Origin of the sequence: Streptomyces flavofungini, from assembly GCF_030388665.1 — a bacterium.
In the GTDB taxonomy this organism is placed as follows: domain Bacteria; phylum Actinomycetota; class Actinomycetes; order Streptomycetales; family Streptomycetaceae; genus Streptomyces; species Streptomyces flavofungini_A.
The window spans coordinates 2,417,593-2,474,824 of the sequence record NZ_CP128846.1; the positions used below are offsets into that span (position 1 = coordinate 2,417,593).

Annotated in this window: 48 protein-coding genes and 2 pseudogenes (2 of these 50 running past the window's edge); 24 read left to right on the plus strand and 26 right to left on the minus strand. The window is 71.3% G+C overall.

Annotated elements, in window-relative coordinates; all coding sequences use genetic code 11:
* A protein-coding gene (locus QUY26_RS09375) for an MFS transporter (RefSeq protein WP_289944960.1) crosses the window boundary here: on the plus strand, positions 1-642 show its 3' portion. 915 nt of this gene lie to the left of the window's left edge; the window shows 642 of its 1,557 coding nt (coding positions 916-1,557); its start codon lies beyond the left edge, outside the window; the stop codon is at positions 640-642.
* A 124-nt stretch (positions 643-766) separates the two neighbouring features.
* Here QUY26_RS09375 and QUY26_RS09380 read toward each other — a convergent pair whose 3' ends face one another.
* Genes QUY26_RS09380 through QUY26_RS09390 form a run of 3 tightly spaced genes read right to left on the minus strand, consistent with a single transcriptional unit; the run spans position 767 to position 4,004 of the window.
* Positions 767-1,687, minus strand: a complete 921-nt coding sequence (locus QUY26_RS09380) for an ADP-ribosylglycohydrolase family protein (RefSeq protein ID WP_289944962.1) — start codon at positions 1,685-1,687, stop codon at positions 767-769.
* Between the two features lie 12 nt (positions 1,688-1,699).
* Entirely contained in the window at positions 1,700-2,359 is a 660-nt protein-coding gene (locus QUY26_RS09385; protein WP_289944964.1) for a histidine phosphatase family protein, read from the minus strand.
* Positions 2,360-2,393: 34 nt separating this feature from the next.
* Positions 2,394-4,004 (minus strand): ABC-F family ATP-binding cassette domain-containing protein, encoded by a 1,611-nt coding sequence (locus QUY26_RS09390; RefSeq protein ID WP_289944966.1) that lies wholly within the window; start codon positions 4,002-4,004, stop codon positions 2,394-2,396.
* A 219-nt stretch (positions 4,005-4,223) separates the two neighbouring features.
* On the opposite strand from QUY26_RS09390, the gene QUY26_RS09395 reads away from it, so the two are divergent.
* Entirely contained in the window at positions 4,224-4,856 is a 633-nt protein-coding gene (locus tag QUY26_RS09395) for a TetR/AcrR family transcriptional regulator (RefSeq protein ID WP_289944968.1), read from the plus strand.
* 146 nt (positions 4,857-5,002) lie between these two features.
* Here QUY26_RS09395 and QUY26_RS09400 read toward each other — a convergent pair whose 3' ends face one another.
* Complete coding sequence (locus tag QUY26_RS09400; protein WP_289944970.1) at positions 5,003-5,608, minus strand: YdbC family protein; 606 nt, start codon at positions 5,606-5,608, stop codon at positions 5,003-5,005.
* A gap of 33 nt (positions 5,609-5,641) precedes the next feature.
* Complete coding sequence (locus QUY26_RS09405) at positions 5,642-6,583, minus strand: arylamine N-acetyltransferase family protein (RefSeq protein ID WP_354670677.1); 942 nt, start codon at positions 6,581-6,583, stop codon at positions 5,642-5,644.
* Between the two features lie 12 nt (positions 6,584-6,595).
* On the opposite strand from QUY26_RS09405, the gene QUY26_RS09410 reads away from it, so the two are divergent.
* Positions 6,596-7,126, plus strand: coding sequence for a TerD family protein (locus QUY26_RS09410; RefSeq protein ID WP_289944972.1), 531 nt, complete (start codon positions 6,596-6,598; stop codon positions 7,124-7,126).
* Between the two features lie 61 nt (positions 7,127-7,187).
* Here the strand turns inward: QUY26_RS09410 and QUY26_RS09415 are convergent, their stop codons facing one another.
* The gene (locus QUY26_RS09415) at positions 7,188-10,076 is read right to left on the minus strand and encodes a vitamin B12-dependent ribonucleotide reductase (protein ID WP_289944975.1); all 2,889 of its coding nucleotides are present in this window, start codon (positions 10,074-10,076) and stop codon (positions 7,188-7,190) included.
* A gap of 131 nt (positions 10,077-10,207) precedes the next feature.
* Positions 10,208-10,750, minus strand: a complete 543-nt coding sequence (gene nrdR / locus QUY26_RS09420) for a transcriptional regulator NrdR (protein WP_289944977.1) — start codon at positions 10,748-10,750, stop codon at positions 10,208-10,210.
* A 516-nt stretch (positions 10,751-11,266) separates the two neighbouring features.
* On the opposite strand from nrdR, the gene lexA reads away from it, so the two are divergent.
* On the plus strand, positions 11,267-12,052 hold the full coding sequence (gene lexA, locus QUY26_RS09425) for a transcriptional repressor LexA (protein WP_289944979.1): 786 nt from the start codon (positions 11,267-11,269) through the stop codon (positions 12,050-12,052).
* Positions 12,053-12,280: 228 nt separating this feature from the next.
* On the opposite strand, the gene QUY26_RS09430 is transcribed toward lexA, so the two are convergent.
* From QUY26_RS09430 to QUY26_RS09450, 5 genes are all read right to left on the minus strand, one after another.
* On the minus strand, positions 12,281-14,296 hold the full coding sequence (locus QUY26_RS09430; RefSeq protein ID WP_289944982.1) for an ATP-dependent DNA helicase: 2,016 nt from the start codon (positions 14,294-14,296) through the stop codon (positions 12,281-12,283).
* A gap of 40 nt (positions 14,297-14,336) precedes the next feature.
* Complete coding sequence (locus tag QUY26_RS09435) at positions 14,337-16,292, minus strand: IucA/IucC family protein (protein ID WP_289944984.1); 1,956 nt, start codon at positions 16,290-16,292, stop codon at positions 14,337-14,339.
* A gap of 82 nt (positions 16,293-16,374) precedes the next feature.
* The gene (locus QUY26_RS09440; RefSeq protein WP_289944986.1) at positions 16,375-17,151 is read right to left on the minus strand and encodes a GNAT family N-acetyltransferase; all 777 of its coding nucleotides are present in this window, start codon (positions 17,149-17,151) and stop codon (positions 16,375-16,377) included.
* A gap of 172 nt (positions 17,152-17,323) precedes the next feature.
* The gene (locus QUY26_RS09445; protein WP_289944987.1) at positions 17,324-19,483 is read right to left on the minus strand and encodes an IucA/IucC family protein; all 2,160 of its coding nucleotides are present in this window, start codon (positions 19,481-19,483) and stop codon (positions 17,324-17,326) included.
* Between the two features lie 183 nt (positions 19,484-19,666).
* A complete protein-coding gene (locus tag QUY26_RS09450; protein WP_436840296.1) occupies positions 19,667-21,370 on the minus strand; it encodes a diaminobutyrate--2-oxoglutarate transaminase family protein in 1,704 nt (567 codons plus the stop codon).
* 533 nt (positions 21,371-21,903) lie between these two features.
* Here QUY26_RS09450 and QUY26_RS09455 point away from each other — a divergent pair.
* On the plus strand, positions 21,904-23,130 hold the full coding sequence (locus QUY26_RS09455; RefSeq protein WP_289944988.1) for a trypsin-like serine peptidase: 1,227 nt from the start codon (positions 21,904-21,906) through the stop codon (positions 23,128-23,130).
* Positions 23,131-23,369: 239 nt separating this feature from the next.
* Positions 23,370-24,578: a trypsin-like serine peptidase gene (locus tag QUY26_RS09460; protein ID WP_289944991.1), complete on the plus strand. Its 1,209-nt coding sequence runs from the start codon at positions 23,370-23,372 to the stop codon at positions 24,576-24,578.
* Between the two features lie 107 nt (positions 24,579-24,685).
* Here the strand turns inward: QUY26_RS09460 and hflX are convergent, their stop codons facing one another.
* The 6 genes from hflX to miaA all read right to left on the minus strand — a co-directional run bounded on the left by hflX (position 24,686) and on the right by miaA (position 32,991).
* The gene (hflX, locus tag QUY26_RS09465; protein ID WP_289944994.1) at positions 24,686-26,176 is read right to left on the minus strand and encodes a GTPase HflX; all 1,491 of its coding nucleotides are present in this window, start codon (positions 26,174-26,176) and stop codon (positions 24,686-24,688) included.
* Positions 26,177-26,460: 284 nt separating this feature from the next.
* Complete coding sequence (locus tag QUY26_RS09470) at positions 26,461-27,963, minus strand: M1 family metallopeptidase (RefSeq protein ID WP_289944996.1); 1,503 nt, start codon at positions 27,961-27,963, stop codon at positions 26,461-26,463.
* A gap of 113 nt (positions 27,964-28,076) precedes the next feature.
* Positions 28,077-30,224, minus strand: a complete 2,148-nt coding sequence (locus QUY26_RS09475) for a RelA/SpoT family protein (protein ID WP_289944997.1) — start codon at positions 30,222-30,224, stop codon at positions 28,077-28,079.
* A gap of 253 nt (positions 30,225-30,477) precedes the next feature.
* Positions 30,478-31,371: a diaminopimelate epimerase gene (gene dapF / locus QUY26_RS09480; RefSeq protein ID WP_289944998.1), complete on the minus strand. Its 894-nt coding sequence runs from the start codon at positions 31,369-31,371 to the stop codon at positions 30,478-30,480.
* Between the two features lie 43 nt (positions 31,372-31,414).
* Entirely contained in the window at positions 31,415-31,945 is a 531-nt protein-coding gene (locus QUY26_RS09485; RefSeq protein WP_289955620.1) for a hypothetical protein, read from the minus strand.
* A 107-nt stretch (positions 31,946-32,052) separates the two neighbouring features.
* Entirely contained in the window at positions 32,053-32,991 is a 939-nt protein-coding gene (gene miaA, locus QUY26_RS09490) for a tRNA (adenosine(37)-N6)-dimethylallyltransferase MiaA (protein WP_289944999.1), read from the minus strand.
* Positions 32,992-33,173: 182 nt separating this feature from the next.
* On the opposite strand from miaA, the gene QUY26_RS09495 reads away from it, so the two are divergent.
* Entirely contained in the window at positions 33,174-33,548 is a 375-nt protein-coding gene (locus QUY26_RS09495; RefSeq protein ID WP_289945000.1) for a hypothetical protein, read from the plus strand.
* Positions 33,549-33,573: 25 nt separating this feature from the next.
* Positions 33,574-33,867: an antitoxin gene (locus QUY26_RS09500; protein WP_289945001.1), complete on the plus strand. Its 294-nt coding sequence runs from the start codon at positions 33,574-33,576 to the stop codon at positions 33,865-33,867.
* 145 nt (positions 33,868-34,012) lie between these two features.
* On the opposite strand, the gene QUY26_RS09505 is transcribed toward QUY26_RS09500, so the two are convergent.
* Together QUY26_RS09505 and miaB are read right to left on the minus strand one after the other, a co-directional pair.
* Positions 34,013-34,771 carry a class III extradiol dioxygenase subunit B-like domain-containing protein gene (locus QUY26_RS09505; protein WP_289945002.1) on the minus strand — a complete coding sequence of 253 codons (759 nt, stop codon included), beginning with the start codon at positions 34,769-34,771 and terminating at the stop codon, positions 34,013-34,015.
* Positions 34,772-34,957: 186 nt separating this feature from the next.
* On the minus strand, positions 34,958-36,499 hold the full coding sequence (gene miaB / locus QUY26_RS09510; protein ID WP_289945003.1) for a tRNA (N6-isopentenyl adenosine(37)-C2)-methylthiotransferase MiaB: 1,542 nt from the start codon (positions 36,497-36,499) through the stop codon (positions 34,958-34,960).
* 109 nt (positions 36,500-36,608) lie between these two features.
* On the opposite strand from miaB, the gene QUY26_RS09515 reads away from it, so the two are divergent.
* Positions 36,609-37,208: a GNAT family N-acetyltransferase gene (locus QUY26_RS09515; protein WP_289945005.1), complete on the plus strand. Its 600-nt coding sequence runs from the start codon at positions 36,609-36,611 to the stop codon at positions 37,206-37,208.
* 8 nt (positions 37,209-37,216) lie between these two features.
* Here the strand turns inward: QUY26_RS09515 and QUY26_RS09520 are convergent, their stop codons facing one another.
* Genes QUY26_RS09520 through QUY26_RS09530 form a run of 3 tightly spaced genes read right to left on the minus strand, consistent with a single transcriptional unit; the run spans position 37,217 to position 38,768 of the window.
* A complete protein-coding gene (locus tag QUY26_RS09520; RefSeq protein ID WP_289945007.1) occupies positions 37,217-37,576 on the minus strand; it encodes an Asp23/Gls24 family envelope stress response protein in 360 nt (119 codons plus the stop codon).
* On the minus strand, positions 37,576-38,235 hold the full coding sequence (locus QUY26_RS09525; RefSeq protein ID WP_289945009.1) for a hypothetical protein: 660 nt from the start codon (positions 38,233-38,235) through the stop codon (positions 37,576-37,578). The genes QUY26_RS09520 and QUY26_RS09525 overlap by 1 nt, the downstream gene beginning before the upstream one ends.
* Entirely contained in the window at positions 38,226-38,768 is a 543-nt protein-coding gene (locus QUY26_RS09530; protein WP_289945010.1) for an RNA polymerase sigma factor, read from the minus strand. Before QUY26_RS09530 ends, QUY26_RS09525 begins: the two co-directional genes overlap by 10 nt.
* Before the next feature lie 369 nt (positions 38,769-39,137).
* On the opposite strand from QUY26_RS09530, the gene QUY26_RS09535 reads away from it, so the two are divergent.
* From QUY26_RS09535 to QUY26_RS09565, 7 genes are all read left to right on the plus strand, one after another.
* A complete protein-coding gene (locus tag QUY26_RS09535) occupies positions 39,138-39,650 on the plus strand; it encodes an Asp23/Gls24 family envelope stress response protein (protein WP_289945011.1) in 513 nt (170 codons plus the stop codon).
* A gap of 56 nt (positions 39,651-39,706) precedes the next feature.
* The gene (locus tag QUY26_RS09540; protein ID WP_289945012.1) at positions 39,707-39,892 is read left to right on the plus strand and encodes a hypothetical protein; all 186 of its coding nucleotides are present in this window, start codon (positions 39,707-39,709) and stop codon (positions 39,890-39,892) included.
* On the plus strand, positions 39,889-40,992 hold the full coding sequence (locus tag QUY26_RS09545; protein WP_289945014.1) for a DUF6286 domain-containing Asp23/Gls24 family envelope stress response protein: 1,104 nt from the start codon (positions 39,889-39,891) through the stop codon (positions 40,990-40,992). The genes QUY26_RS09540 and QUY26_RS09545 overlap by 4 nt, the downstream gene beginning before the upstream one ends.
* On the plus strand, positions 40,989-41,582 hold the full coding sequence (locus tag QUY26_RS09550; protein ID WP_289945015.1) for an alkaline shock response membrane anchor protein AmaP: 594 nt from the start codon (positions 40,989-40,991) through the stop codon (positions 41,580-41,582). The genes QUY26_RS09545 and QUY26_RS09550 overlap by 4 nt, the downstream gene beginning before the upstream one ends.
* 324 nt (positions 41,583-41,906) lie before the next feature.
* Complete coding sequence (locus QUY26_RS09555; protein WP_289955621.1) at positions 41,907-42,683, plus strand: SAM-dependent methyltransferase; 777 nt, start codon at positions 41,907-41,909, stop codon at positions 42,681-42,683.
* Positions 42,684-42,941: 258 nt separating this feature from the next.
* A complete protein-coding gene (locus tag QUY26_RS09560) occupies positions 42,942-43,904 on the plus strand; it encodes an aminoglycoside phosphotransferase family protein (protein ID WP_289945017.1) in 963 nt (320 codons plus the stop codon).
* A 186-nt stretch (positions 43,905-44,090) separates the two neighbouring features.
* Positions 44,091-45,086, plus strand: a complete 996-nt coding sequence (locus tag QUY26_RS09565) for a TAXI family TRAP transporter solute-binding subunit (RefSeq protein ID WP_289945022.1) — start codon at positions 44,091-44,093, stop codon at positions 45,084-45,086.
* Between the two features lie 141 nt (positions 45,087-45,227).
* On the opposite strand, the gene QUY26_RS09570 is transcribed toward QUY26_RS09565, so the two are convergent.
* Together QUY26_RS09570 and QUY26_RS09575 are read right to left on the minus strand one after the other, a co-directional pair.
* Positions 45,228-46,661 carry a sensor histidine kinase gene (locus QUY26_RS09570; protein ID WP_289945023.1) on the minus strand — a complete coding sequence of 478 codons (1,434 nt, stop codon included), beginning with the start codon at positions 46,659-46,661 and terminating at the stop codon, positions 45,228-45,230.
* A 9-nt stretch (positions 46,662-46,670) separates the two neighbouring features.
* A complete protein-coding gene (locus QUY26_RS09575; protein WP_289945024.1) occupies positions 46,671-47,360 on the minus strand; it encodes a response regulator transcription factor in 690 nt (229 codons plus the stop codon).
* 362 nt (positions 47,361-47,722) lie between these two features.
* Here QUY26_RS09575 and QUY26_RS09580 point away from each other — a divergent pair, with 362 nt between their 5' ends.
* The 8 genes and pseudogenes from QUY26_RS09580 (at position 47,723) to QUY26_RS09610 (ending at position 54,874) form a co-directional block, all read left to right on the plus strand.
* Positions 47,723-48,499 carry an amino acid ABC transporter ATP-binding protein gene (locus QUY26_RS09580; protein ID WP_289945025.1) on the plus strand — a complete coding sequence of 259 codons (777 nt, stop codon included), beginning with the start codon at positions 47,723-47,725 and terminating at the stop codon, positions 48,497-48,499.
* Between the two features lie 123 nt (positions 48,500-48,622).
* Complete coding sequence (locus tag QUY26_RS09585) at positions 48,623-49,543, plus strand: glutamate ABC transporter substrate-binding protein (RefSeq protein WP_289945027.1); 921 nt, start codon at positions 48,623-48,625, stop codon at positions 49,541-49,543.
* 109 nt (positions 49,544-49,652) lie between these two features.
* Positions 49,653-50,300, plus strand: coding sequence for an amino acid ABC transporter permease (locus QUY26_RS09590; protein ID WP_289945029.1), 648 nt, complete (start codon positions 49,653-49,655; stop codon positions 50,298-50,300).
* Positions 50,297-51,184, plus strand: a pseudogene (locus QUY26_RS09595) (amino acid ABC transporter permease); the annotation flags it as partial. The gene QUY26_RS09590 and the pseudogene QUY26_RS09595, both read left to right, overlap by 4 nt.
* A 506-nt stretch (positions 51,185-51,690) precedes the next feature.
* A pseudogene (locus QUY26_RS09600) lies at positions 51,691-53,292 on the plus strand (FAD-dependent monooxygenase); the annotation flags it as partial.
* Positions 53,293-53,713: 421 nt separating this feature from the next.
* Complete coding sequence (locus QUY26_RS41150) at positions 53,714-53,761, plus strand: hypothetical protein (protein WP_375256749.1); 48 nt, start codon at positions 53,714-53,716, stop codon at positions 53,759-53,761.
* A gap of 70 nt (positions 53,762-53,831) precedes the next feature.
* Positions 53,832-54,410 carry a cysteine dioxygenase gene (locus QUY26_RS09605; protein ID WP_289945031.1) on the plus strand — a complete coding sequence of 193 codons (579 nt, stop codon included), beginning with the start codon at positions 53,832-53,834 and terminating at the stop codon, positions 54,408-54,410.
* Positions 54,411-54,424: 14 nt separating this feature from the next.
* Positions 54,425-54,874, plus strand: coding sequence for a rhodanese-like domain-containing protein (locus QUY26_RS09610; protein ID WP_289955623.1), 450 nt, complete (start codon positions 54,425-54,427; stop codon positions 54,872-54,874).
* Between the two features lie 82 nt (positions 54,875-54,956).
* Here QUY26_RS09610 and QUY26_RS09615 read toward each other — a convergent pair whose 3' ends face one another.
* On the minus strand, positions 54,957-57,232 hold the 3' portion of the coding sequence (locus tag QUY26_RS09615; protein WP_289945033.1) for an FtsX-like permease family protein. It continues 280 nt past the right edge of the window; 2,276 of the gene's 2,556 nt are visible here — the last part of the coding sequence; its start codon lies beyond the right edge, outside the window; its stop codon occupies positions 54,957-54,959.

Below are 57,232 nucleotides of genomic sequence, written 5' to 3' on the forward strand. Positions count from 1 at the left end.
TTGAACTACACCCCCATCGAAGCCGGTCTCGCCTTCCTCCCGGTGACGGTGGCGATCGTGATCGGTGCGGGTCTGTCGCAGCGGTTCCTGCCGGTTCTCGGACCCAAGCCGTTCATGGTGACCGGCTCCGCCATCGTCGCCCTCGGTCTCGGATGGCAGACGTTCATCACTCCGGACAGCTCGTACGTCAGCGGGGTCCTCGGGCCGATGGTCCTGTTCGGCTTCGGCATGGGGCTGAACTTCGTGACGCTGACGCTGACCGCGGTGTCGGGCGTCGCCGTGCACGAGGCGGGAGCCGCATCCGGGCTGCTCAACGCGACCCAGCAGGTGGGCGGTTCGCTGGGCCTGTCCATCCTGACGACGGTCTTCGGCACGGCGAGCCGGGACGAGGCCAAGGAGCAGATCCCGGACTTCATGGCGAAGGCCTCCCCGGAGCAGAAGGCCGAGTTCGCCAAATCGGGAGAGCTTCCCGCTCCCTGGGGCCACGAGGTGCTGTCCACCGGCATCTCCACGGCCTTCCTGCCGGCCGTCGGCATGGCCGTACTGGCCCTGATCACGGCCCTGCTCGTGATCCGAGTCCGCAAGAGCGACCTGGACGCCCTCTCCGGTACGGCGAGCGCGGCAGGTCCAGCGGGGGGCTGACGGGGGGGCGTGTGTGCCGGGCCGTTCGCGACGGCGAGACCAGCCCGGCACACACGCGGTCAGCTCACCCCTGCGGTCCTCTCACGCATGTCCTCAGCGCACGGATGCCAGCCTCATCCAGCTCTCAGCCAGCAGCCACCGGCAGCCAAGCGGGCAGCGGCTCGGTCCGCTCCAGCCATGCGGCCGGGGGCGCCCCACCAGCTGCGGCCCCGGCTCCCGCGGCGACGATCCCGCCCACGATCGCGCAAGTGGTGTCCATGTCACCGCCCACTCGCACGGTCGCCCAGAAGCCCTTCTCGTAGTCGCCCAGCGCACGCGCCGCAGACCACAGCGCGAACGGCACCGTGTCGTGCGCCGTCGTGCGGCGCCCGCACCCCAGCACCGCCGCCACCGTCCCGGCGTCGCCGTAGTCGAGCATGTCCCGGGCCCTGCGCAGCCCGGCACCCACAGCGCTCCGAGGAACGAGGTCGATGACCCCGTCGAGCAGCGCCTTGGGAGCCGGCGGCCCCGCGGGGGCGGCGGCCAGTGCCGCCGCGGCGGCCACCGCCATGGCCCCTACGACGGCTTCGCGGTGCTGGTGCGTCGGGTAGGCCGAGATCTCCGCCTGGTGGGTCGCCTGCTCCGGGTCGTCGGCGTACCAGGCACCGAGCGGAGCGATCCGCATGGACGCGCCGTTGCCCCAGGACCCCTGCCCCTTAAACAGGGCGGAGGCCAGCTCCCGCCAGTCCCCGCCGCCCCGGATCCGGCCGAGCAACTGGTCCACGGCAGGGCCGTAGCCCCGCTCGGTGTGGTGGTGCTCGGCGAAGGAGCGAGCCAGCGCGTCCTGGTCGATCCTGCCGTGACCGGCGAGGACGGCCAGCACGGAGCAGGCCATCTCGGTGTCGTCGGTCCAGGCCCAAGGGCCGTCGGGCAGCTCACGCCCCTTGAGCAGTGGGTAGTGCGCGGGCACGAAGAACTGGGAGCCCAGTGCATCTCCCACCGCTAGACCACGCAGGCTGGCGAGGGCGCGGTCCAGGCGCTCGTCTGGAGAGAGGTCAGCGGTCATCGCCCTGTCACTCTATCCGGTGATGCCGTACGGCTCCGGCTCACGCCAGCGCTCAAACGGCCGGTCGAGTGTGTACTTGCCGTCCTCGCCCAGCAGCAGCATCCGTGTCTCGCCATTGCCGGGATTGGACAGCGACTCGAACTCCGCCACCGACCAGTGGAACCAGCGCATGCAGAACAGCCGCATGGTCAGCCCATGGGTGACCAGCAGGACGTTCGGTGGGTGGTCAGGGGCCTCGAAGCTGCGGAACAGGCTCTCCAGGAAGGATCCGACGCGGTCGTAGACGTCCGCACCGGACTCACCCTGGGCGAAGCGGTAGAAGAAGTGGCCGTAGGCGTCGCGGTAGGCCTTCTGGAGCTTGACGTCGTCCCTGTCCTGCCAGTTCCCCCAGTCCTGCTCGCGCAGTCGCGGCTCCTCCCGGACCCGCACCCGGTCGGGGTCGAGGCGCAGGGCCCGGAAGGTCTCGTGGGTGCGGCGGTACGGCGAGACATACACGCTGACCCGCTCCTGGCCGAAGAGCTCCCGCAGGTGTTTCCCGGTCTCCTCCGCCTGGCGCCACCCGGGCTCGGTGAGTGCCAGGGCATGGTCGGGCTCGCGTTCGTAGACGGTGTCGTCGGCGTTGCCGGCCGACTCGCCGTGTCGGACGAGGACGATGCGCCGCGGTCGTGCCATGCGTCGACCCTAGATCGGCGGGCCCTCGGGCGGGTCAGGCGGGTAGCACTCCGGACTCCATCCGGCGTATTCGCCCGGTGAAGCGGCCGCGCAGGAGCCGGTCGTGCGAGACGACCACGAGGGCTCCTGTCCACTGCTCGAGGGCTTCCTCCAGTTCCTCCACGAGAGCCAGTGCCAGGTGGTTGCCCGGCTCGTCGAGGAGGAGCAGATCCGCGGGCCTGGCGAGCAGCCGGGCCAGGCCGAGCCTCCGGCGTTGTCCGGCGGAGAGCGAGCCGACGGGGACATGGAGGTCCCGGGTGTGGAACAGACCGTAGGAGAGCAGCAGTTCGGCCTTCTCTTCGGCGGTGAGCGGCAGGCCTTTCCCGAAGGTCTCGAGCACGCGCTCCGCCGGGCGGTGCACCGGGATCTCCTGGGCGAGGTACCCGATCCGGCCCCGGCGGACGACGGAGCCCTCGTCCGGTTCGAGCACGCCTGCCATGGTGCGCAGCAGAGTGGACTTGCCCGCGCCGTTGCCGCCGTGGATGAGGAGCCGCTCGCCTGCCGACACCGTGAGCTCCTGGACGGAGAGCCGGTCCCCGACCCGCACGCCCCGCAGCGACACCAGGTCTCCGTCCACGGCACCTGTCTCCGGGCGCGCGGCGAAGCGCAGTGGCTCGGGCGGCTTGGGCACGGGGTGGTCGCGCAGTCGGCGCAGCCTCTCCTGCGCGTTGCGCACGCGCCCGGCGACCGAGGCCTGCACGCGGCCTCCCGCGCGGTCGTACGCCATCTTGTTGTTGTCCTTCATGCCCCGGCCACCAGCCACCGCGTGTGCCGTGGTCGCCGCGAACTCCTCCAGCCGTCGCGTCTCCTCACACCACTCCGCGTAGGCCTGCTCCCAGCGCCTTCTCGACGCCGCGCGCTCGGTCAGCAGGCCCTGGTACCCGCCTCCGTATCGCACGACCGCGCGGCGGGCCTCGTCCACTTCGAGGATCGCGGTGGCCACGCGCTCCAGGAAGGTCCGGTCGTGCGAGACCGCGACGACCGTGCCGTGGTGGGCCAGGAGGGAGGTCTCCAGCCAGTCGAGGGCGTTCTCGTCGAGGTGGTTGGTCGGCTCGTCCAGGAACATCACTTCGGGGGCGGCGGCGATCAAGCAGGCCAGGCCGAGGCGGGCCTGCTCACCCCCTGAGAGACTGCCCAGCTCCCGCCCGCGGTCCATGTGGGCGAGCCCGAGGCCGTTCATGGCCTTGTCGACGCGCGCGTCGGCTTCGTATCCGCCGCGCAGTTCGAAGGCCGTGAGCAGGTCGCCGTACTCGCTGAGCACCGCCTCGGATGCCGCGCCGAGGCTTCCCTCCAGCTCGCGCAACCGCCGCTCCATGGCTCGCAGTTCGGACAGGGCCGCGTCGATCGCGTCCCCCACGGAACGGTCCGCAGGCAGCTGCGGGGTCTGCGCGAGGAACCCCGCGCCACCCTCGGCAACCGTGACCACCTCACCGGCGTCCGGTTGGTCACGTCCGGCCAGGAGGTTCAGCAGGGTCGACTTTCCCGCACCGTTCTCGCCCACGATCCCGATGCGCTCGCCGGGCCGGACCGTGAAGGACACATCGCCGAGCAGGAGGCGTTCGCCCCTGGTCTTCGTCACGCCACGTACCGAGATTTGTGTAGGCATGGATCCCCCGTTCCCGTTCATGCGCTCCCGCACGCCGCAACCAAACGCAACGCTTGTCGCATTACGATGAGTGTGACACAGTCGCCCGCGCTAATGCAACAGCAGTAGCAGTTGAGTGATGATGTCAGCCCGGCGCAGGGCGGCCGAGTTCGCGGCCACGCCCGGCACAGCAGGAAAGACAGACCGGCACAGACGGACAGACACAGGCGAAGGAACGAGATGACGAACGAGGGCGTTCACGCCGACGAGCAGCCCGCACCCGGCACTCGCCGCCCCGGCGGCCGTACCGCCCGCACCCGTGCGGCGGTCCGCGACGCAGTCCTGAGCGGGCTCAGTGACCAGGGCTATCCAGGCCTGACGATCGAGTACGTCGCCGAGCACTCCGGCGTGCACAAGACCACGCTGTACCGGCGTTGGGGTGGCCTGGAGGGCCTGGTGGCCGACGCGCTCGACCTCGCGGGCGAGGACACCTGGACCCCGCCGGACACCGGCAGCCTGGAAGGCGATCTGCGCGCGCTCGCACATGAGGTCGTCGACGCGTTCACCGACGAGTCGAAGGCGGCGGCGCCGACCGCCTTCATCGCCGCCTCGTTCCAGTCCCCGCGCGCCGCCGACGCCCTGCGGGCTTTCTACGCCGAGCGGTTCTCCCGCTGCGAGGCCGTGGTCGCACGGGCCGTGGATCGGGGCGAGGCGGACCGGGACACCGACGCGGCGGCGCTCGTGCGCGCCGTCTCCGCGCCGCTGATGCTCCGTCTGTTCGTCACTCGGGAGCCGATCGACGGGGCGCTGGCCGACCAGTGCGCGGCGGCGGTGCTTGCGGCGACGCGCGCGGGGGCGTTCGCGAGGCGCTGAGTACGTACGGGCTGCCGCGAAGGGCCCGCGGAGCCGCCCTGCAAGCGATGCCCCGCACAACCCTCGTCCACCGCGACGACCCCGACCACGCACCCGGCACTGGCACTGATCGCGGCGACACCTCGCCGCCTCACACCATCAGAACGTCACACAGTCCACGAAGGTTCCAACTGGACCACGTCCCCCGCGATCGCCGCCACATCCGCCTCCGTCTGCGCGCGCAGCGCGAGCCGTTCCACCCGTTCCACGCGGTACTTCCCGTGCTCCGCGGCCGACTGCCACATGGAGAGGACCAGGAACTCATGGCCGGGGGCCTCCCCGAAGAGGCCGCGCACCATTCCGGGCGAGCCCGCCATGGCCGGGTTCCAGACCTTCTCCTGCATCAGCGCGAAGTTCTCCACCCGCGCCTCATGAACGCGACAGTGCGCCACCCGCACCACGTCCGCGTCCGTGAACCGCGGCTCGAACCCCGTCTTCACGTCGAAGCGGTGATCGAAGAGCTTGGCCTGCAGGTTCTTGTACGTCCCCACCTGCGCTGAGGCCAGCCGGTCGTGCGAGCGGGCCATGAAGGAGTCGTAGAAGGCGCGGCTCTCCCAGAACGCGAAGACATGCGCCACATCCGGTCGACCGCGACTCCATCCTCCGCCCTGTCCCCGGAACCCCGGCTCCCCCAGAAGCCCCGCCCACTTTCGCTGCGCCCGCTCGAAACCCCGGCGGTCCACCACGGTGCAGCGAATCCACTTGACCAGCACCGCGCCATCGTACGGCGCGGCGCGTGGCCAGGGTCACGCTCCGGCGTAGTGCACCCGGATCAGCTCGGCGAACTCGCCATCCTCCAACTCGATGCCGAACTCCCGCACGAGTGTGTTCCGCAACCCGCTTACAGGTACGTCGCATTCGTCACGGGATCCGTCGGGGCGCGTGCGGGCCAGCTGCGCGCCGATCAGCCGACTCCGCAACTCCGGGGCAGCCTGTTGCAGCACCGGGCGGCGAATGAACGGGGATTTGTGATGAGTTGAGGTGTAGTGATTCATGACTACGTAGTCGACGGGCAGGCACCGGGTGGGCGCGTACGCGTAAAGGTCGAACCAACCGGCGGAGTTCTGGGTGCGAAGCACCTGCACTCCTTCCTCTTCACTCCCGATGCCGAACCGCCACTCTCCTTGTGGTACGTCGACACCCGCACGCATCGGGATCGGTTCGAGCAGCCCGTCGGCTCCGAACCCGACATCGCAGTGCCACTGTTCACCGTCCGCTTCGACGTTCAGGAGCATGTGGGTCACCGCGCGCGTGGTGGAAGCTCCCACCCGGACGCGGGCGCCGAGTCCCTTGACGGGGAAGCCGATGCGCTCCAGGGCCGCGGCGAACAGCAGGTTCTGTTCGTAGCAGTAGCCGCCGCGCCGTCGGCGCACCATCTTGTCCTGCAGTGCCTCCAGGTCCAGCAGCACCGGCCGGCCGAGCATGATCTCGAGATTCTCGAAGGGGATCCCGGCCACGTGTCCTCTGTGGAGCGCGCGCAGCGTCTCGAGGTTCGGCTTCGCCTCACCCTCGTACCCGATCCTCGCCAAGTAGGCGTCGATGTCCAGTTCTTCCCCGTTCCAAGTCATGCGGTCAATGATCGCCAGCGCCGTCGCGCACGCAACCGGACAGTTCCTGGCACCGATGTCAGTGGCAGGCCTTAGCGTGGTCCGTAGCACTGACAACAGCACTGACAACGCACCAAGCACGAGGGGGAGTTCGTGAGCAACATCCGGAAGGGGCTCAAGAAGGTCGAGGTCGGGCTGAAGTGGGACCCGAGCCCCGCCGGGGCGTCGGCCCACGATCTGGACATAGTGGCCGCGACGTACACCAGCGACGACCCCCACGGCAGCCCCGCGTACCTCGTGCACTTCGACAGCCGCTCCCCGGACGGCACGATCACGCTCAGCAGGGACAGCAAGACCGGTCAGGGTTTCGGGTACGACGAGGTCATGGTCCTGGAGCTCGATCGGCTTGCTGAGAGGTATGTACGCGTAGTGGTCGGCGTAGCCATCCAGCAGCCTTCGGAGGGCCGGGTCTTCGGGGACATACTGAATGCCTCGTTCCGGATCCGCGAGGGGCACACGAACCTCGTCGAGCAGGACTTCACGGAAGTGGCCGATTGCACGGCCGCTGTGGTCGCCGAGTTCGCCCGGGACCAGCCGGGCGGGACCTGGGCGTTCCGCGAGCTGCTCCACGGCTTCGACACCGACCTGGCGTCCTTCACGGCCGCGATGGGCGGCGTCCGCTGAGACGAGGTGAGGGGCGGCGGGCCCGAAGGCCCGCCGCCCCTCACCTCACGGCGTCAAGCGGTCAGCTGCAACCACTGGTGGAGCCGCAGCCCTCGCAGATGTAGCACGAACCGGCGCGCTGCATCTTCGTACCGCAGGAGAAGCACAGCGGCGCGTCGGCCTGGATGCCCAGCTGCATCTCGACGAGCTCAGCACTGGTGTGAGCCTGCGGAGCAGCCGTCTCGGACTCCGGCTTCGGCGTGGCGACGGCCTTCAGGACCTCCGTCTGCCGCGGGGCGGACTGGGCCAGGCCCTCGACGTCGACATCCTCGTCGGCCGGCTCGTACGAACCGGTCTCCAGGTGACGCTGACGCTCCTCGGCGGAGTGGATGCCGAGCGCGGAGCGGGTCTCGAAGGGCAGGAAGTCCAGCGCCAGGCGGCGGAAGATGTAGTCGACGATCGACTGCGCCATCCGCACATCCGGGTCGTCCGTCATGCCGGCCGGCTCGAAGCGCATGTTCGTGAACTTGGAGACGTACGTCTCCAGGGGCACGCCGTACTGCAGACCGACGGAGACGGCGATGGAGAAGGCGTCCATCATGCCCGCGAGGGTCGAACCTTGCTTGGACATCTTCAGGAAGACCTCGCCCAGACCGTCGTCCGGGTAGGAGTTCGCCGTCATGTAGCCCTCGGCACCGCCGACCGTGAAGGACGTGGTGATGCCCGGACGACCCTTCGGCAGACGCTTGCGGACCGGGCGGTATTCGACCACCTTCTCGACCGCGCTGCGGATCGTGCCCTCGGCCTTCTCGGCGATCTCAGCCTTCTCCTCCTCCTTCTTCTTGGCGGAGAGGGGCTGGCCGACCTTGCAGTTGTCGCGGTAGATCGCGAGCGCCTTGACGCCCAGCTTCCAGGCCTCGAAGTAGACCTCCTCGACGTCCTCGACCGTCGCGGTCTCGGGGAGGTTGACCGTCTTGGAGAGCGCGCCGGAGATCCACGGCTGGATGGCCGCCATCATCCGGACGTGCCCCATGGCGGAGATGGAGCGCTCACCCATGGCGCAGTCGAAGACCTCGTAGTGCTTGGTCTTCAGGCCCGGGGCGTCGATCACATTGCCGTTCTCGGCGATGTGGGCGACGATCGCCTCGATCTGCTCCTCCTGGTAGCCGAGGCGACGCAGGGCCTGCGGCACGGTGCCGTTGACGATCTGCATCGAGCCGCCGCCGACGAGCTTCTTGAACTTGACCAGGGCCAGGTCGGGCTCGAGACCGGTCGTGTCGCAGGACATGGCGAGACCGATGGTGCCGGTCGGCGCGATGACCGAGGCCTGCGAGTTACGGAAACCGTTCTTCTCGCCGAGGCGCAGGACGTCCTGCCAGGCCTCCGTGGCGGCGGCCCAGATCGGGGTGTCCAGGTCGTCCATGCGGACGGCCGAGGCGTTGGCGTCGGCGTGCTGCTTCATGACGCGCTTGTGCGGGGCGGCGTTGCGGGCGTAGCCGTCGTAGGGGCCGACGACCGCCGCGAGCTCCGCGGAGCGCTTGTACGAGGTGCCGGTCATCAGCGACGTGATGGCACCGGCGAGGGCGCGGCCGCCGTCGGAGTCGTACGCGTGGCCGGTCGCCATCAGCAGGGCGCCCAGGTTCGCGTAGCCGATGCCGAGCTGGCGGAAGGCGCGGGTGTTCTCGCCGATCTTCTGGGTCGGGAAGTCCGCGAAGCAGATGGAGATGTCCATCGCCGTGATGACCAGCTCGACGACCTTGGCGAAGCGCTCGGACTCGAACGACTGGACGCCGTTGCCGTCGTCCTTGAGGAACTTCATCAGGTTCAGCGAGGCGAGGTTGCAGGACGTGTTGTCCAGGTGCATGTACTCGCTGCAGGGGTTCGAGCCGTTGATACGGCCGGACTCCGGGCAGGTGTGCCAGGCGTTGATGGTGTCGTCGTACTGGATGCCCGGGTCGGCGCAGGCCCAGGCGGCCTCGGCCATCTTGCGGAAGAGCGACTTGGCGTCCACCTCCTCGATGACGTCGCCGGTCATACGGGCGCGCAGGCCGAACTTGTCGCCGTTCTCCACGGCCTTCATGAACTCGTCGTTCACACGGACCGAGTTGTTGGCGTTCTGGTACTGGACGGACGTGATGTCGTCGCCGCCCAGGTCCATGTCGAAGCCCGCGTCACGCAGCGCGCGGATCTTCTCCTCTTCCTTGACCTTGGTCTCGATGAAGCCCTCGATGTCGGGGTGGTCGACGTCGAGGATGACCATCTTGGCCGCGCGGCGCGTGGCGCCGCCCGACTTGATCGTCCCTGCGGAGGCGTCGGCACCCCGCATGAAGGAGACCGGACCCGAGGCGTTGCCTCCGGAGGACAGCAGTTCCTTGGAGGAACGGATACGGGAGAGGTTCAGGCCGGCACCGGAGCCGCCCTTGAAGATCATGCCCTCTTCCTTGTACCAGTCGAGGATCGACTCCATGGAGTCGTCGACGGACAGGATGAAGCAGGCCGAGACCTGCTGCGGCTGGGGCGTGCCGACGTTGAACCACACCGGGCTGTTGAAGCTGAAGATCTGGTGCAGGAGGGCGTACGCCAGCTCGTGCTCGAAGATCTCGGCGTCGGCGGGCGAGGAGAAGTACTTGTAGTCCTCACCGGCCTTCCGATACGTCTTCACGATGCGGTCGATGAGCTGCTTCAGGCTCACTTCGCGCTGCGGCGTGCCGACCGCGCCGCGGAAGTACTTGCTCGTGACGATGTTGACCGCGTTCACCGACCAGAAGTCGGGGAACTCGACGCCCCGCTGCTCGAAGTTGACCGAACCGTCGCGCCAGTTGGTCATGACGACGTCACGGCGCTCCCAGACCACCTCGTCGTACGGGTGCACGCCCGGGGTCGTGTGGATGCGCTCGATGCGCAGGCCCTTGCCGCCCTTGGGTCCCTTCGCGCGCGAACCTCGCGCGGGGCCGCTCGTCGTCTCGGTCATGCCGCCTCCCTGTATCAGGCTAAAACGCCCTGAAGTGCCACGTTCTTCCCGCAGCACGGTGTGTGTCTTGTGTCGCGGGCACCACTGGGGGCGACCACGACAGGTCTGGTTCGCCGTCGGACCGTGAAAGGTCAGTCGCCGGCGGTGGCAGGCTGCGGGACTTCGGCAGCCCCACCGGGCCCGCGGCCGGTCGCGTCAGATTCCGCTCCGGAGCCGTCCGGCGCGGCGTCGCGCCGCTCCCTCAGCTCTTCGACCGCGGCCTCGAAGTCCTCGAGCGAGTCGAACGCCCGGTACACGGACGCGAAGCGCAAATAGGCGACGAGGTCGAGTTCCTGCAGCGGGCCGAGTATGGCCAGTCCCACGTCGTGGGTGGTCAGTTCGGCACTTCCGGTGGCCCGGACCGCCTCTTCGACGCGCTGGCCGAGCTGCGCCAGCGCGTCCTCGGTCACGGGCCGCCCCTGGCATGCCTTGCGGACGCCGTTGATGACCTTGGTGCGGCTGAAGGGCTCGGTGACGCCGCTGCGCTTGACGACCATCAGGGAGCAGGTCTCCACGGTCGTGAAACGACGCGAGCAGTCCGGGCACTGACGGCGCCTGCGGATCGACGTGCCGTCATCAGTGGTGCGGCTGTCGACCACGCGGCTGTCGGGGTGCCTACAGAAGGGGCAGTGCATGGATCTCCCAACCCTCCTTCATGGCACGACACAGAGGCCTCCAAGGACCCTTGGGCCCCTCGAAGCAGCCCCAAGCATAGGCGATGCCCGCGACCCCGGAAGACCGGGGACCACAACTTCTAGGCTGCGGTCGCAATCCAACCACTACATCTGGGGTTTGCTCGTCATCCTCGGCGCGACCGCGTGTCGCGGCGCCCGCCGGAAGGGCGGTCACGGAGCCACCGGACGGGCGGGCGTGCGGGCCTTCGCCGACGCCACCCGAGAGATCCCAGTACCTGGTTGAAGGAGCACCGAATGGCACTATGGGAGCCTCACTCGGCAGGGCCTGGACCCCGGCGGTGAAGCGTACCGTAATGAACCGAAATTCCTTTCGGCCCGAACGTCAGCCATACACCCAGACACATGATCAGGGCAGGGAATCTACGATTTTTCACTCGAACGTGTGTTTGGCGCAACCTTTCGAAAGCAACTACCGTTGGCTAACTAGGGAGAACATCTCGAGAGGGGCCGACCGACGTGACCACCACCGCAAACAGCGCCACCATCACTGCCCAGGACCGCTCCCAGAGCCGATTCGAGCCGGTGCATGCCATGAATGACACAGCCACGAACCAGGAGGGGCCCAAGCCCACGCGCTCCCTGCCGGGCCGACCTCCAGGAATCCGCGCCGACAGCTCGGGACTCACCGATCGCCAGCGCCGGGTGATCGAAGTCATCAGGGACTCGGTGCAGCGGCGTGGCTACCCGCCGTCGATGCGGGAGATCGGTCAGGCGGTCGGCCTCTCCAGCACCTCGTCGGTGGCCCACCAGCTGATGGCTCTCGAGCGCAAGGGCTTCCTGCGCCGCGACCCGCACCGCCCGCGGGCCTACGAGGTCCGGGGTTCGGACCAGCCCAGCACCCAGGCCACGGACACCACGGGCAAGCCGGCCGCTTCGTACGTCCCCCTGGTCGGCCGCATCGCGGCGGGCGGCCCGATCCTCGCCGAGGAATCCGTCGAGGACGTGTTCCCCCTCCCCCGCCAGCTCGTCGGCGACGGTGAGCTGTTCGTCCTGAAGGTCGTCGGCGACTCCATGATCGAGGCCGCCATCTGCGACGGGGACTGGGTCACGGTCCGCCGGCAGCCCGTCGCCGAGAACGGCGACATCGTCGCCGCCATGCTCGACGGCGAAGCGACCGTCAAGCGCTTCAAGCGCGAGGACGGACACGTCTGGCTCCTGCCGCACAACTCCGCGTACCAGCCGATCCCCGGCGACGAGGCGACGATCCTCGGCAAGGTCGTCGCGGTCCTGCGTCGCGTGTGAGCCTCCGCCCCTGACACGGGCCCCGGAACCTACTGCGCCGGTTCCGGGGCCCGTCTCTTGTGTTCTCGCCGCTGCGCAGCGCGCTTCTGCGCGTCCTGGCCCTGCTGCGCACTGGCCTCGTCGCGCCGTAGGCCGCGGCCTACGGCTCAGCCCCGCCGCTACGACGGCCGCGCGCCCCCGGACCGCCGCCCGCCCCCGCGATCCAGCCGAACGCAAACGGGCGTCGGACTACCCCTCCGAGCCCTCGCCCGCCTCCGGCCCCCCTGCTCCCGCCGACGCCTCGGCGGCCACCGCTGCCGCGTCGATCGCCGCCAGAGAGCGGCGCACCTGGTTCCGGTCCGTCGTGTACCAGAACTCCGGCAGCGAGGCCCGCAGATAGCTCCCGTAGCGCGCGGTGGCCAAGCGTGGGTCCAGGACCGCCACCACACCGCGGTCCCCCGACGCCCGGACGAGACGACCGGCGCCCTGGGCCATCAGCAGCGCGGCATGGGTCGCCGCGACCGCCATGAAGCCATTGCCGCCCGCCTCGTCCACAGCCTTCTGCCGGGCACTCATCAGCGGGTCGTCGGGACGCGGGAACGGGATCTTGTCCATGATCACCAGCTGGCAGTTCGCGCCCGGTACGTCGACGCCCTGCCAGAGCGAGAGCGTGCCGAACAGACACGTCCGCGCGTCGGCCGCGAATCCCTTGATCAGCTCGCCCAGCGTCTCCTCGCCTTGCAACAGGATCGGCATGTCGAGCCTGCCTCGCAGCTCCTCGGCCGCCGCCTGGGCCGCCCGCATCGACGAGAACAGTCCGAGCGTCCGCCCGCCTGCAGCCTCGATCAGCTCGGTGAGCTCGTCCAGCATGTCCCCGCGCGTACCCTCGCGCCCCGGACGTGCCAGGTGCTGTGCGACGTACAGGATGCCCTGCTTGCGGTAGTCGAAGGGAGAGCCGACGTCGACGCCCTTCCAGACGGGCGCGTCCTCGGTGTGGGTGCCCTCGGGAGACAGCCCGAGCGACGCCCCGACGCCGTTGAAGTCACCGCCGAGCTTGAGCGTGGCGGACGTAAGGACCACCGAGCGGTCGGTGAACAGCTTCTCGCGGAGCAGGCCCGAGACGGACATCGGAGCCACCCGCAGAGAGGCACCGAAGCGGTCGTGGCGTTCGTACCAGACGACGTCGTACTCGGAGCCGTTCGTGATGCGCTCCGCCACGTCGTGGATCGTCTCCACGGATGCCAGGGCCTGCTTGCGGACCACGTCCTCGTCCTGAACGGACTTGTCGCGGGTGGAGCCGAGCGCGGAGATGACCGTCCGAGCGGCGTCACGCAGCGCCATCAGGGCATAACCGAGGTCTTCGGGGACCTCTTCCAGGCGCCCCGGCAGTGCCAGCTCCATGAGTCGCTCGAAGCCCTCAGCGGCCGTCTGGAGCTGATCTGCCGCCTTCTCGTTCACCAGCTTCGCCGCGCGCCGCACCGCGCGGTTGACCTGCCCCGGGGTGAGCTCGCCGGTGGCGACACCGGTGACACGGGACACCAGCTCATGGGCCTCGTCCACGATCAGCACCTCGTGCTGGGGCAGGACGGGGGCGCCCTCGATGGCGTCGATCGCGAGCAGCGCGTGATTGGTGACCACGACATCGGCGAGCTTCGCGCGCTCACGGGCCATCTCGGCGAAGCACTCCTGGCCGTACGCGCACTTCGAGGCGCCCAGACACTCTCTGGACGAGACGGACACCTGCGCCCAGGCACGGTCGGAGACGCCCGGAGTGAGGTCGTCGCGGTCGCCCGTCTCCGTCTCGTCCGCCCAGTCCCTCATGCGCAGCAGATCACGGCCGAGCTTGCTGGTGGGCGTCGCCGCCTCGAACTGGTCGAACAGTCCCTCTTCCTCGTCCTGCGGCACGCCCTCGTGCAGTCGGTGCAGACAGAGGTAGTTCGACCGGCCCTTGAGCATCGCGAAGTCGGGGCGGCGGCGCAGCAGCGGATGCAGGGCGTCCACCGTCCGCGGCAGGTCGCGCTCGACCAGCTGGCGCTGGAGGGCCAGGGTGGCCGTCGCGACGACGACCCGCTCCCCGTGCGCCAACGCGGGCACCAGATAGCCGAGGGACTTTCCGGTGCCGGTGCCGGCCTGGACCAGCAGGTGGGAACCGTCGTCGATCGCCTCGGCGACGGTCTCGGCCATGGTCACCTGGCCGGGGCGCTCCGTACCACCGACGGCGGCGACGGCGGCGTGCAGGAGCTCGGGGAGGGAGGGCTTCGTCATAGCTCGACCACCCTACGGTGCCCCACTGACAACACTGCGATCAAGGCTGATGGAGGGGGTTGGCCACGGTCCCGTGGACGGCTGCGTGCGGGCGCTCGGAGCGGTCGCGGTAGCCGTCGAGGTGGAGCCGGTTCCGGTTCAGGCTCAGGCGCGCGATACGGGGTGTGAGCAGGTCGAATGTCTCGTACCGCTCCTTCAGCTCGGGGGCGCGGGCCTGGTGCCGAAGGATCTCGGCCCGCACGAGGGACCAGAAGTCGGCTTCCGGGACGCCGAGTTGGTCCTCGCACAGCGGTGCGAGGTAGCGGAAGACGCCTACGAAGAGCCCGGCGTGGATGAACTGGGTCAGGAACGCCGGCGGCTCGGTGAGCAGGATGTCTCGGACGTCGTCGGGCATGGAGGCGTGCTCCGGAACAGGCTCCGCACTGACGTTGACGTCGTCCACGAAGTCCTTGACCGCAAGGCGCACGGGGACGTCGTTGTCGTCGAAGACGACGATGGTGTTCTCCCCGTGAGGGGAGAACACCGTTCCGTAGCGGTAGAGGAACTGCAGCAGGGGCGGCAGCAGGGCAGCGAACAGATGCGTCAGCCACGCGGTGGGCGTCAGCCCGGAGCGGGCGACGAGCTCCGTGACGAAAGCGCGGCCCTGGGGATCGGTGTGCAGAAGCGCGGCGAGGGTGCGGGCGCGCTCCCCGGGCGCGAGGTAGCGCGTGAGGGGCTCGCGCCAGATCGCTCCCAGCAGTTCTTTGTACTGGTAGGGCACTTCCGGGAGCGAGTCGTAGACGGGGTGCTCGACGGCAACGGAGGCGACCTCGCCGAGGAGGATCACCCGGCACTCGTCCCGAAGGAACGGATCGCCGTCGCGCAGGGCATGCACCCAGGAGGTGACGGCCGAGGCGGCGACCGTCCGCTCGGTGGGCAGACCGCGCCACACGAGGGTGTTGAGAACCGACAGCGGGAGCTTGATGGTGTGCCGGTCGGGACGTGTGGTGTTCAGGAACGTCCGGATCGACTGCTGGGGCAGGCGCAGATCGCCGTCGCTGGGGAGCGGGACGATGGTGCCGGCGGCGACGGACGGGGCGAACAGGGGCAGCACGACGTCGTCCCACTGCCAGGGGTGAACGGGCAGGTAGAGGTACTCCCGCGGGTCGAGGCCGCGTGCGCCGAGTATGGCCGCGTAGGACTCGCGTGTCTCCGCGTCGAGCTCGCGCGCGTAGAGGTCGTCCGCGGTGTCCAGGCCCGGCACGCCCCGGTAGGTGGCGATGCTGTGGTGCACGGCGATCCAGGGGATGGCCGTGTCGGTGCGGGCTTCGGGTGCCCAGCGTGCGGTGTCCGTCGCGGAGAAGCCGATGCGGCCCTTGTTGAGGACGAGCCAGGGGTGGCCCGTCTGGTGCCCTTCGAGCTCCGCGTAGCCGAGGTCGGCGAGCTGTGCGGCGCTGAGCGCTCCGTGGTCGAGGCGAGTGTCGGCGCTCAGCGTCGCGGTCAGTTCGCGGATGAGGTGGCCGAGGGTGGCGCCGTCGAGGTCCAGGGTGCGGCGGGCGACGGTCAGGAAGCGCAGGGGGTCGGCGCAGGGAGCCGGGCTGCCGGTGGCGTCGGTGAGCGTCAGGCTCGCCGGGGCCACCCGCCAGCTGCCGTAGGCGCCGCGGTGGGCGCGGAAGGTGAGGCGGGGGCGGCGCTCGCCGGGCGTGGCGGGTTCGTCGAGAAGCAAGGTGTACGTGTCCGCGGCGTGCCGCTCGCCTTCCGTGACACCTGCCTCACCTCCTCCGGCAGTCCCCCGACTGCCTTCCTCGCGTCCCCTGCCCCCGGCCTCGCCTCCTCGGCGGTCGGCGCTCACCGCCACAGCTGGTACCGGACTGAGGATCTCTTCGTACGCGAACTCGCCGACGATCTTGGCGAGGAGTCGGCGCCCGGCCTCCTCCCAGCGTTCCGCGGTGAGCTCAGGCGGGTCGTAAAGGGCGTCGGGGTCGTTGGGTGTCGCGGGATCGGAAAGATTCGGCACGGGGACTCCTCGGGGAGGGAACCGGATCGGGTCGAGCGGTGTATCAGAAGTGAGCGGATCGAAAAGGGGCGGGCTGAGCGGGTCACAGCACGGCGCGCAGAGCCCGGTCGCGGACCATGAGCGCCGCTCGTTTGTCAGGGAGGTCCACCTCGGCGGCGAAGCGGAAGCCGGCGCTGAGAAAGGCGGAGACGGAGGGGGTGTTGCGCAGGTCCGGTTCGGCTACGACACGTGCGCAGGAGGGCCGGTGATCGAGTACGAGATCGGCGACGGCCCGCAGCAAGGTGGTACCGAGGCCCCGGCCACGATCGGCGACGCCGCCGACGAGGAGGTGGATTCCGGTGTCGTGAGGGCGTGCGGGGTAGTGGCGGGCCAGTGGGTCGAGGTCGGCGCGGTAGATCTCCCAGTAACTCATGGGGGCGCCGTCGAGGACGCCGAGGCAGGGCACGCTGCGTCCGTCGCCGTCGAGCTGGGGGCGCAGGTGGTTCTCCGTGACGGATGCCGGTCCGGCCAGTTCCCAGAAGGCCGCCACGGCGGGGTCGTTCATCCACCTGCTGATCAGCGCCAGGTCGCGTTCGATGCGTACGGGGACGAGTTGGAAGACGCCCGCGTCGGTGGTGGCCGGGCTCCATGTGGCCACGTGGTCGAGCAGGTCGCTGCGGGGCGGGCCGGGCTCGGTGGCCGACACGTCGTCCGAGCCCGCTGCCGCGTCGGAGGTGAGGGGCGCCGTGTGCCCACCGCAGTCGGCGATCAGCACGACGAGATCGTCGGGCAGCCGCAGGTCCAGGGTGTCTTCGCAGTCCGGGGTGCCCGCGGTGGCGGGATCTGTTCCGGCGTCGGTGCTCGCGTCGGTGGGAGGCACGGCGTCGCTCCTCTCGGAGTGGATGGATTCGGCAGGGGTGGGGCCTGGTCCTCAGGAAGGGGTCATGGTCATCGGCGGGGGAAGGGGGCGTGGTCCGCGGTGGCGCAAACGAAGTGGTCTCGGCCGCTGTGGAGCTGGGGGTCCCTGGCGAGGTTCGGAAAGGTGGAGCGGGCTACTTGTGGAGGGGATTCGAGATGGTGACGTAGACGGATTGGGTGTCGACGGGGCCGACGAGTTCGTCGAGCCCGTGCAGGCGGGTCAGGAGGTTGGCCTTGCACCGCAGCACGGGTGAGTCGAGCAGTCGGGCGGGCAGTGGGGTGCGGAGCCGGTCGGGGCCGGAGGCGACGTCGAGGAGGAAGCGGCGGAACGCGGCGAGCAACAGCCTTTCGTCGGCGAGGCGTTCGGCGCCCAGGGCGCCGATGAGGCCGAGGACGTTGTTGACGCCGAGGTAGTAGGCGAAGCGCTCGTCGGTGACCTCGTCGGACACGAAGGTGTCGCTGTGCCGGCCGATGCCGGGGAGCCGCCTGTCCAGTTCGGCGCGGCGGGACTCGCGGAAGTAGTAGCCCTGGTTGTCGCGGTAGCGGCCGCCCGTGGGCCAGCCGTCGGGGTCGAGGAGCAGCAGGGTGTTCTGCTGGTGGGCTTCGAGGGCGACGCCTGCTTCGCTGTCGAGCCAGAGCACGGGGCGTACGACGTTCTGGAGGTAGCGCAGGAACCACTCCGTGGCGACGGCTCCTCGCGGACGGCCGGTGTGTCCGGCGAGCCGGGTGATGATCGCGGCGAGCCGGGAGTGCATCGGCGGCCGGTCCTGGCCGGTGGGCTGGGCGGGCGGCCTGGGTGAGACGAGTCCGGCGACGCAGGCCACGTCGTCGCCGGGGCGGAAGGGGTTGTGCCGGATCATCACGTCGAACCCGGCGACGGCTTCTCCGTCGGCTCCGGTGACGGCGAGCCAGGCCGGGTCACGGATCACGTCGAACCCGGGGTGGGCCGCCTGCCACTGCTCGGCGAGGCCGCTGCGCAGCAGCCGGTGGACCTCGACGCCGCGGTGGAGTTCTTTGCGGAGGTTCTCACGACGGGAGTTGGTGATGCGCAGGGCCAGCGACAGCTTCAGCATGGCCGGGGCGCCGGAGCGGTAGAGCGTGCGGACGGAGGAGGTGGGGTGCCAGGGAGCGCCGTGCGGGCCGAGGTCCTTGAGGAGTCCGGCGTCGAGCAGGGCGGCGGTCTCGGGGCGGTGGCGGAGTTCGCGGATCTGCCACGGGTGCGCGGGGAGGACGGCGTGGTTGTCGGGCAGGACCAGGTCGGGGCCGGCGAGGCGGATGGCGAGCTGGTCGGCGGTGACGGTGCGGCCGCGTTCGGTCCAGGCCGAGTCCATCGCGAGCACCGAGCGGTCGACGGCGAGCCAGTGCAGCGGGAAGGCGCCGCGCAACTCCGGTGAGTAGAGACGGGATTCGGTGTCGGAGAGCCCTTCGCGGCTCTTCGGGGTCGGGTGCAGCGGGTGGCCCAGAAGCAAGGACTGTTCGGCGGCGAGGAACAGGTCGGGGGTGTCGCTCGGGTTGTTCCTGCGGTCGGCGATGAAGTCGGCGGTGCGGCGGACGGAGTCGGCGACGCGGGCGACCAGGTCGGCGCCGCCGACTGCTTCCGAGGGCTCGGGGGCTTCCTTCGGCTCGGTGGCCGCCGGGGATTCGGTGGCCGTGGGATCGGTGGCTTCCTCCGGTTCGATGGCCTCCGCGGGCTCCGTGGCCTCCCCGGGCTCGACGGCCTCCCCGAGTCCGAGGACTTCGGTCTCGGCACCATCGGTTTCGGTGGCTCTCCGAGGGGTTCCGGCCGACGGACCCGCCGACGGCGACTGTGACTGCTCGGGGTCGGCCTGAGCCTGGGGGCCCGATGCGCCCGTGCGGGCTGTCTCGCGGCTCAGGAGGGCGGCGACGGTGACGGCGTCGACCGGTGGTGCGGTTGCGGGGCCGTCCTGCAGGCAAGGGGGGCCGAAGCGGTGCCAGCCGGTCGGGGACCAGTAGTCCACGGGGACGAGGAGGGCGGTGCCGCTGGCTTCGAGGGGGATGCGCAGGGATCCGTGTTCCGGTGGGGCCATGTCGTTCTCGCGCACCCAGCAGCGCAGCAGGTTCTCGACGGCCGCGGCCTGGGCCGCGGTGTGCGGGTCGGGGTGGTCGAGGAGGTCGGTGGTGCCGTGGCGCAGTCGCTCGGCCTCCTGGCTCCTGCCTTTCTGCCGCGGGACCGTACTGGCCTCCGCCGTCTGCGGGGACTGCGCGGACTGCGTGCCGCACGCTCCCGGTGAGTGCGGTTGGGGACGGCCGTCGGGGGCGGGGGTGGCGTTCAAGAGGGTTCCTTGTGTGGTGATCGGGCTCCGTTTGGCGACGGGCGGTGGTCGGCGGGACGGGTGGCGGAGTGGGCACGGGGTGGGACGGGGACGGCAGCGGCTGGGAGGGGGTGGGGTGGCTGCGGCTGTCGTCAGGTCGATCGGTGGGTGCCCGGCTCGGTCAGGGGACGTGAGTCGCGGTCGTCATAGGTGGTCCGGTGCGAGTCTGCCGCCGGTGGTGCGGCGGTGGGAACGCTCCGCAGCGGTGAGGGCATCGGCGAGTCGGTCGAGGACCGCGGTCGCCTGTTCGTCCGTGATGGTGAGGGGAGGCAGGAGACGCACGACGCTGGAGTGCCGTCCGCCGAGTTCGACGATGAGCCCGCGGCGCAGGCACTCGCGCTGTACGGCGGCGGCCAGTTCGGGGGCCGGAGGGTGCGGGCGGGCGTCGGGAAGGTCGTGCGGCTGGTGTTCTGGAAGGTGATTGTGCCGGGGTGGGTATTGGGGGTTGGCCGGAGGTGTGACGGCCGTGGGGGCGTGCGAGGTGTCCGAGACGTCCGGGGACGGTTCCGTCGTGTCGACCAAGTGCTGTGGGTGGGGGGTGGGTTGGGCACCGGGGCGGGCGTGTTCCAGGTCGACGAGTTCGATGCCGAGCATCAGGCCGCGGCCGCGGGCGTCGCCGACGCAGGGGTGGTCGGCGGCGAGGGAGCGCAGGTCCGCGAGCATGCGGGTGCCGAGGGTGGCGGCGCGTTCGGCGAGGCGGTTCTCGCGTACGTGGGCGAGGGTGGCGGCGCCTGCGGCCATGGCGAGTTGGTTGCCGCGGAAGGTGCCCGCGTGCGCGCCGGGAGGCCAGACGTCGAGGTCGTCGCGGTAGACGACGACGGCGAGGGGCAGGCTGCCGCCGATCGCCTTGGACAGGACGAGGACGTCGGGGACGACGCCGCTGTGCTCGATGGCCCAGAAGGCGCCGGTGCGGCCGACGCCGGTCTGCACTTCGTCGGCGATGAGGGGGATCCCGCGTGCGGCGGTGATGTCGCGCATCCGGCGGAGCCAGGCGTCGGGCGCAGGAAGGACGCCGCCCTCGCCCTGGACCGGTTCGACGATCATGGCGGCGGGGGCGGGGACGCCGGACTTGGTGTCGTCGAGAAGGCTTTCGGTCCAGCGGGCGGCGAGTTCGGCTCCGTTCGGGCCGCCGATGCCGAAGGGGCAGCGGTAGTCCTGGGGGTACGGCAGCCGGGCGACGCGGACGTCACGGGCGCCGCCGGAGGCTTCGAGGGCTCCCGCGGTCATGCCGTGGTAGGCGCCGGTGAAGGCGAGCAGGCCCTCGCGGCCGGTGGCCATGCGCGTGAGTTTCAGGGCCGCTTCCACCGCGTCGGTGCCGGCGGGGCCGCAGAACTGGATGCGGGCGCGGTCGGCGAGGGCGGGCGGGAGCGTGCGGAACAGCTCGGTGGTGAAGGCGTCCTTGACGGGGGTGGCCAGGTCAAGGACGTGGAGTGGGGCTCCGGAGTCGAGGACGCCGCGGATGGCTTCGAGCACGACGGGGTGGTTGTGGCCGAGGGCGAGTGTGCCCGCGCCGGAGAGGCAGTCCAGGTAGCGCTGTCCGTCGGCGCCCTCGATGGTCATGCCGCGGGCCCGTACGGGGACGATCGGAAGAGCACGCGCGTAGGTGCGCGCGGCGGATTCCCGGGCGGACTGGCGGCGCAGGATCCCTTCGTGCGCGCCCCTGAGCGGGCCTCCACTCCTTTCGCCTACGCATGAAGCGGTTTCGCCTGGTTGTGCACCTGTTTCACCTCGTTGCGCACCCGTTTCGCCTCGTTGTGCACCTGTTTCGACAGATTCACCACTAAAGCAGCCGTCTTCACGAGACCCACTCGCCCCACCAGAAGCTCCAGAATCAAAAGCCCCAGACATCCCAGCCCCCACCAAGTCCTCACGCCCCGCAGGCGCCCCCTCCGCTGCATGGTCCGCGGCCTCCGCCGCGATATCGCGCCCCGCGGGCACCACCACGGAAGCAGACTCGGTCACGGCCACGGCTGTTGGTCCTCCCGCTGGAACTTGGCGCGGGCCCCGTGTCCGGCGCGGGCGCGCGAGCGAGTTGGCGCGGGGGTTGAACGCACTCAGCGTGTCCCCCGTACGTACCAACGACGGCACGTGCGCGGGATCACGGGTGCACGGAAGATCCTTGCCGTGACGGAACCGTTGCCGTCTCGTGGGCCGTCCCCAACGGCACCGGCATAGTGTGGGGTGCCGTTCACCAGCACCAAGGTGTTCCGCACCGCGGGCATTCCGGACGTTCAGCACCACGGACGACCGGGCGCCCGCCAGCACGGTCATCCGGGCGACCGCAGGGGGCGCGCCGCGATGGCCGAGGCCGTACAGAAGGACGTACGGCACCACGATGTACGGCATTTGGAACGATTTCGAGGCCCAGGGGGATTCTCACCATGCGACCCATACGTCCGCTCTTCAGCTCCCGCAGCGGGAGGAGCGCGCGCGGCAGGACCTCCCCCGTGGCGGCCGCCGTCGCGCTTGGCGCGGCCCTCGTGCTGACCGCGACCGCCTGCGGCCCGACTGATGACAAGGCGGACGATTCGTCCGCGTCGCAGCCCGGCGACAAGGGCGACGACAAGTTCCAGCTTCCCGGCGACATCCAGGACCGGCTCAAGGAGCACGGCATCGACCTGGACAAGTGGAAGGACGGCGCCTGGAAGAACTGGGACAAGGACGACTGGCTGCGCGAGGCGGGCGACTTCGTCAACCCGATCATCGAGGACCTCTGGGACCCGGACCGCATGCGGGACGCGGACAAGAACCCGGACCGCGGTGTCGACGAGGGCGACATCTCCGGCGACCAGGGCGTGACGGACCCGACGCCGGAGCCCGTCGAGGCGGCGGCCGTGAAGACGCCGTACCACGACCAGGTCCCCGCGGCCGGCAAGCTCTTCTTCGACGGCCCCGAGGGCTCCATGGTCTGCTCGGCCACGGTCGTCAAGGACCCGAAGAACCCGGGCAAGTCCAACATGGTGTGGACCGCCGGTCACTGCGTCCACGCGGGCGCCAAGGGTGGCTGGTACCGCAACATCGCCTTCGTCCCCTCGTACAACAACAGCGGCGCGCCCACGGCGGAGCTCCAGGGCAAGCCCAAGGAAGAGGTCGCTCCGTACGGCGTCTGGTGGGGCGACTGGGCGCAGACGTCCGACCAGTGGATCGAGCAGGGCGGCCCGACGGGCGGCAAGGGCGCTCCGTACGACTTCGCGGTGATCCACGTGACGCCGGAGAAGGGCAGCGGCGGCAAGTCCCTGGAGGAGACGGTCGGCACCGCTCTACCGGTGGACTTCGACGCTCCCGCGGTACCGAAGATCAAGGACATGACGGCGACCGGCTACCCGGCGGCGTCGCCGTTCGACGGCCAGAAGCAGTTCCAGTGCGCGGACAAGCCGGGCCGTCTCTCGCTCAGCAAGCCCGACCCGACGATGTACCGGATCGGCTGCACCATGACCGGCGGTTCGTCCGGTGGCGGCTGGGTCGCGGAGGGCCAGGACGGCAAGCCCGCCCTGGTGTCCAACACGTCGATCGGCCCGGTGACGGCGGGTTGGCTCGCGGGTCCGCGCCTCGGTGACGAGGCCAAGGGCATCTACAACGCGGTCAGCAAGAAGTTCGCGGGGCAGTAGGAGTCACCGTCGGTGGGGTCGGCCCCGGTTCCGGGGCCGACCCCACCCGCTTCGCCCGAGTACGGGAAGCGTGCGTGCGGGGTACGCGAACCAGCGCGGCGAAACCTTCACCACCCCGCCGCCGTTCGTCCCCAATTCCACAGGCATAGTGGGAGCTCACGTCGGCCCGGGCGGCGGATGCCGCGCCCACGCCTGACACGCACATGGCAAATACACGTTCCTACGGGGGTTACAGCTACATGCGTTCCATTCGTGCGCCCTTCGCGCGCAGCCGCGGCCGCCGCGTCGCGCTCGCCGTCACCGGGCTCGCCGCGACCCTGGCGCTCACCGCCACGGCCTGCGGTCCGAGCGACGACAAGGCGAGCGACAAGTCGGACAGCGGCTCCGCGCAGGAGGCGGGCAAGGGTTCCGACTCCGGCTCCGGACTGCCCGGCGATCTCGCCGACCGGCTCAAGGAGCACGGCATCGACCCTGACAAGTGGAAGGACGGTGCCTGGAAGAACTGGAGCAAGGACGACTGGCTGCGCGAGGCCAAGGACTTCGTCAACCCGGTCATCGAGGGGCTCTGGAAGCCCGAGCGGATGCAGAAGGCCAAGGACCCGAACAAGACGATCGCGTCGAAGGACGCGACCGCTGACCAGGGCCAGACCGACCCGGACCCGGCTCCGGTCCAGGCGAAGCCCGAGAAGACGCCGTACCACGACAACGCGGCGCCGGTCGGCAAGATCTTCTTCGACTCCCCCAAGGGCTCGATGGTCTGCTCCGGCACGGTCGTGAAGGACCCGCGCAACCCGGGCAAGTCCAACCTGGTGTGGACGGCGGGCCACTGTGTGCACGCCGGTTCCGAGGGCGGCTGGTACCGCAACATCACCTTCGTGCCCTCGTACAACGACCTGGGCAAGTCCGAGGCGGCCCTGAGCAACGCGGCGCCGCAGGAGATCGCGCCGTACGGCCAGTGGTGGGCGGACTGGGTCTCGACGTCCGGTGAGTGGATCGACCAGGGTGCCGCTTCGGGCGGCGCCGGCGCTCCGTACGACTACGCCGTGATGCACGTGAAGCCGCAGGAGGGCACCAAGTCCCTCGAGGAGACCGTCGGCAACGCGCTGGAGGTCGACTTCTCGACTCCGTCGGCGCGGAGCGTGGCGTCCATGGGCGCCTGGGGCTACCCGGCCGCGCCGCCGTACAACGGTCTGATCATGCACAAGTGCATCGACAAGCCCGGCCGTCTGTCGCTGGACCCGGCGACGCCGACGATGTACCGCATCGGCTGCACCATGACCGGCGGTTCGTCCGGCGGTGGCTGGTTCCGGGTGGTGGGCGACAAGTCCCAGCTGGTCTCCAACACGTCGATCGGCCCGGCCGACAGCACCTGGCTCGCCGGTCCGCAGCTGGGCAGCGGCGCGAAGCAGGTCTTCGACACGATGAGCGAGAAGTACGGCTCGCGGTGATCCCTCGGGCCGCGGTGACCCGACGGCGGTCGAGGTCTCGGTGACCTGGAGCTTTCATGGTGAAGGCCCCGCCCCCCTGCGAGGGGGGCGGGGCCTTCACCATGCCGTCAGTGCGCCGCGGGAACGTACGGCGCGAGTTCCGCCGCCAGTTCCTCGTGCACCCGTGCCTTGAGCAGCGTGCCCTCGGGCGTGTGCTCCTCGGAGAGCACTTCACCGTCGGCGTGCGTGCGCGCCACGAGCTTGCCGTGGGTGTACGGCACGAGGGCCTCGATCTCGACCTCGGGCCTCGGCAGTTCGGCGTCGATGAGCGCGAGCAGCTCCTCGATGCCGGCGCCGGTGCGCGCGGACACGGCGATCGCGTGCTTCTGCTGGCGCAGCAGCCGCTGGAGGACCAGCGGGTCGGCCGCGTCCGCCTTGTTGATCACCACGATCTCCGGCACGTCCGTCGCGCCCACGTCCCGGATGACCTCGCGCACGGCGGCGAGCTGCTCCTCCGGCGCGGGGTGCGAGCCGTCCACCACGTGCAGGATCAGGTCGGACTCGCCGACCTCCTCCATGGTGGAGCGGAACGCCTCCACGAGGTGGTGCGGCAGATGCCGGACGAAACCGACCGTGTCGGCCAGGGTGTACAGCCGGCCGCTGGGCGTCTCCGCCCTGCGGACCGTCGGGTCGAGGGTGGCGAACAGGGCGTTCTCCACCAGCACACCCGCCCCGGTGAGGCGGTTGAGCAGAGAGGACTTGCCCGCGTTCGTGTACCCCGCGATGGCGACCGATGGCACCTTGTTGCGCTTGCGCTCCTGGCGCTTGATGTCGCGGCCCGTCTTCATCTCCGCGATCTCCCGGCGCATCTTCGCCATCTTCTCGCGGATCCGTCGCCGGTCCGTTTCGATCTTGGTCTCACCGGGGCCGCGGGTGGCCATGCCGCCACCGCCGCCGCCACCCATCTGACGGGAGAGCGACTGACCCCAGCCGCGGAGCCTCGGCAGCATGTACTGCATCTGCGCGAGGGCGACCTGCGCCTTGCCCTCTCGGGACTTGGCGTGCTGGGCGAAGATGTCGAGGATCAGGGCGGTCCGGTCGACCACCTTGACCTTGACGACGTCTTCGAGGTGGATGAGCTGGCCGGGGCTGAGCTCACCGTCGCACACGACGGTGTCCGCTCCGGTCTCGAGGACGATGTCACGCAGCTCCAGGGCTTTGCCGGAGCCGATGTACGTCGCCGGGTCGGGCTTGTCGCGGCGCTGGATGACGCCGTCGAGCACGAGCGCGCCCGCGGTCTCCGCGAGTGCGGCCAGCTCGGCGAGGGAGTTCTCCGCGTCGTGAACCGTTCCGGAGGTCCAGACGCCCACGAGGACGACGCGCTCCAGGCGGAGCTGTCGGTACTCGACCTCGGTGACGTCCTCGAGCTCGGTGGAGAGGCCGGCGACGCGGCGCAGGGCCGCGCGCTCGGATCGGTCGAACTGGTCGCCGTCCCGCTCTCCGTCGATCTCGTGGCTCCAGGCGACGTCCTCTTCCATCAGGGCATCGGCCCGAAGACCTTCGGGGTAGTTCTGCGCGAAGCTCTGTACGTCCTGGGAAGGGGAAGAAGAGGAGGTCATTGGGTCCTTTACGTCGATGGGAATCCGATTCGGAGAGCACCTGCGGGCGTCTTTCGCCCTGCCGCACCGTGTGTGCGGCTCGCATCGCCTGCCACAGCGCCACCCGTCATGTTCGACAACGCTCACGGCCCCCCGGAGATTCCCCGGACCAGCCGGGGCCACCCCTGAGATGTCCCCGAGGGGATCTCCCGGACGGGCCGCGCCGTCGACCTGACGATGGTCGCACGGTACGACCCGTCTCGTCACCCGAGTATTTCAGGGCGCCCGCCGCCCGGGCCCCACCACTACTTCTTCCCGGACGCCGCCTTCTTCTCCGGCGGCGTCGACGTCCAGTCGGGGTGCCCCGGCATCGGCGGTGTCTTCGCCCCGTACAGCCAGGCGTCGAAGAAGTCGTCGAGGTCGCGCCCTGAGACCTCGGACGCGAGCCGCACGAAGTCGGCGGTGGTCGCGTTCCCGTCGCGGTGGGTGTGCACCCAGGCCCGCTGCACGGCCTCGAAGCCGGACCGCCCGATCTCCTGGCGCAGCGCGTAGAGCACGAGCGCGCTGCCGTCGTACACGACGGGCCTGAAGATGCTGATCTTCTCCCCCGGCCGGGGCCCCTTGGGCGCGGCCGGGGGCCCGCCCGCCGCGCGCCAGCTGTCGGAGAGCCGGTAGGCGTACCGCATCCGCTTCTCCAGCGGCTGGCGCGCCTTCTCCTCCGCGTACAGGGCCTCGTACCAGCTGGCGTGTCCCTCGTTCAGCCACAGGTCGGACCAGGTGGCGGGGCTCACGCTGTCGCCGAACCACTGGTGCGCCAGCTCGTGCACCATGATCGATTCCACGTACCACTCGGGGAACTCGGGCCGCGTGAACAGCTCCTTCTCGAAGAGCGACAGCGTCTGCGTCTCCAGCTCGAAGCCGGTCCGCGCGTCCGCGACGAGCACCCCGTAGGTCTCGAACGGGTAGCGGCCGACCTTGTCCTCCATCCAGGAGATCTGGTCCGGGGTCTTCTTCAGCCAGGGCTCCAGCTGCTTGCGGTCCTTGGTGGGCACGACGTCCCGTACGGGCAGGCGGTAGGGGCCGGTGCGGTGCAGCACGGTGGAGCGGCCGATGGACACCTGGGCCAGTTCGGTCGCCATGGGGTGCCGGGTGCGGTACGCCCACGTGGTGGTGTCCGCGCGGCGCTCCTTGGCCAGGGGCAGGCCGTTGGCGACGGCGGTGAGGCCCTTGGGGGCGGTGACGCGGAAGGTGAACTGCGCCTTGTCGGCGGGGTGGTCGTTGCACGGGAACACGCGGTGCGCCACATCCGCCTGATTGGCCATCGCGAGCCCGTCGCCGGTGCGCACCCAGCCGCCCTCGACGTCGTCGGACACCGGGTCGCTGGTGTGCCGCACAGCGATCCGCAGGCGCTCGCCGGGCTGCACGCGCGCGTGGGGCGTGACGACCAGGTCCTCGCCCGCGGTGGCGAAGTCGGCGGGGGCGCCGTTCACCTCGACGGAGCGGACCTTGCCGTGCGTGAAGTCGAGATTGACGCGTTCCAGCGGCGCCGTCACCCGAGCGTCGATCTTCGTGAGCGCGTCCAGGGGCTTGCTGTTGTCCCCGTGATAGGTGAAAGCGATGTCGTACGACGTCACGTCGTACCCGGGGTTGCCGAGGTGGGGGAAGAGGCGGTCGCCGATGCCGAGGGGGGCGGCGGGCTGTGGGGCGCTCGCGGCGAGCAGGGCGGCGGAGGTGGTGGCGGCGAGGACGGCGACGGCGATCCGGACCGTCTTCGGCCGGGACGCCTTGGTACGCGGGGTCAGGAGCATGAACTACGGCTATCAGCGCGCGCCTTCCGCGTCGGGACGGCACGCGACGGGCCCACCCGAACGAGTCGGCGCCGTTTCACCGAAGAGCGCCGTCGAGGCCGCCGGGGAGCCGGTCAGGGTGCCGCTGCCGCCCGGTGCTGCGCGCGGGCCACGTCGTACACCCCGGGGACGTTGCGCATGGCGCGCATCAGGCCCGGAAGGTGTGCGGCGTCGGGGAGTTGGAGCGTGTACGTGTGGCGTACGCGCTGTTGGCTGGGTGGTTCGACGGTCGCCGAGATGATCGCGGCGCCTTCGAGGGCGATGGCTTCGGTGAGGTCGGCCAGGAGGTGCGCCCGGCCGAACGACTCGGCGATCAGGGTGACCCGGCACTCCGTGGCGTCCCCCCAGCGCACACCGACCTCCGGGCGCCCCACCTGCGTCATGCGCGCCACCGCGGGACACGTGACCCGGTGGACGGTGACGACGCCGCCGCGAACCGCGAAGCCGGTGATCTCGTCGGGCGGGACGGGGGTGCAACAGCCCGCGAGCCGTACGGTGGCGCCCTCACGGTCGACGACGACGTTCTCCGCCGCCGGGCGCAGGGCCGCGGAGACCTGGGGCCTCGGCGTGGTCGCGGGCACCGTCACGGGCGCCTGGGGCTCCGGGGCGGCCTGCGCGGGCGGGGCGGGGGCGGGCGCCGGGTGGGTGGTGAGCCAGCGCCGGATGGCGATGCGCGCGGCGGGCGTGCGCGCGTGGCCGAGCCAGTCGCGCGAGGGCCCCGACGTCAGGTCCTGGCCCATGAGCAGCTGCACGGTGTCGCCGTCGCGCAGGACCGTGCTGAGCGTGGCCAGGCGGCCGTTGACGCGCGCGCCGATGCAGGCGTGCGCGTCCTCGCCGTACTGGGCGTAGGCGGCGTCGACGCAGCTGGCGCCCGCGGGCAGGCCGAGCGTGCCGCCGTCGGTGCGGTAGACGGCGATCTCGCGGTCCTGGGCGAGGTCCTCGCGGAGCGTCGACCAGAAGGTGTCGGGGTCGGGTGCGGCCTGCTGCCAGTCGAGGAGGCGTGAGAGCCAGCCGGGGCGGGTGGGGTCGGCGCGCTCGCCGTCGGCGGGCTGTTCCTCGGACGGCCCGGCGTAGGGGTTGTGCAGGGCGACGACGCCCGCTTCGGCGACGCGGTGCATCTGGTGGGTGCGGATGAGGACTTCGGCGACCTCGCCGTCGCCACGGGCCACGGCCGTGTGCAGCGACTGGTACAGGTTGAACTTCGGTACGGCGATGAAGTCCTTGAACTCCGAGACGACCGGCGTGAAGCAGGTGTGCAGCTCGCCGAGGACTCCGTAGCAGTCGGCGTCCTCGTGCACGAGGACGAGCAGACGACCGAAGTCGGCGGGGCGCAGCGCGCCGCGCTTGCGGTGGGCGCGGTGCACGGACACGAAGTGGCGTGGCCGGATGAGGACTTCGGCGGCGATGCCGGCCTCGCGCAGGACGCCGCGCACCTCTTCGGAGATGTCGGCCAGCGGGTCGGCCCCGGCCTTCGCCTTCGCCGCGATCAGGTCCTTGACCTCCGCGTACTCCTCGGGATGGAGGATCGCGAAGACGAGGTCCTCCAGCTCGGTCTTCAGGGCCTGCACGCCGAGGCGTTCGGCGAGCGGGATGAGGACGTCGCGGGTGACCTTGGCGATGCGGGCCTGCTTCTCGGGGCGCATCACGCCGAGCGTGCGCATGTTGTGCAGGCGGTCGGCGAGTTTGATCGCCATGACGCGGACGTCGTTGCCGGTGGCGACCAGCATCTTGCGGAAGGTCTCCGGTTCGGCGGCCGCTCCGTAGTCGACCTTTTCGAGCTTGGTGACGCCGTCGACCAAGTAGCAGACGTCGTCGCCGAACTCGGCGCGCACCTGATCGAGAGTCACATCCGTGTCCTCGACGGTGTCGTGGAGCAGGGACGCGGTCAACGTGGTCGTCTCCGCGCCCAGTTGGGCCAGGATCAGCGTGACGGCGAGAGGGTGTGTGATGTACGGCTCACCGCTCTTGCGCATCTGGCCGCGGTGCGAGGACTCCGCGAGGACGTAGGCGCGGCGCAGCGGCTCCAGGTCGGCGTCCGGATGGTGGCCGCGGTGGGCCTCGGCCACATGGCCGATGGCGTCCGGGATGCGGTCCCTCGTGGCGGGGCCGAGGAGCGCGGCGCGGCCCAGTCTGCGCAGGTCGAGGCGGGGACGGGAGCGCCTTCGCGGGGGCGAGGACGTCGTCGGGCCGGGCGTCGCGGGATTCGTCGCCTCCGCACTCATGGGCACCTCCGGCAGCTCCGACCGGCGGTGGGCGGACGGCAGCCTGCTCCGTCCGGGCCGGTGCTTGATGCTATCGAGCCCATCACGTGGTGCTGACCCGCTCTCGCCGAGCGTGAAACGGATCACCCATTCGAGCGACAGTTCTGTGGAGAGTCGTTTCGACTGGGACGAGCGGGGTTTCGAGCCCGGCGCGGGCCCCGGGCGGGATGCGCCGCCCGTGGTCCCGTGTGCGCCGTGCGGTCGAGCGCGCCATTCAGGCCACCGCTACGGCCGCCGCCAGCCAGTCGGCGTCGATCTCGCCCTCCGCCACGATCACGGCGGGGCCCGTCTTCTCGATCTCGCCGTCCGGCCGCTCGGTGATGACCAGGCGGCCGCCGAGCACGTCCACGGTGTACGCCACCGGGGCACCGGTCACCGCGGGGTCCAGGCCGTCCCTGCGCGCCGCCGCGACGGCCACCGCGCATGCGCCCGTGCCGCACGAGCGGGTCTCGCCCGCGCCGCGCTCGTACACGCGCATGGCGACGTGGCGCGGGCCGCGGTCGACCACGAACTCCACGTTCACACCGTGCGGGTAGGCCGTGGCCGGGCTGAACGGCGGCGGGTCGAGGAGGCGGCCCGCGTGCGCCAGGTCGGCCACGAAGGCGACCGCGTGGGGGTTGCCCATGTTCACGTTGCGGGCGGGCCACTGGTGCTCGCCCACGGAGATCGTGACGTCGCCCTCGGGGAGCACGGCCTTGCCCATGGCGACGGTGATGTCGCCGGCGGCGCCGTCGTCGGTGGGCTTGGCGATGTGCACGCGCTTCACGCCGCCGCGGGTCGCGACGGCCAGGTCGCCCTCGGCGACGAGCCCGGCGCGCTCCAGGTAGCGAGCGAAGACGCGCACGCCGTTGCCGCACATCTCGGCGACCGAGCCGTCGCCGTTGCGGTAGTCCATGAACCACTCGGCCTCATCGGCCAGATGCCGCGCGTCCGGGTGGGCGGCGGAGCGCACGACGTGCAGCAGACCGTCGCCGCCGATGCCCGCGCGGCGGTCGCACAGGGCGGCGACGGCGGCCGGGGGCAGCTCGATGGCGTTGTCGGCGTCGGGGACGATCACGAAGTCGTTCTCGGTCCCGTGCCCCTTGAGGAAGGCGATCCGCGTGCTCATCCCTCGATCGTACGGGGTGCGTGCGACAGCCGGTCGGGGGCCGTCAGCGGAGCCTGGCCACCCGCCAGACGGCGAGCACCGCGACGATCCCGAAGACCAGCGTGTACGCGGACACCACGCGCCAGTCCGGCTTCCGCCCGGAGCCACGCTCCGGCAGCCCCGGCCAGGTGTGGCCCACGCGACGGGCGGCCATCATGCCCCAGCCCGCGGCGCAGGAGCTGATGAGCAGCCCCAGCATGGCGACGACCGCGCCGCCGTCGCCGAACTCGAAGGCCAGCGGGAAGGCGAACATCAGGGAGCCGACGGCCGCGAGGATCACGATCGGCGCGAGCTGCCAGATGCGCAGTCTGCGCTGCGGGCGCAGCTCGACCTCGACCTCGGGCTCCGTCGCCAGCTCCTCCTCGGTGGGGCCGTCGTCGGTCATGCCGTTCGCGGTGACCCCGGAGCTGTCGGGTCCGTCCGGGCTGAGCCGCGCGCCGCTGTGCTCCGCACCGTCCTGTGCGGTGTGCTCCGCACCGTCTCGTGCAGTGTGCTGCTCGCCGTCATGTGCGGTGTCACGAGGGCCGGCCTCCATCGCCACGCGCCCTCCCACTTCGGACTCCACTGGTCGATCGATGGTCGATGATGGCACGCCGTCAGCTGCCTCGATGACCGGCGGAGCGTCCCGATGCCATCACGTGATCAGGCTGTGACCGCTCGTTCGACCAACGCCATTGCACTCCCCGGGAGTTCCCCGCGGTCGGCGGCTGCACCGCTCAGCCAGTGCACGCGTGGATCACGTCGGAACCAGGAGTCCTGTCGGCGCGCGAAGCGTTTCGTGGCGCGCACGGTCTCGGCGCGCGCCTCGTCCTCGGTGCACTCACCGGCGAGCGCCCCGAGTACCTGTTGGTAGCCGAGCGCGCGCGACGCCGTACGCCCCTCCCGCAGTCCCTGCGCCTCCAACGTGTGCACCTCCTCCACGAGCCCCGCCTCCCACATGCGGTCCACGCGCGTGGCGATGCGCAGGTCGAGCTCGGGGCGGGCCACGTCGACGCCGATCTGCACGGTGTCGTACACGGACTCGTGCCTGGGGAGGTTGGCGGTGAACGGCTTGCCCGTGATCTCGATGACCTCCAGGGCGCGCACGATCCGACGCCCGTTGCCGGGCAGGATCGCGCGGGCAGCGTCCGGGTCGGCTGCGGCGAGGCGGGCGTGCAGCACGCCGGGGCCGTGCTCCTCCAGCTCCTCCTCCAGGCGGGCGCGCACCTCGGGGTCGGTGCCCGGGAACTCCAGGTGGTCGACCGCACCGCGCACGTACAGGCCGGAGCCGCCGACCAGGATCGGCCAGCGGCCCTCGCCGAGCAGCCGGTCGATCTCCGCGCGCGCGAGCTTCTGGTACTCGGCCACGCTCGCCGTCTCCGTCACGTCCCAGACGTCCAGGAGGTGGTGCGGGACTCCCTCGCGCTCGGCGGGCGTCAGCTTGGCGGTGCCGATGTCCATCCCCCGATACAGCTGCATCGAGTCGGCGTTGACGACTTCGCCGCCGAGTCGCTGGGCGAGGTGGACGCCCAGATCGGACTTTCCGGCCGCGGTGGGCCCGACGACGGCGATGACCCGCGGGGCGGGAGGTGCACTTCTCACCGCCCCAGTCTCGCAAATCGCTCGACGGGTGCCCGAACGAGCTACGTGACGACACGGCTCCGGGTTCGTTGCCTGTTGCGAGGTTCCGGCCGCCGGTTTCGAGGATCGGTGACCCGGGCGACGCAATCGGACGCACCGGGTGGCGCGGGATTTCGCCCACACGAGTAACGTATGGAGTAAATATGGGCGTTTTTAGTCGGTTTCGCCGGAAGAGCAAGGACGCGGACGAGGCGTCGACCACCGACGAGGCGGCCGCCACCGTGACGGCCGACTCCGACGCGGCCGAGGCGTCGTCCGAGGCCAAGGCTGAGGACAAGGCTGAGGACAAGGCTGAGGACAAGACCGAGGGCAAGGCCGAGGGCGGCGCCGAGGCCGCTGCGGCCGCCACGTCCGGCGCGTCCGCGACGGACAAGGACTCGTCCGAGGCGAAGGCCTCTGCCGAGGACGAGACGGAGGAATCGGCCGAGGCGGCCGCGGCTGAGGGTGTGGAGATCCCGAAGCAGCAGTCCGCGCAGGAGGCGGCCGACAACGAGGCCGGTGAGAGCGCCCGCAAGTGACTCCCCCGCGAAGGAAGGCGAATCAGTGGGCTTCCTGAACCAGCTGAAGGACAAACTCGCCCCTGCCAAGGACAAGGTCTCGGGCCTCGCGCAGCAGCACGGGGACAAGATCGACCAAGGCCTGCACAAGGCCGCCGACGTGGTCGATCGCAGGACCAAGGGCAAGTACAGCGACAAGATCCAGGCGGGAACGGGCAAGGCCAAGGACGCCCTGGACCGCCTCGCCGGGACGGACGGCGGCAAGGGCGGGGGTGGCGGTGCCACTCCCCCCGGCGACGCGCCGCCCCCGTCACCGCCGACGCCCCCTTCGGCTTCCTGAGCGGCTCTGGACAACCGGCGGACGGCCGTGAAGCGCGACTGGCTTCACGGCCGTCGGCGTGTCCGGGAGAGGGCTTCCTGAGGGCGCCGTCGGCCAGGGTCGTGGACCCGCGCAGGGCAGCGCCTTCGACGGCGCCCGTGCCGTCCTACGACCAGGCCGCCACCAGGTAGCCCACCCCGTAGGGGGCGTCGTCGAAGAGCAGTTCGCCGCACAGGCCCGCGCCCTCGGCCGCGCCCGCCAGCACCTGCCAGGGCGCCCGGCCCGCGGCCTTCAGCTCCTGCGCCAGCTCCGCGTCGAGCGCCTTGAGCGCCGCCACGTCCGCCGCGGCGAGCGCCCGCGCCACGTCGGCGTCGAAGCCGGCGGCCCGCTCGTCCAGATAGCCGGGCGCCTTGAGCGTGCGGCACGCGCTGGCGTCGCCCATCACGAGGAGCGCCACCCGGTCCGCGCTCCCGCCGATCTCCCCTCCCATGTGGATACACCGCTCGGGCGCGAGAGGTTCCCCCACGCCGAGGCCTTCGAGCGGGGCGGCCGACCACTCCGTACGCGCGAGCAGCCAACCGGCGACGGCCAACGACACCGGAAGCCGACGCCCCGTGGCCGGGCCCGCGTCCGTGTCACCTGTGCCGCCCGCGCGGGCACCGTCGTCCACAGGAGTCTCTCCGAGGCGTACGTCGAGGTCCACACCGAAGCCCCGGAACGAACCGCGCGTCCCCTGAGGGTGCGGTCCATGGTCCGGCTGCTCCGCGGGGCCCACGACGACGAGCCGGTCGGGCCGGGACGCGGCGAGCACCCCGACCGCGTCCGCGCAGGCCGCCCGAGCGGGATCCAGTTCCGGCGCCGCACCCGCGGCGACCTCGGGCACGAGCAGGGGCGGACAGGGGCAGACGGCTGCGGCGACAAGCATGATCCGCAGCGTACAGACAGGGCCGACGGACGCTGCGGACAGGCGCAGCCGAGGCGGCTCTCCGTAGAGGCCGCATGCCTTCGTAGAGACCACGCCCCTCCGTAGAAGGACGCGCCCCCGTAGCCGGGCGCGCCTCTCCGTAGAGACTGCTTGGCGCCCCGGCTCGCCGTGGGAACGCCGTGTGCGTCAGTCGATGCTGCAGCCGCCCGTGGCCGCCGGGAGCGGCTCAGGGACGCCCACCTTGGGGAGGCCGAGCAGCACTCCGGAGGGCTCCGGGGCGTCGGCCGTGTTGCGCTTCTCCCAGGCGTCGCCCGCGCGGGTGCGCCGGATGTCGAGCACGGCACCCTCGGCGAGCAAGTGGTGCGGAGCCGCGTACGTGACCTCGACCGTCACCACGTCACCGGGGCGCACCTCGGTGTCGGGCTTGGTGAAGTGCACCAGACGGTTGTCGGGGGCGCGGCCGGACAGCCGGTGCGTGGCACCGTCCTTGCGGCCCTCGCCCTCGGCGACCATCAGCTCCAGGGTGCGGCCGACCTGCTTCTTGTTCTCGGACCAGGAGATCTCCTCCTGGAGGGCCACCAGACGCTCGTAGCGCGCCTGGACGACCTCCTTGGGGATCTGGTCGTCCATCTCGGCGGCGGGCGTTCCGGGGCGCTTGGAGTACTGGAAGGTGAAGGCCTGCGCGAAGCGGGCCTCGCGGACCACGTGCAGGGTCTGCTCGAAGTCCTCCTCGGTCTCCCCGGGGAAGCCGACGATGATGTCCGTGGTGATGGCCGCGTGCGGGATGGCGGCGCGGACCTTCTCGATGATTCCCAGGTAGCGCTCCTGGCGGTAGGAGCGGCGCATCGCCTTCAGGACGGGGTCCGAGCCGGACTGCAGCGGCATGTGCAGCTGGGGCATCACGTTCGGCGTCTCGGCCATCGCGGCGATCACGTCGTCCGTGAAGTCACGGGGGTGCGGAGAGGTGAAACGCACCCGCTCCAGGCCCTCGATCCGCCCGCAGGCGCGCAGCAGCTTGCTGAAGGCCTCGCGGTCGCCGATGTCGGAGCCGTACGCGTTCACGTTCTGGCCGAGCAGGGTGATCTCCGAGACGCCCTCGCCGACGAGCGCCTCGATCTCGGCGAGGATGTCGCCGGTCCTGCGGTCCTTCTCCTTGCCGCGCAGGGCGGGCACGATGCAGAAGGTGCAGGTGTTGTTGCACCCCACGGAGATCGACACCCAGGCCGCGTACGCGCTCTCGCGGCGCGTGGGCAGGGTCGAGGGGAACGCCTCCAGGGACTCGGCGATCTCGACCTGTGCCTCCTCCTGCACGCGGGCGCGCTCCAGGAGGACCGGCAGCTTGCCGATGTTGTGCGTGCCGAAGACGACGTCCACCCAGGGCGCCTTCTTGACGATGGTGTCGCGGTCCTTCTGGGCCAGGCAGCCGCCGACGGCGATCTGCATGCCGGGGCGCTGGGTCTTGCGGGGGGCGAGGCGGCCGAGGTTGCCGTACAGGCGGTTGTCGGCGTTCTCACGGACCGCGCACGTGTTGAAGACGACCACGTCCGCGTCGCCGTCGGAGCCCTCCGGAGCGCGCACGTAACCGGCGTTCTCCAGGAGACCGGAGAGACGTTCGGAGTCGTGGACGTTCATCTGGCACCCGTAGGTGCGGATCTCGTAGCTTCGCGCGACGGCCGCTTCGTCCACTGCTTCGTCCACTGCTCCGGTCCGGACACTGCTGCTGGTCATCCCTCAAGGGTACGGGGGCTCCGGCAGTGGGCTCTCACCCCCTTGTCCCCCGCCTCGTCCCCGCCGAATTCGGGTGCGGTCCGCGAGACGGTCCCCCTAGCGTCGGCTCATGAGCGCATCTTTCGTCCCCGACGACTTCGTCGTCCCCGTGGAGCTGATCACGCCCGAGTTCCGCCTGGAACCACTGGGGCCCCAGCACAACGCCGAGGACCTCGCCGCCTGGACCGGCAGCATCGAGCACATCCGTGCCACCCCGGGCTTCCTGGACCGCAGCTGGCCCCCGGTGGCGGGGATGACCTCGGAGGAGAACCTTCGCGACCTGCGCGAGCACGCGGAGGACTTCGCCCGGCGCCGCGGATTCACGTACACCGTGATCGAGACGGCGAGCGGCGAGGTCATCGGGTGCCTCTACATCTATCCGCCGCATGTCGACGAGTCGCGCGCCGACGCCTCCGGGGCGGACGATTCGCAAGGCGGTGTCTCCGGGGCTGGCGGTTCTGAGGCCGACGCCTCCGGGGACGACGGTTCCGACGCCGACACCTCCCGGGCGGACGGCCCCAACACCTCCAAGGCCGACGGTTTCGCCGCTGACGTCAGGTCCTGGGTACGGGCCGACCGGGCCGCTCTCGACGCGCCCCTGTACGCGGCCGTGAGCGCGTGGCTGGCCGCGCACTGGCCCTTCCGGAGGGTCACGTACGCGCCCCGCTGACCGCGCCGCTACACGACCCCGGTCACCGTCACCTTGACCCGCGCGGAAGCCGCCTCCGGTCCCTGGTCCCCCAGGGCCGCCACGACCGCCGACCGCACCGCGCGGGTCACGTCCAGGGCGCGATGCCCGCGGCTCAGGACCACGTACACCTCGATGTCGAGCCCCTGGGAGCCCTTGCCGCGGTCCACGCGGACTCCGGAGGCCCCGGCCGCCCCGGATGTCCCGGACGTCCCGCGGCCCGCTCCCAGGCCCACGGAGGAGCGCAGGAGCTCGGCGAGACCGGGGCGCAGGAAGGCCACGCCACGGGTGGCGAGGACGGCGGTGCCGACGACGTCCGCGAGTGTGCGCGGAGGCTGCTGTTCCGTCATCACTGCCGCCCTTCGGAGCCCACGTCGTCGAGCAGGTCGGCGATCACCACGTCGACCGCCGCGACCCGCATGCCCAGGTCGCGGTCCGCGGCCGCGACGATCCGGGCGCGCACCTCGTCCGCGACGAGCTGCAGGTTCCAGGAGAGGCCGACCTGCACCTCGATGCGGATCCTGGCCGGTCCGCGCGGCAGCCGCCCCGGGGGCGGGACGGCGGCAGGACGGTCGGCGTCCCCGGCGTCGGCCTCTATGCGGCAGCTGCCCGCGCGGACGCCCGGCAGGGAGTCCACGGCGGCCCGGAACGTCCGCGCGGCCGCCGCCTCCACGATCCACGCGTCCTCGTCGACGTCGCCCAGCGGGAGGGTGCGCCCGGGCCGCAGTTCGAGGCGTACGACGTCCATGACGCGGCCGGCGAGCGCGGCGGTGTCCCAGGCACGGTCCTGGGGCTCGTCGTCGCGTGCCCGGGCGACGACGTCCTCAAGGGAGCGCAGCGCCCGCAGGGCGTCGGCGCAGTGCGGGCAGACGGCCGCGTGCGGATCCGGCTCGCCCGTCTCCGCCTGCTCCCACACCTGCGCGAGTTCCCGGCCGCAGGGCAGGATCTCCTCCTCGGGCACGTCCTCGAACGACGTGCCGCCCGGTGCCCCGTCCTCGTTCATCGCCATCCGGCCATCGCCTCCGTCAGATAGCGCCGGGCCCTGAAGACGCGGCCTCTGACCGCCTCCTGGCTGATGCCGACCGACTCGGCGATGGACTCGTAAGGCACGCCGTCGAGTTCCCGAAGGACCCAGCACACCCGCTGCTCCGGTGAGAGACCTGCTATCGCGCGGGACAGGTCCTGAACGGCGGCGTGTGCCTCTGCGGCCCGCGGCGGGGACACCTGGTGCTCGGGAGCCTGCGGCTCCGGAACGCTGTCCAGCGCCGTCACCGGCTGCCGTGAACGCAGCACGTTGAGACACCGGTTGGTGACGATCCTGTGCATCCAGGTGCCGAACCGGGCGTCCCCACGGAACTCCGGAAGCTTGCGCCAAGCGCTCACGAAGGCCTCCTGCACGGCGTCCTCCGCCTCTGTCGGGCTGCCGAGCAGCCGTGTGGCGAGGCGCAGCAGGACGGGCGCGTGGCGGTGCACGAGCGCCTCGAAGGCCTCGTCGTCACCTTCGGCGGCACGCACCACCAGCAGCGCGTCCTCGTGCGGCAACGACGCATCCTCATCCTCCGGCGCTCTGCCCCGGTCCCCGGGCACACGCGGCTCCTCTCGCTCCGGTCGTCCTCTTACGACACACGACAAGCCGCCCGCGTTACGCGGCGCAGGCACGCTACCCGTCCGGGGAAGAAATTCCCGCGAGGCGCGTAACGGATCCGGGGCACCCGTGTCAGTGGAGGTGCAGGGCGCGGTACGAAGAGGATCCGCGCGGCCGTGCGCAGCACGACAAGGAGCGCACAGCCGCACCACGCGCCACGGGGGCGACGCACCGACCCGGTCGGCACGGCAGGTACGGCGTGCACGGCCGGTCGAGGACCGCACGACCAACGAGACCGACCAGATCAACGACTAGGAGATGCCGATATGGCGACACAGGAGCTCACCTCGAAGTCGGCTTCCAGCAGCACGGAGAAGGACCTCGTCGGCGGCGCGAAGAGCACCGAGGGCGCCACCACCCTCACGGGCCGCACGGGTCCGAGCGAGCCCGCCGCGACGCGCGGCAAGACCTCGATCGCGGATGTCGTGGTCGTCAAGATCGCCGGCATGGCGGCGCGCGAGATCCCCGGTGTGCACGACATGGGCGGCGGCCTGTCCCGCACCATCGGCGCCGTGCGCGACCGCGTGCCCGGTGGGCGCCCGAACGTGGGCCGCGGCGTGAAGGTCGAGGTCGGCGAGCGCCAGACGGCGATCGACCTCGACATCGTCGTCGAGTACGGCGTGCCCATCACGGACGTCGCCCACGACGTCCGCGAGAACGTCATCGCGGCCGTGGAGCGCATCACCGGCCTGGAGGTCGTCGAGGTCAACGTGGCGATCAACGACGTGCACCTGCCCGACGACGACCGGGACGCCGGCGCGGAGACCCGCGTGGAGTAGTGGCTCGGCCCCGTGCCCGGCGGCTCCGATATCCCTTCGACGGTGTGAGGTGAGTGGTGAACAAAGCCCTGGTGGGCCTGTTTTCGGGGATGGCGCTCGGGTTCGCCGGATGGTTCGGCGGCTTCGGCGCGTTCCTGCTGGTCGCCGCGCTCGGCGCGGTGGGCTTCGTCCTGGGACGCCTCATGGACGACGGGATCGGCGTCCGCGAGTTCCTCTCCGGACGTGACCGGGAGCGGCGATGAGCACCCCCGCCGGGGAACGCGGTGCGACCACCGTCGCGGACCGCGCGGTGCGCCGGATCGCGGAGCGCGCCGCCACGGAGGCACTGGGACCGGGCGAGGTCCAGGTCAGCCAGGGCTCGGCGGCCGTGCGCGGCCGCCGAGCCCAGGTGGGGGTCACCGTGGCGGTGCCCTACGGAGGCGTGCTGGACGACACCGGCGAGAGTGTGCGCGCACACGTCACCGACCGCACGGCCCAGCTGACCGGCCTCTCCGTGGACTCGGCCCGGGTTCACGTACGGGAGCTGTCGCTGCCGAAGCGCTCCACGGCGAGAGTCGATGGCACGGAGGTCGCTGAGCACGCCGGGCCGGCTGGGCATACCGGGGAGCCTGCCCGCTCTGAGGGCGGCGGGTACGCCCCAGGCAGCGCGTACTCCGGGGATGTCGAAGCGATGTCTACGGAGGCGGCGGTCACGCACGGCACGCGGCGCCCCTGGTCCGAACGCCGGCTGCCCGTGGCCGTGTTGGCCCTGGCCGCAGCCGTCGCCTCCGGAGTGCTGCTGTACGACGTGGTGGCGGTGCACGCGGCGGACCGGCCACCCGCGCGGTGGCGGGTACGGCTCGTGGACTGGCTGGCCACGCACGGACCGGACGGCGGTACGGCGGTGAACCTCGCTGCCGCGGCAGCCGTGTTCGCCCTCGGCGTGTGCCTGCTGGTCGTCGCGATCACCCCGGGGCAGCGACGGCGCCTCCCGATGGCGGCACCGCTGCCCGGGGTGCACGCGGTCATCGAACGCGGTGCGGTCGCGGACCTGTTGCGGGACGCCGTGGTCCAGGTGCCCGGGATCACGCGGGTGCGCGTGCGCGTCGGGCGCCGCCGGGCGCGGGCGCGGGTGGGCCTTGGCTTCGGCGACCCCGTCACGGCCCGCCAGGAGGTCCTGAGGGCGGCGGAGGCGGCGTTGGCGGAGTGCGGGCTCACCAGAACGCCGCGGCTGCGCGTACGGCTGCGTACGGAGCCCACATGGCGCGAGCCCGCGCCGTCGCCCGCCCCGGGCCCCGGCACACCCGGGACGGCCGCGCTTCCCATCGCCCAGGAGCCCACGCCGGGGAGCGGTCCCTCATGAGCGTGCTCCGGCAAGGCGTGAACCGTGCGACGCTCCTGTGCGCCGCGGTGGCGCTGCTCGGGTCGGGGGCCGCCCTGGCCACCACGGCGACCCCCGTCCGGGACCGGCTGCCGTCCGGCTGGCCGCGTCTGGGCACCGACCGCGTGTGGCTGGACGGCGCCGCGCTCGGGCGCTGGCGCGACCACGGCTGGTGGCCGCCCGTCGTGATCGCGGCCCTGGCCGTCGCCCTGGTGCTGTTCCTGTGCTGGGCCGCCCTCGAGGTCCGCGCGGGGCGGCTGCGGGTGCTCCCCCTGGGGCGGGACGGCGTCACCCTCGCGGGCCCGGCGCTGGCGGCGGCGATGGCCGAGCGCGTCCAGGCCGTCGACGGCGTGGCCCGTGCCCACGTGTGCCTCCGCGGGCGCCCGCACCGGCTGCGGGCCCGCATCACCCTGGTCCTCGCGGCCGACGGCTCGCCCCGCGCGGTGCTGCGCCAACTGTCCGGGCAGGCCGTCGCGGAGGCCCGCGCGGCGGCGGCACCGCGCGCCCTGGAGGCGGAGGTGCGGATCGGGGTACGGACGCACAGGCCGCGCCGCCGCGTCCGCGTCCGCTGAACACCGACGTGAGCACGCGCACCGTCCCGCGCGGGGGCGCCCTCCGCGCACTCACCGCGCCCGCACCCGCCTCGAACCCCGCCCCTCCGTAAGGACGTTCACGGGCACCGTGTCGAGGGTGTGCGATGGACTCTCACATTCCGCGACTAGATTGCCTCCTGGCACCGCAGCGGCCGCGCGCGTCACGGCCCCCACCCCGCCACGCCCTCATCACGTCACACGTACAACGTCACGCCAGGAGGCGATCACGTGACCGCGAGCCACTCTCCGCAGGAGCCGTCCCCGCAGGACTCGGCCGACGCGGCTGACGCCGTCCGGAACCGCATCAACACCGCGCAGCCGCACACCGCCCGCATCTGGAACTACTGGCTCGGCGGCAAGGACAACTACGCGGTCGACCGTGAGGCGGGCGACAGCATCCGTGAACTCCACCCGGGAATCGGCGATTACGCGCGCGCGGACCGGCTGTTCCTCGGCCGCGCGGTACGGCACTTGGTGGCCGACTGCGGCGTACGCCAGTTCCTCGACATCGGCACCGGGCTGCCGACCGCGGACAACACGCACGAGGTGGCCCAGCGGATCGCTCCGGAGTCACGCGTCGTCTACGTAGACAACGATCCGCTGGTCCTCACCCACGCGCGTGCCCTGCTGACGAGTTCCCCCGAGGGCCGGACGGACTACCTGGACGCCGACATGCGCGACGTCGAGTCCGTCCTGGAACACGCCTCCCAGACGCTGGACTTCAGCCGTCCGGTCGCCTTGATGCTCCTGGGTGTCGTGATCTTCATCGAGGACGACAAGGAGGCCCTGGGTCTCGTACGCCGCATCATGGACGCGCTGCCCTCGGGGAGCTATCTCGTCCTCTCGCACACGATCACCAGCCCGGCGATGCCGGACGTCGACGCGGCCGTGGCCTTCTGGAACGAGCACGGCACTCCGAAGCTGACGCAGCGCACTCCGGAGCAGGTCGCCAAGTTCTTCGACGGCCTCGAACTGCTGGAGCCCGGCGTGGTCTCCTGCTCGCGGTGGCGTCCGGAGCCGACGGAGCCCGGCGAGCCGGACGAGGTGGCGATGTTCGGCGGCGTAGCCCGCAAGCGATAGAACGCGCGCCCCACGGGCCACGCACCGCACAGGCCGCCGAGGCGGTGGCGCCGCTCGGCGGACCCCCACCGGGTCGAGGTCGACGGGCCTGCCCGAGGGCGTCGCGCCGCGCGAGCGCCTGATGGTCCTGCTCTGCGCCGAGCCGCTGCGCGCCGCTGCCCCAGCAGGAGCAGGACTCCCTCCAGGACCTGCTCCAACGTCCTGTCGACCGCTGAGAATTCGGTTTCCCCGGAGGGTGCGACAACGAAGAATGCCTGCATGACGACGCCCACTGACGAGCCCCACCAGCACGGCAAGCTGCACGCCGGGGAGCCGGGCATCGACGTACCGCTGGTCCGAAAGCTGCTCGCGGCCCAGTTCCCGCAGTGGGCGCACCTGCCCGTCGAGCCGTTCCCTTCGTCAGGGACCGTCAACGCCGTGTTCCGGCTCGGCGACGCCATGGCCGTGCGCATGCCCCGGATCGCCGGAGGCGCCGCGGACGTGGCCCAGGAGAGCCGCTGGCTGCCCTGGCTCGCGCCTCGGCTCCCGGCGACGATCCCTGCCGTGCTGGGCCGCGGCGAGCCGGGCGAGGGGTATCCGTGGGCCTGGTCCGTCCACAGGTGGCTCGACGGCGAGAACCCGGCCGTCGGGGCACTCACCGCGCCCGACGCGCTCGCAGCGGACCTCGCCGCGTTCGTCACGGCCATGCGCCACCTCGACACCACGGATGCTCCGCCCGCCCACCGCGGGGCGCCCGTGGAGGCGGAGGACGCCGAGACGCGTGCGGCGATCGAGGAACTGCGACGGCCGGGTCGGCCGTCGGCGCCCGCTCCCGCCGTCGACACCCGCATCGACGTGGACGCCGCCACCGCCGTCTGGGAAGCGACTCTCCGCACCCCCGACTGGGGCGCCCCGCCCGTGTGGGTCCACTCCGACCTCATGCCCGGCAACCTGCTGGTCCGCGAAGGACGCCTCCATGCAGTGATCGACTTCGGGACGGCAGGCGTGGGCGACCCCGCCTGCGACCTGATCGTCGCCTGGAACCTACTGCCCGCCGACGCGCGCGAGACGTTCCGTGCCGCCACCGGCGTGGACGACGCGACGTGGGCGCGCGGGCGCGGCCACGCGCTGTCCATGGCGCTCATCCAGCTGCCGTACTACGCCGTCACGAACCCGGCGCTCGCCGCCAACGCGCGCCATGTGATCCACGAGGTCCTCGCCGACCACGCACGCGGCGCCTGACACCGGAGTGGCCCGGGCCCGGCACTCCGGAGTGGCCAGGGCCCGGCCCGCACCGGCACAGCGCGGCGTGCACCACCCCGTACCGGTAGGACCCCGCGGCCCGCCCCGCACCGGCACGCCCCCCCACCGGGTGCCGGCACAGCCCGCCCTGGCCAGCACGCAGCGTGAGGTGGCAGGATCGCGCCCATGTTCGCGGCCCTGTCCCACCTCAGCCGGCGCCGGGCCCTGCAGGCCTCGGCGGCGGCCCTCGTGGTGTTCGGGCTGCTCCTGTGGTGGCTGCTCCCGGTGGGTGAGAGTTCGCCGCAGGGCCGGATGACCTTCAGTACGGGAGTCAAGGGCGCCGTCTACGAGACGTACGGGAAACTGCTGCGCAACGCCGCCGCCGACGACATGCCGGACGTCGACATCGACCTGCTCAACAGCCAGGGCTCGCAGCAGAACGTCGAGCGCGTCGCGACGGGCAAGGCCGACTTCACCATCGCGGCGGCCGACGCCGTGGAGAAGTACCGCCTGGAGGACCGTCCCGGCGCGGACCGGCTCCAGGGCTGCGCGCGCCTGTACGACGACTATGTGCAGCTCGTCGTGCGGCGCTCGTCCGAGATCGAGCGGGCGCGGGACCTGCGCGGCCAACGGGTCGCCGTGGGGCAGCCGCGCTCGGGTGTGCGGCTGATCGCCGAACGGGTCCTGAAGGCCGCGGGGCTGCGCCTGGACAAGGACGTCGAGGCACGGCCCGCGGGCATAGACACCGCTCCCGAGCTGCTGCGGAACGGCGACATCGACGCGTTCTTCTGGTCGGGCGGGCTGCCCACCAGCTCGGTCCGGGAGCTGTCCGAGGGCCTCGCCGTCCGCCTCGTACCGCTCGGCGACCTCGTCAACGCGCTGCACAAGCAGGGCGGCGCGTCCCGCTACTACCGCGCCGCCACCATGCCGGCCGACGCCTACCCGCAGGCCCAGCAGAGCGCGTCCGTGCCGACGCTGGCCGTGGCGAACCTCCTGGTGACCACCGACCGGGCCGACCCGGAGCTCACGGAGGGGCTGACCCGGACCGTCATCGACAGCCGGGACCACATCGGCGCGCAGGTGCACGCGGCCCAACTGGTGGACCTGCGCACGGCCCTGTACACCGACCCCCTCACCCTGCACGAGGGCGCGCGGCGCTACTACCGCTCGGTCAAGCCCTGAGGCACCGCTCCCCACCCGACCGCGCCACTCCCCACCCGACCACGCCGCTCTCAGCCCGACCGGCCCGCCCTGGAGCCGGACCGCCTCCGCGCAAGCCCACAGCGCCGCCCAGCCGCACCCGACCCGCCCCGCGCCCCCGCACTACTTCCGCGCCGCCGCCCCCTGCCCCTCCGGCGCCTGCCGCGGAACGCCGACCGTCACCTTCAGGCCCTGGGGTTCATGGCGCTCGTACGACATCGTGCCGCCGCCCGACGCGAGCAGGGCCCGTGAGATCGACAGGCCGAGGCCCGAACCCTTGACGTTCTGGTGGCGGTTGCTGCGCCAGAAGCGGTCGCCGATGCGGGACAGTTCGTCGTCGGACAGGCCCGGGCCGCCGTCGGTGATGACGATCGTGGTCCTGGAGTCGGCGGCGGTGACGCGCACCCGCACCTCCGCTCCCTCCGGGGTGAACTTCAGGGCGTTGTCGATCACCGCGTCCAGGGCGCTGGACAGGGCGATCGGGTCCGCCCAGCCGGTCGTCGCCGGGCACTCCCCGGTCAGCCGCACGCCCCGCTCCTCGGCGAGCGGCCGCCAGGCGGCGACGCGCTCGGCCGCCAGCTCGCCGATGTCCGCGAGCTGGAGATCCGCCGCCGCGTGTTCCGCGAGCGCCAGGCCGAGCAGGTCGTCGAGGACCTGCGCGAGGCGCTTGCCTTCGGTGCGCACCGAGGCGATCTCCTCGTTGCCCTCGGGCAGTTCGAGGGCCAGGAGCTCGATGCGGAGCAGCAGGGCGGACAGCGGGTTGCGCAGTTGGTGCGAGGCGTCGGCGACGAAGGCGCGCTGCTGCTCGAGGACGTCTTCGACGTTGTCGGCCATCTCGTTGAACGACCGGGCCAGGCGCCTCAGTTCCGGCGGGCCGCCGGCGGCCGCGACGCGGGAGGCGAGGCGGCCGGTGGCGATGTCGTGGGTGGTGGCGTCCAGGACCCGCACCGGGCGCAGGACCCAGCCGGTGAGGCGCAGCGCGGCGCCGACCGCGAGGAGCATGGCGGCGGACTCGCCCGCTCCGATGAGCAGCCAGCCGTGCAGGGTCTTGGCGCGCATGCGTCCGGTGGGCGAGTCGGTGACGACGACGGCCACGACGTCGCCGTCGCGGATCACCGGTGAGGCGACCACGATGCGTCCGCCCTCGTTCCAGGGCCACACCTGGGGCGGGTTGTGGCTGCCTCGGGAGCGCAGGGCCTCTTCGAAGGCGTCGCTCACGTCCCCACCACCGGTGGGCAGGTACCAGTCGCCGGGGGCGTGCGCCATGGGGAAGCGGTCGCGGAAGAACACGCCCGCTTTGATGCCGTACACCTCGTGGTAGTAGTCGAGTTCCTTCTGGAGGGTCTCGCGCCGCTCGTCCTTGTCGCGCACCCGTGAGCCGGAGGGGCGCTGGGTGACGAACTGCGCGAGCGCGGCGAAGCGCGCCGTGTCGTCGATGCGGTCGACGACCACCTTCTGCTGCTGCGCCGACGCCACGCTGACCGCGAGCGGGAAGCCCAGGGCGAGCAGCACGCCGGCCATGAGGACGATGAGGAGCGGGAGGAGGCGGGCGCGCACCTGTGCCCGCTACGACGCCGGGGCGACGAGCCGGTAGCCGACTCCGCGCACGGTCTCGATCAGAGCGGGCATGTGCAGCTTGGCACGCAGGGACGCCACGTGCACCTCCAGCGTGCGCCCCGTGCCCTCCCAGCTCGTGCGCCACACCTCGCTGATGATCTGCTCCCGCCGGAAGACGACGCCGGGGCGCTGGGCGAGCAGCGCGAGCAGGTCGAACTCCTTGCGGGTCAGCTGAACCACGTCGCCGTCCACGCTGACCTGCCGGGTGGGCAGTTCGATGCGGACGCTGCCGAGCCTGAGCTCGGTGTCGGCGGGCTTCTTCTCGACGCCGGTCGAGGGGCGGCGGATGACGGCGTGGATGCGGGCGATGAGTTCCCCGGTGTCGTACGGCTTCACTACGTAGTCGTCGGCTCCGAGGTTGAGGCCGTGGATGCGGGAGCGTACGTCGGCGCGGGCGGTGACCATGATGACGGGGATGGAGGTGCGCTTGCGGATCTTTCCGCAGACCTCGTAGCCGTCCTGGTCGGGTAGGCCGAGGTCGAGGAGCACGACTCCGAAGGGCGCCGCTTCGCCGGGCAGCAGGGCCTGCAGGGCCTCCTCGCCGCTGCGGGCGTGGGTGACGGCGAAGCCGTGGCGGGCCAGGACCGCGGACAGGGCGGCGGCCACGTGGTCGTCGTCCTCGACGAGCAGCAGTCTCATGCGGTCTCCCTCCAGCCCATCGGCCCCCCACTCGTTCATCGGTCGTTCCGTTCCCGCTCACGCGGTGCCGCACGTGCGTTCGCGGCCATCGGGCACGCGCGCGTGCGCGCGGAATTTTCAGCGGCATACGTGCGCACGAATGCGCCCAAGGCATCCACGCCGATGGATAAGGACCGCGTCAAGGCCCTTAGGGTCACGGACACGTTCCGTTATGCACCCGGTACGCAGCCGGGGCGCCCCCTTCACGCGGAGTGTCCGGTTGCGGCCGGATCGTTATGCTCAATTTCCCCTCAGATGTAATGACGCTGGTCGCACCGGGTTACTACTGTCCTCCCAACCCGAGGAGGATGGAGCAACAAGCCGTGACCGAAGTATCGGTGACCAAGGACGCCAAGCCCGCGGCGGACGACCTTGTCGTGCTGAAGGGTGTCAACAAGCACTTCGGCGCCCTGCACGTCCTCCAGGACATCGACCTGACCATCACCCGTGGCGAGGTCGTCGTCGTGATCGGTCCCTCCGGGTCGGGCAAGTCGACGCTGTGCCGCACCATCAACCGCCTGGAGACCGTCGATTCGGGAGCGATCTCGATCGACGGCAAGCCGCTGCCCCAGGAGGGCAAGGAACTGGCCCGGCTCCGCGCGGACGTGGGCATGGTCTTCCAGTCCTTCAATCTCTTCGCGCACAAGACCGTGCTGGAGAACGTGATGCTGGGCCAGACCAAGGTGCGCAGGACGCCCAAGGCGGAGGCGGAGGAGAAGGCCCGCACCCTGCTCGACCGGGTGGGTGTCGGCTCCCAGGCCGACAAGTACCCCGCGCAGCTCTCCGGCGGCCAGCAGCAACGCGTCGCGATCGCCCGCGCGTTGGCGATGGGACCCAAGGTGATGCTCTTCGACGAGCCCACCTCGGCCCTCGACCCCGAGATGATCAACGAGGTCCTCGAGGTCATGCAGCAGCTCGCCCGGGACGGGATGACCATGGTGGTCGTCACGCACGAGATGGGCTTCGCCCGCTCGGCGGCCAACCGTGTCGTCTTCATGGCGGACGGCCGCATCGTCGAAGAGGCCGTACCGGACCAGTTCTTCAACAATCCGCGCAGCGACCGCGCCAAGGACTTCCTTTCGAAGATCCTGCATCACTGACGCGCACCCGCGTGCGACCCGTCGGCACGGCCCGTGCGCCGAGGACGCCGGGGACGCCACCTTCGATGCCAGGACGCACCACAGCGTCTCCCTCAACCTCCGCCGAAACAAAGGATGTCCACCATGAAGGTTCGCAAGTCCGCCGCCGCGGCGGCGGTGATCGCCGCTCTCGCCCTGACCGCCACCGCCTGCGGCGGTGACTCCGGGACCGCCGGTGACAAGCCGAAGGGCGGCGCCGGCGGCAAGGACCAGCCGAAGCTGCCCACGTACACGGTCGCCAAGGACGTCAAGATCGACTCGCCGACCCTGAAGAAGGCCCAGAAGGACGGCGAGATCGTCTTCGGCGCCAAGAACGACCAGCCGTTCCTCGGCTTCGAGGACACCGACGGCAAGCGCTCCGGCTTCGACATCGAGATCGCCAAGATGGTCGCTGCCGACCTCGGCTTCCCCGCGAACAAGGTCAAGTTCGAGACGATCGACTCGAACGTGCGCGAGACGGCCATCTCCAAGGGCCAGGTCGACCTCTACGTAGGCACGTACACGATCAACGACGAGCGCAAGAAGCAGGTCGGGTTCGCCGGACCGTACTTCATGGCCGGTGCCGACCTGCTCGTCCGCAAGGACGACAAGGCCATCACGGGCCCGAAGTCCGTCAAGGGCAAGACGGTCTGCTCCATCAAGGGCTCGACGCCGCTGCAGGAGATCAAGAAGCCCAAGTACGGCGCCAAGACCGTCGAGCTGTCCAAGTACTCCGAGTGCGTCCAGCAGCTGCTGAACAAGGAGGTCGACGCCGTCACCACCGACGACGCGATCCTCAAGGGCTACGCCGCCCAGCGCCCGGAGAAGCTGAAGGTCGTCGGTGACCCCTTCACGAAGGAGCCGTACGGCGTCGGCATGAACAAGGACGACAAGGCCCTGCGGGACGCCGTCGCCGACGCCCTCGAGGCGCACCAGAAGAACGGTGACTACAAGAAGGCGTACGACGCGACCCTCGGCCTGTCCGGCTCCCCCTACCAGGAGCCCCCGGCGCTCGAGCGCTACTGACAACTCCGTCCGATCCACCGGCACTGAGCGTCGCGCCCTGTGGGTGTCGTCACGGCACCCACAGGGCGCGGCAGCTCCGCCCGACAGCAGCCGCCGCTAGGACATCTCCGTGAATGTTTTGCTCGATCATCTCCCGGAATTCCGGGAGGGGTTCATAGGAACCATCCTGCTGACCCTGGCCAGCGGAGCCCTCGCGATGGTGCTGGGGATCGTGATCGCCGGGTTCCGCGTGTCCCCCGTGGCCCCGTTGCGCTTCTTCGGCGCGGCCTGGGTCACGCTCTTCCGGAACACCCCGCTCACGGTGCTCTTCCTCGTGGCGTGGTTCGTCGTTCCGGTGATCTTCATGCCGGGTCTCAGCCCCTGGACCAAGGCGCTGCTCGCGCTCGGCTTCTACACCTCGGCGTTCGTCTGCGAGGCCATCAGGTCCGGCATCAACACCGTGCCCCTGGGGCAGGCGGAGGCCGCACGCTCCATCGGCATGACGTTCTTCCAGACCCTGAGTCTGATCGTTCTGCCGCAGGCGACCCGTACGGTGATCCCTCCGCTCAGCTCGATCTTCATCGCCCTGACGAAGAACTCCGCCATCGCGGGCGCGTTCAGCGTGACGGAGCTGTTCGGTGTGCAGAAGCTGCTCAGCGACAAGGGCTTCGACATCGCCTGGATCTTCCTCTGGGTGGCCCTCGGCTACCTGATCATCACCTTCACCATCAGCGGTCTCTTCCGGCTGCTTGAGCGCCGCTTGGGGGTCGCGCGATGAGTTCGAGCGTCCTGTTCGACGCGCCGGGGCCGAAGGCCCGGCTGCGCAACCGGATCTACACGGTCATCGGCTCGCTCGCCGTGCTCGGCCTGATCGTCTTCTCGGTCATCCGGCTGCACGACAAGGGCCAGCTGGAGCCCGAGGTCTGGGACATCTTCAACAACGCGGGCGTGCGGAACAACATCCGCGACGGCCTCCTGAGCACCCTCAAGGTGTTCGCCCTTGCGGGAGTCCTCTCGCTCGCTCTCGGCCTGCTGCTCTCCGTCGGCCGGCTCTCGGACCACCGGGCGATCCGCTGGTTCGCCACGGGCTTCATCGAGCTGTTCCGCGCCGTCCCGCTGCTGATCACCATCTACGCGCTGTGGGTGCTGATCCTCACCTACCAGAACGACCTGGGCTTCGTCGGCGAGAACAGCGCCTTCTGGGCCCTGGTCATCGGCCTCACCGTGTACAACGGCTGCGTCCAGGCCGAGGTGTTCCGCGCGGGCGTCAACGCCGTGCCCCGCGGTCAGGTCGAGGCCGGGTACGCGCTCGGCCTGCGCAAGTCGCAGGTCATGATCACCCTGCAGATGCCGCAGGCGATCCGCGCCATGCTGCCGACGGTCATCAGCCAGCTGGTGGTGACGCTGAAGGACACGTCCCTCGGCTACATCATCACGTACGACGAACTGCTCTTCGCCGCCCGCACGATGGCGAACAACATCATCGTCAACGGCGAGAACCCGATCACCCCCGTGGTCATCGTCGTCGGCGCCATCTACATCGTGATGTGTCTGGCCCTCTCGTCCCTCGCCACGTGGATCGAGCGGCGTGGCCGCAGGGCCAAGACGGGCATCAGGGTGGCGGCGGCCGCGGAGCCCGCCGAGGCCCCGCAGGTGCTCGACAAGCCCGTGTCGCCCGCCGTCCCGCCGACAGCGGACGCGGTGGCCGCTGCGGACGACGTGGCCTCTACGGAGAGTGCGGCTGCTCCTGAGGACGCGGCTTCCAGGAAGGATGCGCCCTCTACGGAGGGGGCGGTTTCCCCGGAGGGGGCGGTTTCCCCGGAGGGGGCGGCTTCCCCGGAGGGGGCGGTTTCCCCGGAGGGCGACGCCACTGAGCCGCCGGAGGACACCCCGCCCCCGGACCTCAAGAAGTAGCGCCCGAAGAAAGAGCGGCTGAAGGAACAGCGCGTTCGCGCACGCACACCGCGATGGCCCGCCGGAACACCGGCGGGCCATCGCGGTTTCGGCGCGCCGCCCAGTCTCCCGGAGGGGTACGCCCCGAGCGTCCGCTTGACGGGGTGCCATGCAGTCTGTTGCATACGTTCTGTGATCGTGCACCGGGCTCCAACTGCCATTTCCTGTACGTACGTCCAGCGCTCCCGGACCGTCCTGGCAGGAGGCCGCGCGCCGTGGACCCGGTGATCGTCGTCGGCGCGGGTCCCGTCGGCCTCACCCTCGCCCTGGCTCTCGCACGTCACTCCGTCCCCACCGTCGTCCTCGACGAAGGGCCCGGCAAGGACGAGCAGCGACCCGCGCGGACCGCCGTCCTGCGCGAGGACACCACAGCGCTCGTCGAACGGCTCGCCGGACACTCGTTCGGCGACGAGGAGACCGGCGCGCGCTGGACCGGGTGGCGTTCGATGCGCCGCAAGCAGGTGATCCGGGAACTCACGTTCAGTGACGAGCTGCCCTCTCCGCTGCACGTCCCGCAGCACGAGCTGACCGGCGCGCTGCGAGCCGCCATCGCCGACGAGCGCCTCGTCAAGATCGTCGCGGAGAGCAAGCTCGACGCCCTGGAGCAGGACGCCTCCGGGCTCACCGCCCACACCCGTGGCCTCAAGGACACCTGGTGGCGTGGCAGTTATCTGGTGGGCTGCGACGGGCCCCGTTCCACCGTGCGCAAGCTGCTCGACGTCCGGTTCCCGGGGCGCACGGCGGTGGAGCGGCACGCCGTCGCCGCGCTGCGCACGGAACTTCCCTGGCCCGGCCAGGCGTTGTTGCACCGGAGCCCTCCTTGGCGCGATGGCGGTGCCGAGGTGACGGGACGTCCGCTGGCCGACGGCGCGTGGCGGATCGACTGGCTCCTGCCGCCGCGCGGTGAGCTGGTGACACCCGACGTCCTCGTGACCCGCATTCGCGAGACGCTCGCCGGCTGGTGCGGCGGAGCCACACCGTCGTACGAACTGCTCGACACCGGCGTCCACACCGTCCACCACCGCCTCGCCCGCCGGTGGCGGGTCGGCCGCGCCTTCCTGGCCGGGGACGCCGCACACCTCCTCGGCGCACTCGGCACCCACGGCCTGGACGAGGGCCTGCGCGACGCGGACAACCTCGCCTGGAAGCTGGCCCTCGCCTGGCACGACGGCCCGCGCGACGCCCTGCTCGACAGCTATCAGGCCGAGCGCCGGGGCGCCGTCTCCGCGCGGCTGCGCACCGCTGACCAGGCGCTGCCCGCGCTGCGCGGCGGCAAGGGCCTGCGGGCGTACGTCCCCGGAGCCGCGCGCGGGCAGGACTCCCTGCTGATGGACGGCCATGTGGGCAACGGTCCTCTGGGCGGGCCGGGCAGGTACACCGACTCGCCGCTGGCTCCGGAGCGTTCGGACTCCGTCGTCGCGGTAGACACGGAACCGGGCAGTCCGGTCATCGATGTGGGCGTGACCGCGCCCGACGGCGCCTTCGTCCGGCTCCGGGACCGGCTCGGCCGCGGCCATCTGCTCGTCGTGCTCGTGGCGCCGGGCACCGTCGTCTGGGAGCGGCGGCACTGGGTGACGGCCGGGATCATGCCCCGGCTCGCCGCCGCGGTCACCGCGCTTCCCCATCCCGCCGAACTCCTCGTCGCGGAGGCCTACCCGGGCGCCCCGGCGCACAGCGTCCTGCTCGTACGCCCCGACGGCCATCTGGTCACCGCGCTCAGCGGGGTGCGTCCGGCGGAGCTGTACGCGGCGGCCGAGGCGGCGCTGGGCGAGGGTGCGCGGGGGCGGGCTTCGGAGGACGGGCCCTCGGGGGATCGGGCTTCGACGGCTCCGGGCGATCGGGCTCCGAGGACGCGGGGCGGGGTTGGGTCCCGGGCGGACGGCAGGGGGGCGGAGCCCCGTACGGGATCGGGTTCGGTTTCCGGTCCCGGTTCCGGCTCCGGCTATGTCTCCGGTGCCGGTTCCGTCTCCGGTGCCGGTCCCAGTTCCGGTTCCGTCTCCGGTCCTCCCGAGGCGTCCGGTGGCCCGCCCGAGCACCTGCCCGACTCCGTGCCCGGCACCCCCTCCCGTGCCCCGTCCAAGGCTCCGACCAGCACGAAGCGTGGCCCCAAGGAGCCCGGCGGTTCATCCTGAGACGACCGACCGACCGGATGCTGAACATGAGTTGACCGCCCCCCGGCCGCATGGTCTACTCCCGACCATGCCCGACACCGCTGTCCGCCTGTGGCGGAGGGTCCATATGGACCTCGTCCGCTATGCGGGCTGCGTGTGTCAGCCGTCCTGCTGAATTCGCCCTTCCTCCTTTCGCGCATGCCGTACGCCGGTGTGCGCTTCCGCGAACTCACTGGACGGATCCCATGTCTGCCTCCGTACCGGCTTCCGCTCCCGTACCGGCCCCTGCCTCCGTACCCGCAGCGCTGCCCACGGCCGCCCGCCCGACGGCCAAGCCCACCTCGGCCGAGCTCCTCGACTTCGTGCGCCGCGCCGCGGCCGACACCGACCTCATCGCCTCCCTGCCCCTGGACGCGGAGGGCCGCACCTGGGTGCGCCTCGAAGGCCCCCAGGGCAGCGAGGCCTGGCTGATCGGCTGGCCGCCCGGCACCGGCACCGGCTGGCACGACCACGCCGAGTCGGTCGGCTCCTTCACCACCGCCGCGGGCACTCTCAAGGAGAACTCGCTCGCCGCCCGCCTGCCCACCGACGGCTGGAAGACCCTGGAGCTCACCGAGGGCGTCGACCGCGAACGCCGCCTCGCCACCGGGCAGGGCCGCGCCTTCGGCCGCAACCACGTGCACGAGGTGCTGAACGAGTCCACGGACCAACACGCCATCTCCGTGCACGCCTACTACCCCCCACTCCCCCGGATCCGCCGCTACAGCCGCACGGGCGCCGTCCTGCGCCTGGAGCACGTCGAGCGGCCGGAGGACTGGCAGTGAGCGCGGCCCTGGAAGTGAACGGCGTCCCCGGAGTCCCCGTGGAGGAGCACCCCTCCGGCGGAGCCCAACCCCCGCTAGGCATCGACGAGTTGCTGGAACGGGTACGGCGCGGCCTCGACCGGGTCACCCCCGAGCAGGCGTACGGCATCGCGGGCTCGGGCGGGCTGCTCGTCGACACCCGGTACGCGGAGCTGCGCGAGCGGGACGGCCTGGTACCCGGCGCCCTCGTCGTCGAGCGCAACGAGCTGGAGTGGCGCCTGGACCCCCAGGGCAGCCATCGCGCCCCCGAGGCCACCCGTCACGACCTGCGGATCGTGGTGTTCTGCAACGAGGGCTACGCGTCGAGCCTCGCGGCCGCCTCCCTGCGACAGTTGGGGCTGCGGTACGCGACGGACCTCATCGGTGGCTTCCAGGCGTGGAAGGCGGCGGGGCTTCCGGTCGAGCAGGCCGAGCAAGGGGCATGAGTACCAAGGGGCATGAGTAAGGGGCGCCAGCCATGGCGGACACCCCTTACTCCCTCCTTTGCTCCTCCCTTTCGTACGCCGCTTACTCCCTGGCCGTCGCGAGCGTGACGGGGCGCGGCTTCAGGGCGGACCGGCCGGGCAGTGCCGTCGCCGTCAGGGCGAGCAGTCCCGCGACGCCGACCACGGCCGCAAGGACGAGGGGCAGGACGGCGGGCGCCGCGGCGCCGGTCATGCCGACGCTGAAGCCGGTCAGGACGGCGAGGGCGATCCCGCTGCCGAGCACGGTCGCGAGGAGCAGGACGGCGAGTGCCTCGGTGCGCAGCATCCGCAGGACCTGGCGGCGCGTCGCACCGGCGAGGCGCAGGAGCGCGAACTCCCGGGCGCGTTCGGAGATCGACATCGCGAACGTGTTGACGACGGCGATCGCGGTGAAGGCCAGGATCAGACCCATGGCCACGTGGTTCACCTCGGCGTTCGCCTGCCCGTGCTCGGACTGGAGGGCGCCGACCACGGAAGGTGATTGAACGCGCACGTTCGGGAACTTCGCGAGGGCCGTCGCGAGTTGATCCTTCGTACGGTCGGTCGTGACGAGGACCGTGGCGGCGAGCGGGTTGTCGACGTGGCGGGCGACCAGTTCGTGGGCCATGGTCAGATCACCGAAGCCGAGCCCACGTGCGTAGACGGCGGTGACCCTCAGGGTCGTCGGGGTGCCGTCGCCGAGCGTGAGCTTGAGGCTGCTGCCCGGCCGCACGCCGAGCTGGTCGGCGGCGACCTCGCTGAGGGCGACGTCGCCCGCGCCGAAGGACGTCAGCGAGCCCGCGGTGACGTCCGGGTCCCAGGTGCGCCCGAGACCCGCCGGGGTCACGCCCTGCGCCGGGTACTTGTCGAGTCCGACGCGGACGGTCGTGCGGACGACCTCGGTGACGGCGTCGACGCCCGCTGCTGTCCGCAGCCGGCTCGCGGCCTGCCCCGGCACGCCCGGCCCCCGCGCGGTCAGGACCCAGTCCGCGCGGACGCCCTCGCGGGCCTGGGCGGTCGCGGCGGCGTCGAGCGTGGGCTGGACGAACAGGACGGTGCAGGTCATGCCGATGAGCAGGACGAGGGGGGTGACGGCGGCGGCCATGCGGGCGGCGTTGCCACGCAGGTTGGCGTGCGCGAGGCGGCCGCCGGGGCCGGTCAGGCGCAGCGGGAGGGAGAGGAGGGCGGCTGCCGCCTTCACGGTGAGCGGACCGAGCAGGGCGACGGAGGTGGCGAGGACGACAACGGCCAGGAGGGTGACGGGAGTCGAGACGGCCTCGGTGCGCAGGCTGCCGAGGACGACGACGAGGACGATCCCTGCGGTGAGGAGGGCGAGACCTGCCCCGATGCGGGCCCGGGACGGCCTGGCGGGCTCGACGCGGGCCTCGGCGAGGGCTTCGCCCGGGCGGATCCGCGCGATGCGGCGCGCGGAGAGACGGGCGGCGGCCCAGGCGCCCAGGAGCGTGGCGGCGACGGCGGCGAGCAGCGGGAAGGGACTGACGACGCGGTCGAGGGTGGCGGGGACGGCGCCGCGCGACACGAACTCGTCGTACAGCAGCCCGCCGAGCGGGATTCCGGCGAGCGCGCCGAGCACTCCCCCGGCCGCTCCGACAATGAGCGCCTCACGGCCGAGGAGACGGCGGATCTGTCGGGGGCTCGCGGCGATGGCGCGCAGCAGGGCCAGTTCGCGGTGGCGCTGCTGGATGGAGAGCGCGAAGGTGCCGACGACCACGAGGACGGCGACGAGCAGCGAGGTGCCGCCCATCGCACCGCCGATGCTGACCAGCCGCACGCGGGCGCCCGCGGCGTCGAGGAACTCGACCGGCCCTCGGCCGCCACCGGTGTTGACCTGCGCGGTCGTACCGCTGAGCGCCTTCTTGACGGCTGCCTTGAGCTGGTCGACGGAGGTACCGTCAGCCGGTACGACGCCCACGGCCGTGACCTGGCCCGGGTGGGCGGCGAGCCGCTGGGCCTCCTCGGCGGAGAAGAACAGCGCGGTCTGGTGCGCGAGCGCGCCGCCGCTGTCTTTTCGGCCGGGGGTCGCGATGCCCGTGACGCGGTACGTGCGCGGGGCTTGCGTCGACTGCACGGTGAGTCGGTCGCCGGGCCCGATCCCGGCGCGGTCGGCGAGGCCGCGGTCGATGACGAGGTCGGTGTCAGCGCGCGGGGCCCGGCCGTCGGTGAGCCGGAAGGGTGTGAGGGCGGCCGACGACCAGGCGTGGCCGTACGCGGGGCGGCTCGCGTCGCGCGCCCCGGCGGATGTCAACGGCTCGGCCAGGAAGGTCAGTTCGGGCACCACCTCGGCGGCCCCGGGGACGCCCTTGAGCCGTTGTGTGACGC

Bases quoted from the DNA above. Each gene is read 5' to 3' on its own strand.
- QUY26_RS09380 (WP_289944962.1), bottom strand. From the start codon at position 1,687: ATGACCGCTGACCTCTCTCCAGACGAGCGCCTGGACCGCGCCCTCGCC.
- QUY26_RS09385 (WP_289944964.1), bottom strand. From the start codon at position 2,359: ATGGCACGACCGCGGCGCATCGTCCTCGTCCGACACGGCGAGTCGGCC.
- QUY26_RS09390 (WP_289944966.1), bottom strand. From the start codon at position 4,004: ATGCCTACACAAATCTCGGTACGTGGCGTGACGAAGACCAGGGGCGAA.
- QUY26_RS09395 (WP_289944968.1), top strand. From the start codon at position 4,224: ATGACGAACGAGGGCGTTCACGCCGACGAGCAGCCCGCACCCGGCACT.
- QUY26_RS09415 (WP_289944975.1), bottom strand. From the start codon at position 10,076: ATGACCGAGACGACGAGCGGCCCCGCGCGAGGTTCGCGCGCGAAGGGA.
- nrdR (WP_289944977.1), bottom strand. From the start codon at position 10,750: ATGCACTGCCCCTTCTGTAGGCACCCCGACAGCCGCGTGGTCGACAGC.
- QUY26_RS09430 (WP_289944982.1), bottom strand. From the start codon at position 14,296: ATGACGAAGCCCTCCCTCCCCGAGCTCCTGCACGCCGCCGTCGCCGCC.
- QUY26_RS09450 (WP_436840296.1), bottom strand. From the start codon at position 21,370: ATGTCTGGGGCTTTTGATTCTGGAGCTTCTGGTGGGGCGAGTGGGTCT.
- QUY26_RS09455 (WP_289944988.1), top strand. From the start codon at position 21,904: ATGCGACCCATACGTCCGCTCTTCAGCTCCCGCAGCGGGAGGAGCGCG.
- QUY26_RS09460 (WP_289944991.1), top strand. From the start codon at position 23,370: ATGCGTTCCATTCGTGCGCCCTTCGCGCGCAGCCGCGGCCGCCGCGTC.
- hflX (WP_289944994.1), bottom strand. From the start codon at position 26,176: ATGACCTCCTCTTCTTCCCCTTCCCAGGACGTACAGAGCTTCGCGCAG.
- QUY26_RS09470 (WP_289944996.1), bottom strand. From the start codon at position 27,963: ATGCTCCTGACCCCGCGTACCAAGGCGTCCCGGCCGAAGACGGTCCGG.
- QUY26_RS09475 (WP_289944997.1), bottom strand. From the start codon at position 30,224: ATGAGTGCGGAGGCGACGAATCCCGCGACGCCCGGCCCGACGACGTCC.
- dapF (WP_289944998.1), bottom strand. From the start codon at position 31,371: ATGAGCACGCGGATCGCCTTCCTCAAGGGGCACGGGACCGAGAACGAC.
- QUY26_RS09485 (WP_289955620.1), bottom strand. From the start codon at position 31,945: ATGGAGGCCGGCCCTCGTGACACCGCACATGACGGCGAGCAGCACACT.
- QUY26_RS09495 (WP_289945000.1), top strand. From the start codon at position 33,174: ATGGGCGTTTTTAGTCGGTTTCGCCGGAAGAGCAAGGACGCGGACGAG.
- QUY26_RS09505 (WP_289945002.1), bottom strand. From the start codon at position 34,771: ATGCTTGTCGCCGCAGCCGTCTGCCCCTGTCCGCCCCTGCTCGTGCCC.
- miaB (WP_289945003.1), bottom strand. From the start codon at position 36,499: ATGACCAGCAGCAGTGTCCGGACCGGAGCAGTGGACGAAGCAGTGGAC.
- QUY26_RS09515 (WP_289945005.1), top strand. From the start codon at position 36,609: ATGAGCGCATCTTTCGTCCCCGACGACTTCGTCGTCCCCGTGGAGCTG.
- QUY26_RS09520 (WP_289945007.1), bottom strand. From the start codon at position 37,576: ATGACGGAACAGCAGCCTCCGCGCACACTCGCGGACGTCGTCGGCACC.
- QUY26_RS09525 (WP_289945009.1), bottom strand. From the start codon at position 38,235: ATGGCGATGAACGAGGACGGGGCACCGGGCGGCACGTCGTTCGAGGAC.
- QUY26_RS09535 (WP_289945011.1), top strand. From the start codon at position 39,138: ATGGCGACACAGGAGCTCACCTCGAAGTCGGCTTCCAGCAGCACGGAG.
- QUY26_RS09545 (WP_289945014.1), top strand. From the start codon at position 39,889: ATGAGCACCCCCGCCGGGGAACGCGGTGCGACCACCGTCGCGGACCGC.
- QUY26_RS09550 (WP_289945015.1), top strand. From the start codon at position 40,989: ATGAGCGTGCTCCGGCAAGGCGTGAACCGTGCGACGCTCCTGTGCGCC.
- QUY26_RS09560 (WP_289945017.1), top strand. From the start codon at position 42,942: ATGACGACGCCCACTGACGAGCCCCACCAGCACGGCAAGCTGCACGCC.
- QUY26_RS09565 (WP_289945022.1), top strand. From the start codon at position 44,091: ATGTTCGCGGCCCTGTCCCACCTCAGCCGGCGCCGGGCCCTGCAGGCC.
- QUY26_RS09575 (WP_289945024.1), bottom strand. From the start codon at position 47,360: ATGAGACTGCTGCTCGTCGAGGACGACGACCACGTGGCCGCCGCCCTG.
- QUY26_RS09585 (WP_289945027.1), top strand. From the start codon at position 48,623: ATGAAGGTTCGCAAGTCCGCCGCCGCGGCGGCGGTGATCGCCGCTCTC.
- QUY26_RS09605 (WP_289945031.1), top strand. From the start codon at position 53,832: ATGTCTGCCTCCGTACCGGCTTCCGCTCCCGTACCGGCCCCTGCCTCC.